Consider the following 56,796-nt stretch of genomic DNA (forward strand, 5'->3'; position numbering starts at 1 on the left):
GGGCCGTTCGCGTCGCACGACGCGCCGATTCCGCCCGCGATGCCGGACTGGTCGCCCGTGCGCGAGTACGGCGGCTATGGCGGCTGGGGCGCGACGCAGCGCAACGGCGCACCGCTGCAACGTGCGGCGGCCGCCGCGATGTGCGGCTGCGCGAATGCGTGCGACGTGCACCAGCATGCGCATGCGAGCGCGTGGGGCAGCGCATTGCCGACGTCGGACGCCAAGGGCTTCTGGGGCGCGTTCGGTTGTTCGTGCTGGGCGGTTTGACATGTCGACGACAAGCGGCCGGCGACGGGCCGAGAGTGACCGGGATCGCCCGAGCCGCTGCACCATTTGATGAAACAACAAGGACCTCCGTTATGAACTTTCTTCGTTCCGCGTTGCTGGCGCTTGCGATTGCCAGCGGCCTCGTCGCCGCGCCTGCCGCGTTCGCGAAACCTCCCGTGCCGCCCGCCGTCGCGCCCACGGTGGCCGTCGGTCCGCAGTACGATACGACGCACGTGTGCGTGGCACCGGAAGACTTCGACCGCTTCACCGACAGCTTCGTCGCGACATTCGGCGGCAGCAAGTCGAAGCAGGGCGTGTTCCAGGTCACGCCGACACCGAGCCAGACGATGTCGCAGCTCGTGTTGACGCCCGTCGGCACGATCTCGGTGTTCGGCTTCAAGACACCGATCCCGTATCCGTTCTGCGCGGAGCGCACCGGCTATCTCGTCACGGACATGGACGTCGCCGTGAAGTCGGCGCGCGAGCACGGCGCCGACGTGATCGTCGACACGTTCCCGGATCCCATCGGCCGCGATGCGGTCATTGCATGGGCGGGCGGCGTGAAGATGCAGCTCTACTGGCACACGCAGACGCCGAACTACGACGCGCTGCAGACGATCCCCGAAAACCGCGTCTACGTGTCGTCGCAAAGCGTACGCAAGTTCGTGCACGACTTCGTCAAGTTCTCGAAGGGCAAGGTGGTGTCGGACAACCTGAACGCGCCGGGCATCGAGATCGGCCGGCCGAACGACACGTATCGCCGCATCCGCATCGAGTCGGGCTTCGGCAAGATGACCGTGCTCGTGACCGACGGCCATCTGCCTTACCCGTTCGGGCGCGAGATGACCGGCTACGAAGTGCCCGATCTCGCCGCGACGCTGAAGAAGGCCGAAGCCGCGGGCGCGAACGTGCTCGTGCCGCCGTTCGCGGCGGATGGGCGCGACGCTGCACTCGTGCAGTTCCCGGGCGGTTATGTCGCCGAGATCCACGCGAGCGTGACGCGATGAAGCACGAAGACACGATCCTTGCCGCGGTGGCCGGCTTCGTCGACACGCTGAGCTTCGTCGCGCTGTTCGGGCTGTTCACCGCACACGTGACCGGCAACTTCGTGCTGATCGGCGCGGGCATCGCGGGCTTCGGCCAGGGTGTCGTGCTGAAGCTCAGCGTGTTTCCCGCGTTCGTGTGCGGCGTGATCGCGGCGAGCCTGATCGCGCGGTCGATGTCCGGGCGACCCGCCTGGCAAGGTGCGCGCGCGCTGCACGCGGTGCAGGCCGTGCTGCTGCTCGGCTTCTGCGCGGCCGGCGTGTGGGCGACGCCCGTCACGCAGCCGGACGCCTTGCCGGCGCTCGTGGCCGGCATCGTCGGCACGTTCGCGATGGGCGTCCAGAACGCGCATCCGCGGGTGATTTCGCGCGCGGGCGGCGTGCCGAATACGGTGATGACGGGCAACGTGACGCAAGCGATCCTCGACGTCGTCGACCTGCTGTCGGCCGGCACGTCCGACGCCGCGCGCGCGGCGGCACGGGCGCGCTTCGGCAAGATGCTGCCGGCGATCGTCGCGTTCGCGCTCGGCGCGGCGGGCGGTGCGCTCGGGTTCCGCCATGTCGGATTCCTGGCGCTGCTCGTGCCCGTCGGCGCGCTTGCGATGCTTGCACTGCGTGCGGCGCAAGCGGCCGGACCCGCCACGCAGGAGCGCGCATGATCGCGCGGGCGCGGCGGAGACAAGGGAGGCGCCACGGCCGCCGCTTCGAGCGGGCCGCGCGCGTGTCGATCGTCGCGGGCCTGCTGCTCGCGGGCGCCGACGCGGCGTTCGCGGAATCGGCGGCGACATCCGCGTCGACATCGACATCCGGTGATGCAACCGCCTCGACCTGCACGGCGAAGCGGCCGACGGTGCTGTTCAACCGCTGGCAGGAAGACTGGTCGGTGCTGGCGAATCCGTGCGTGCCGCGCGCGCCGCTCGACGGGCTCAAATACATTCCGCTCGGCAATGATCCGGTATCCTATCTATCGCTCGGCGTGAACCTGCGCGAGCGGCTGGAGACCAACGACGCGCCGCTGTTCGGGATCGGCTCCGCGCAATCGGACACCTACCTGATCCAGCGCGTCGAAGTGCATGCCGATGCGCATCTGGGCCGGCACTGGCAGTTCTTCGTGCAGTTGCAGGACGACCGCGCATTCGGCAAGAACACGATCTCGCCGGTCGACAGGAATCCGCTCGATCTCGAACAGGCATTCGCGACCTACACGGGCGCGCTCGGCGGCGGCACGTTCAAGTTTCGCGTCGGCCGGCAGGAAATGGCGTTCGACTTGCAGCGCTTCATCGCCACGCGCGACGGTCCGAACGTGCGGCAGGCGTTCGATGCCGTATGGGCCGACTACGAATACCAAAAGTGGCGCTTCATCGCGTATGCGACGCAGCCCGTGCAGAACCGCACGGTGTCCGCGTTCGACGACGTGTCGAACCGCGGCCTCACGTTCAGCGGCGTGCGCTTCGAGCGGCAGTCGGTCGGGCCGGGCGACCTGTCGGGCTACTGGTCGCGCTACAACCGCAGCAACGCGCGTTTCCTCGATGCGAGCGGCCCCGAGCATCGCGACGTGTGGGACCTGCGCTACACGGGCACGCAGGGCCGCTTCGACTGGGATTTCGAGACGATGCTGCAGACGGGGACGGTCGGTAACGACACGATCGGTGCGTGGGCCGTCGGCTCGATCGCCGGCTACAAGCTCGATGCGCCGTGGTCGCCGCGCATCGCGCTGCAGTTCGATGCGGCATCGGGCGACCGGCATCCGCACGACGGCCGCGTCGGCACCTTCAATCCGCTGTTTCCGAATGGCTATTACTTTACGCTGGCCGGCTATACGGGCTATTCGAACCTGATCCACGTGAAGCCGTCGGTGACGCTGAAGCCGTCGCCGAACCTGTCGCTGCTCGGTGCGCTCGGCTTCCAGTGGCGCGAGACGACCGGCGACGCCGTCTATCAGCAGCCTAACGTCGCGGTGCCCGGCACGGCAGGCAAGGGCGGCCTGTGGACAGGGATGTACGTGCAGTTGCGCGCGGACTGGACGATCGCCGCGAACCTGATCGGTTCGGTCGAGGCCGTGCACTTCCAGGTCGGCGACGCGATCCGGCAGGCGGGCGGCCACAACGCGGACTACGCCGGCGTCGAGCTGAAGTACGGTTGGTGACGCGGCCGCGCGGCAACCGCGCGCGTAACAAAAAGGGCGGCCCGCGGGGCCGCCCTTCGTTCGTCCGGGCCGGCAGCGCGGCCGGCCCCGTTCGCCGCGATGCCGTTACAGGTTCGGCGACAGCGCGAGCGCGTTCGTCAGGTCGCCCATCGGCTGCGCGCCGTTCGCCTTCAGCGCGTCGTCGCGCTGCTGCAGGCCCGCGAGGCGCGGCAGCGAGAAGCGACGCGTGATGAAGCGCAGGATCGAACCCGTGTCGTATTGCGTATGGTCCACGAAACCCTTCTTCGCGAACGGCGACACGATCAGCGCCGGAATGCGGGTGCCGGGGCCCCAGCGATCGCCGCTCGGCGGTGCGGCGTGATCCCAGAAGCCGCCGTTTTCGTCGTACGTGACGACCACGACCATGTTCTTCCACTGCGGGCTGGCCTGCAGGTGCGCGATCACGTCCGCGATGTGCTGATCGCCGGAGGTGACGTCCGTATACCCCGGGTGCTCGTTCAGGTTGCCCTGCGGCTTGTAGAACGTGACTTGCGGCAGCGTGCCCGCGTCGATCGCCTTGATGAATTCCGCGCCGTTCGCGCCGCCGTCGAGCAGGTGCTGCGCGCGGCTCGCGGTGCCCGGCGCCTGGTTCGCGTAGTAGTTGAACGGCTGATGGTGCGGCTGGAAGTTCGGCGTCGAGAGGTCGGCGCCGTAGATCACGTTCGACGTGCCGTTCTGGCTCGCCTGCAGTGCCTGGCCCCATGCGCCGCTATACCATGCCCACGACACGTTGGCATTGGTCATCAGGTCGCCGATGTTGGTCGCCGTCTGCGGCGGCATTGTCGAGGGATTGGCCGGGTCGGCGAGCAGCGGGTCGCCGCCCGTGGCGGCCTTGTTGCCGCTCGGCTGGTACGCCGGCTGCATCGTGTTGACACCGTAGAAGTCCGGCGTCAGTGCGCCGTCGTTGACGAACTTCGGCGGGCCGCTCAGCGCGGATGCCGGCGAGTTCGCGGCGACCGCCAGCGACTTGCCGTCGGCGTTCAGGACTGCGATCTTGCCGGCCGCCGGGCTCTTGTCGGCGTTCGCGTAGAACGGCGCGCACGCGCAGATCAGGTACTGGTGGTTCAGGAACGAGCCGCCGAACGCGCCCATGAAGAAGTTGTCGGCCAGCACATACTGCTGCGCGATCTTCCACAGCGGCAGCTTCGACGGATCCGGCGTGTAGTGGCCCATCGTCAGACCGCCCGCATCGGTCCAAGCGGCATACATGTCGTTCTTGCCGCCGTCGATCTGCATCTGGTCCTGGTAGAAGCGGTGCACGATGTCGCGCGTCGCGATGCTCATCGACTGGTTGAAGCCGTTGGGATCGTCGATCGCGAACGGGGCGTTCGGCAGGTTCGCCGTCATCGCTTCGGTGACCGCGGGCGTGATGCCGGTTGCGGTCAGACCACCCCAGATCTTCGGCAGCGTCGCCATCGTCGAGCCGTCGCGATCCTTCTGCACCGAGTTCGCTGCCGTTGCGTTCTGCAGACCGTTCGCGCCCGGGAAGTTGCCGTAGAGGTTGTCGAAGCTGCGGTTTTCCGCGTAGATCACGACGACGTTCTTCACGGCCGACAGGCCTTGCTGCGTGACGTCGTCGCCGCCGCAGGCGGTCAGGCTGAGCGCGGCCGCGAGGGCGATCGGCGTGTAGCGAATCCAGGCGTGCTTCTTCATGCGATGTTCTCTCTCATTCGTCGTTTGTCGCGTGTGGGAACCGGGTGGCGTCAGGCCGGAGCAGGGGCCACGGGGCACCGACCGGCTGCGCGCATTATCTGGAACCCGTTTGACAGCCGGGTGTAGGGGCGCTTTCAATTGACTGTCGGTCGAACGTCATGCACCGGTCACGGAACTGACATAAGCTCCGGCCGATTGCCCACCGCTACAAGAAGAACGACGATGCACAGCCTTCTGAAATCCCGCGCGTTCGCGCGATCGTTGATTCCTGCCGCGGCGACGCTCGCGCTGATGGGCGGGCTCGCGCCGCTCGCCGGTTGCGATGCGCGGCCCGGCGCGAACGCGCAGGCGGTCTCCGTTGTGTCGGCGGCGCAAGCCGCTCCGGCGGTCGCGCCGGCCAGCCAGCCGCAGACGCGCGCGCAGGTATTCGAGGGCGTGAAGCAGATGATGGCGCTCGGCAAGCAGTTGTTCTTCGATCCGTCGCTGTCCGGCTCAGGCAAGCTCGCGTGCGCGTCGTGTCATAGCGTCGAGCACGCGTTCGGCCCGCCGAACGCGCTGTCGGTGCAACTCGGCGGCGACGACATGCATCGCATGGGTTTTCGCGCGGTGCCGTCGCTGAAATACGTGCGCGGCATTCCGCCGTTCACCGAGCACTTCCACGATTCGCCCGACGAAGGCGACGAAAGCATCGATGCAGGCCCGACCGGCGGATTGACCTGGGACGGTCGCGTCGACACGCGCGATGCGCAGGCGCGCATTCCCCTCACGTCGCCATTCGAAATGAGCAGCTCGCCGGCGCGGGTCGCGCAGGCGGTGCGTGCCGCGCCCTATGCCGACGCGTTCCGCAAGGCGTTCGGCGATCGGGTCCTCGGCGACGATCAGGCGACTTTCGGTGCGGTGCTGCGTGCGCTCGACGCATTCCAGCAGCAGCCGGCATTGTTCGATCCGTACACGAGCAAGTACGACGCGTATCTGGCCGGCCATGCGCAGCTCACGCCTGCCGAATTGCACGGGCTGCAACTGTTCAACGACGAGAAGAAGGGCAACTGCGCGAGCTGTCACGTGAGCCAGCGCACGCTCGAAGGCGGGCCGCCGCAGTTCAGCGATTTCGGTCTGATCGCGATCGCGGTGCCGCGCAACCGCGCGCTGCCGGTCAATCGCGATCCGCGCTTCCACGATCTCGGCGCGTGCGGCCCCGAGCGCACCGACCTGAAGGGCCGCGACGAATTCTGCGGGCTGTTCCGGACACCGTCGCTGCGCAACGTCGCGTTGCGCAAGACGTTCTTCCACAACGGCGTATACCACTCGCTCGAGGACGTGATGCGCTTCTACGTCGAGCGCGACATCCATCCGGAGAAGTTCTATCCGGTCGTGCACGGCAAGGTGCAGGTGTACGACGACCTGCCGAAGCGCTACTGGCCGAACATCAACCGCGAGCCGCCGTTCGACCGCAAGCGCGGCGACGCCCCCGCGCTGAACGCGGCCGAGATCAAGGACGTGATCGCGTTCCTGAACACGCTGACCGACGGATATCAACCGGCGGCCACGTCGGCCGCGCGCTAGAACGCGGCCCGTGCGGCACGCATGCTATGCTCGCTGGCTGACGGGCGTGGCGCGTGCCGGTGTGCCGGCCGTGCGCCACGCCGTTCGATCGAACATCCAAGGAGAACAACACATGTCGATGCGTGCATCCCTTTCCGTCGTCACGCGCGTGCTGGCCGGCGCCGCGTGCGCAGCCGCAATGCTGCCCGCCCACGCGCAAAGCAACCTCGGCTTCCTGAACGATACGCCGCTGGCCTACTTCAGCAAGGCCGACCGCGCGTCGCTGGCCAAGGCCGTCGTGCAGGCGCGCGACGAAGGCAAGGACGGCGAGACCACGACGTGGCAGAGCAGCGGTCGCGGCACCCAGATCGACGCGAAGCTGACGCCGTCGACGTCCGAGAACGACGGCAAGACCTGCCGCGAAATCGCCACCGACATTTCCGCGAAGGGCCAGACGATGACGCTCAAGCCCGTCTATTGCAAGACCGCCGCGGGCAAGTGGCAGCTGCAGAAGCGCTGAGCGCGCGAGCAATGAAGCGCAGCGGTGCGCCGCGCACGGTTTCGTGCGGCGTCGTGATTCTCGACGGGGCCGGCCGCGTGTTCCTCGCGCACGCGACGGACACCACGCACTGGGATATTCCGAAGGGGCAGGGCGAGCCCGGCGAATCGCCGGCCGACGCGGCGCTGCGGGAGCTGCGCGAGGAAACCGGCATCGAACTCGCGGCGGCGCGGCTGCTCGACCTCGGCCGCTTCGCATACCGTCACGACAAGGACCTGCACCTGTTCGCGGTGCGGGTCGCGGACGACGAGATCGATCCCGCGCACTGCACGTGCACGTCGCTGTTCCCGAGCCGTCGCGACGGCTCGCCGATTCCCGAGATGGACGCGTATCGCTGGACCGCGCCCGGCGACGTCGACGCGTATGCGAGCCGCAGCCTCGCGCGGCTGTTTCGCACGACGCTGTCGCTCGCGGATTTGCATCGGCGGCTGGCGGGGGCGTGAGCGCAGCCGCTTCGATCCCGACGATCCCGCGCATGCAATAAAAAACCGGCCCGAAGGCCGGTTTTTTTATCGTCACGCGACGCCGGCTCGGTGCCGCGCGCCGCGCATGGAGCACGCCGTCAGGCCGGCTTGCCCCAGCTGTCGCGCAGCCCGACGATCCGGTTGAACACGGGCTTGCCCGGTTTCGAATCGACGCGGTCGGCGACGAAATAGCCGTGACGCTCGAACTGGAGGCGCGTTTCCGGCGCGACGTCGCCGGCGCCCGGTTCGACATAGGCCTGCGTGACCTTCTTCGAATCCGGGTTCAGCGCTTCGAGGAAGTTCGCGCCGCCCGCGTCCGGATGCGGCTCCTTGAACAGCCGGTCGTAGATCCGCACTTCGGCCGCCTGCGCATGCTTCACGCTGACCCAGTGGATGTTGCCCTTGACCTTGTAGTTGTTCGCGCCTTCGGTGCCCGACTTGCTGTCCGGGAAGTAGTTGCAGTGCACGGCCGTCACGTTGCCGTCGGCGTCCTTGTCGAAGCCCGTGCACTCGATCACGTAGCCGTAGCGCAGGCGCACCTTGTTGCCCGGGAACAGGCGGAAATAGCCCTTCGGCGGGTTCTCGACGAAGTCCTCGCGTTCGATCCACAGCTCGCGCGAGATCGGGAACGTGCGCACGCCGCGCTCCGGGTGATGCGGATGCACGGGGGCCGTGCACGCTTCCTCGAGGTCTTCCGGGTAGTTGTCGATCACGAGCTTCAGCGGATCGAGCACGGCGACCGAGCGCGGCGCCTTGTCGTCGAGGTCGTCGCGCAGCGCGCCTTCGAACACGCTCATGTCGATCCACGAATCGACCTTCGTCACGCCGATCCGCTCGCAGAACAGGTGGATGCTTTCCGGCGTGAAGCCGCGGCGGCGGATCCCGACGATCGTCGGCATGCGCGGGTCGTCCCAGCCTTCGACGTGGCCTTCCGTGACGAGCTGCAGCAGCTTGCGCTTGCTGGTGATCGCGTACGTGAGGTTCAGGCGCGAAAATTCGATCTGTTGCGGCAGCGGACGCGTGAACATGCCGGCGTCCGCGAGTTCGTTCAGCACCCAGTCGTACAGCGGGCGGTGATCCTCGAACTCGAGCGTGCACAGCGAGTGCGTGATGCCTTCGAGCGCATCCGAGATGCAGTGCGTGTAGTCGTACATCGGATACACGCACCAGGCGTCGCCGGTGCGGTAGTGGTGCGCGTAGCGGATCCGGTAGATCACCGGGTCGCGCATGTTCATGTTCGGCGAAGCCATGTCGATCTTCGCGCGCAGCACGTGCTCGCCTTCCTTGAACTCGCCGGCCTTCATCCGGCGGAACAGGTCGAGGTTTTCCTCGGGCGAACGGTCGCGGTACGGCGACGGCTTGCCGCCTTCGGTCAGCGAGCCGCGGTTCGCGCGCATTTCCTCGGCGCTCTGGCTGTCGACGTACGCCTTGCCGCGCTGGATCAGCAATTCGGCGAATTCGTACAGCTTGTCGTAGTAGTCGCTCGCGAAATACTGGTGATCGACCGCGTCCTTGCGCCAGTCGAAGCCGAGCCAGCGGACCGCGTCGACGATCGAGTCGACGTATTCGACGCTTTCCTTTTCCGGGTTCGTGTCGTCGAAGCGCAGGTGGCACACGCCGCCGTAGTCGCGCGCGACGCTGAAGTTCAGGCAGATGCTCTTGGCATGGCCGATGTGCAGATAGCCGTTCGGCTCGGGCGGAAAGCGCGTCTCGACGCGGCCGCCCCATTTGCCGGTGCGGTTGTCGTCGTCGATGATGTTGCGGATGAAGTTGGAAGCCGCGGGGGCGTCGTTGCGTTCGGTGCTCATGCGGTTGGCGTCAGGTTGTGTCGGCGCGTCGCGCCGGTTTAATCCCGTAATTCTACCTGACCGGGGTCCGTCCCGCGCGGGTTGCGCCACCGGGCGGGCCGGTTCGCGGTGCGGAACCGCAATATCTCGATTGTGTGTCGGCTGTAACACGACGTAAATCGGATTGCCCGCCGCATTCGGCGTTTCCTATGATGGCTTTACCGATTCAATGCCGCCATTCGTATTTTTTGCTGGCGGGAGGACACCAACAATCATGATGAAGAAGACCACTTTTCTCGTTCGTACCGCGGTAATCGTCGCGGCCCTGTCGCAACTCGGCGCATGCGCGATGACGCATACGCAACGTAACGCCGGTATCGGCGCGGCCGCGGGCGGCGCGCTCGGCTACCTGATCACGGGTGGCCCGGTCGGCACGGTTGCCGGCGCCGCGGCAGGCGGCTTGGTCGGCGCCGGCGTGCGCTGATCGAAGCCGGCGCGCGTGAGCGCCGGCTGGTCGTGACGGCGTTGCCGCATCACGGCCCGTTCCTGCTCCGCACATCCATTCCGCGATTCGACAGGCAGCATCAGGGAGGAGCGGGTGTGCGACACTTCGTCGACGTCACATAACGACTTCATTCGTCGACGAACCCTCCATGAGCGATTCTCTCGTTTTCGTGCTGCCGGGCTACGGCAACTCCGGTCCGCTCCACTGGCAAAGCCGCTGGGAGCGCGCCGACGCGCGTTTCGTGCGCGTCGCGATGCCCGACTGGGACCGTGCGTTCCGCAACGGCTGGTGTCTCGCGCTCGACCGCGCGGTCGAGGCCGCACCGGGCCCCGTGACGATCGCCGCGCACAGCCTCGGCACGTTGACCACCGCGTGGTGGGCGACCCGCTACGCGCGGCCGGCCGCGCTCGCGAAGGTGCGCGGTGCGTTGCTCGTCGCGTTGCCCGATCCGGCCGGGCCGGCGTTTCCGGCCGACGCGCACGGTTTCGGGCCGGTGCCGCATGAGCGGCTGCCGTTTCCGACCTGCGTGGTGGCAAGCAGCGACGATCCGTACGGCTCGATCGCGTTCGCGCGCGGCTGCGCGCACGCGTGGGGCAGCACTTTCCATGACCTCGGCCCGCGCGGCCACATCAACGCGGACAGCGGACTCGGCGACTGGCCCGACGCGCGAGGCTGGCTCGATGCGCTCGCGCGCTAGCAGCTAACAGGCGGTCCATCGATCCGTCAGCGTCCGCCGGCACCCGGAGGCGCCGCGGCGCGCTCGTCCGGGTCGGTTCAGATCGCCTGCTTCGCCTTCAGCGCCGCAATGCGCGCCTCGTCGTAGCCGAGCATGTCGCGCAGTACGTCTTCCGTCTGCGCGCCGAGCAGCGGCGGGGCGGTACGCGCGTCGGGCGGCGTCGCGCTCATCCGGATCGGATTGCGCACGAGCTTCACGTCCGCGCCGCACGGGTGCGGCAGCGACACCTGCATCCCGCGCGCGACCACCTGCTCGTTGTCGAACACCTCGTCGAGTTCGTTGATCGGCCCGCACGGCACGCCGGCCGCTTCGAGCGCGCCGATCCAGTCGGCCTTGCCGCGCGTCTTCACCATCTCCGCGAGGATCGGCACCAGCGTGTCGCGATGGCGCACGCGCGACGGGTTGGTCGCGAACCGTTCGTCGTCGGCCAGCTCGGGCCGGCCGCCGGCCTCGACGAATTTGCGGAACTGCCCGTCGTTGCCGACCGCGACGATGATCCAGCCGTCGCTCGTCTGGAACGTCTGGTACGGCACGATGTTCGGATGCGCGTTGCCCCAGCGTACCGGCGGCTTGCCGCTCGCGAGGAAGTTGGTGTTCATGTTCGCGAGCAGCGCGACCTGCACGTCGAGCAGCGCCATGTCGATGTACTGGCCTTCGCCCGTGCGGTCGCGGTGCGCGAGCGCGGCGAGCACCGCGATCGTCGAGTAGAGGCCCGTCGCGAGATCGGCGATCGCGACGCCGGCCTTCTGCGGGCCGCCGCCCGGCTCGCTGTCGCGCTCGCCGGTGATGCTCATGAAACCGCCGATTCCCTGGACGATGAAGTCGTAGCCCGCGCGATGCGCGTACGGGCCCGTCTGGCCGAAGCCCGTGACCGAGCAGTAGACGAGATCGGGCTTCACCGCGCGCAGCGATTCGTAATCGAGCCCGTACTTCTTCAACTGCCCGACCTTGTAGTTCTCGAGCACGACGTCGCTCTGCGCGGCGAGCTCGCGCACGATCTGCTGGCCTTCCGGCGTCGCGATGTCGACCGTCACCGAGCGTTTGTTGCGGTTCGCCGCGAGGTAATACGCGGCCTCCGCCGTATCGTCGCCGTTCGCGTCCTTCAGGTACGGCGGCCCCCAGTGCCGCGTGTCGTCGCCCGCGCCGGGGCGCTCGACCTTGATCACGTCCGCGCCGAAATCGGCGAGCGTCTGCGCGCACCACGGGCCCGCAAGCACGCGGGTCAGGTCAAGCACGCGGATATGGCTCAGGGCACCCATCGTCGAATCGTCTCCTTTCATGGCTCGCCCGGCCGGGGCAAGGCGGATTGGCATGCCGAGCATCTTAAGGCGAATCGGCCGCATGGGTGGCCCAGGCCGGTCGTCCGCCGCGCCGGGCCGCTGCCGTCAGGGCCGCCGATCTGTATCGTATAATCGACCGTTTACGATATTTGCCCGCCGTGCGTCCGCGAGGACGGCCGGCGTTTGAAGCCGTCTCAGCCAGACATTCCCCGCACGCCATGAAAGCTGCCGAAATCCGCGAGAAATTTCTCAAATTCTTCGAATCGAAGGGCCACACGATCGTCCGCTCGTCGAGCCTCGTGCCCGGTAACGACCCCACGCTGATGTTCACGAACTCGGGCATGGTCCAGTTCAAGGACGTGTTCCTCGGCACGGACCCGCGTCCGTACTCGCGCGCCACCACGGCGCAGCGCAGCGTGCGCGCGGGCGGCAAGCACAACGACCTCGAGAACGTCGGCTACACGGCGCGCCACCACACGTTCTTCGAGATGCTCGGCAACTTCTCGTTCGGCGACTACTTCAAGCACGACGCGATCAAGTTCGCGTGGGAGCTGCTGACCACGGTCTACCAGCTGCCGAAGGAAAAGCTGTGGGTCACCGTCTACCAGGAAGACGACGAAGCGTACGACATCTGGGCGAAGGAAGTCGGCGTGCCGACCGAGCGGATCATCCGCATCGGCGACAACAAGGGCGCGCGCTACGCGTCGGACAACTTCTGGACGATGGGCGACACCGGCCCGTGCGGCCCGTGCACGGAAATCTTCTACGACCACGGCCCGGACGTGTGGGGCGGCCCGCCGGGGTCGCCTGAAGAAGACGGCGACCGCTACATCGAGATCTGGAACCTCGTGTTCATGCAGTTCAACCGCGACGCGCAGGGCAACATGACGCGCCTGCCGAAGCAGTCGGTCGACACCGGCATGGGCCTCGAGCGTCTCGCCGCGGTGCTGCAGCACGTGCACAGCAACTACGAGATCGACCTGTTCCAGAACCTGATCAAGGCCGCCGCGCGCGTGACCGAGATCAGCGACCTCACCAACAACTCGCTGAAGGTGATCGCCGATCACATCCGCGCGTGCTCGTTCCTGATCGTCGACGGCGTGATTCCCGGCAACGAAGGCCGCGGCTACGTGCTGCGCCGCATCGTGCGCCGCGCGATCCGCCATGGCTACAAGCTCGGCCGCAAGGGCTCGTTCTTCCACAAGCTGGTGGCCGACCTCGTCGCCGAGATGGGCGCCGCGTATCCGGAACTGAAGGAAGCCGAACAGCGCGTGACGGACGTGCTGCGCCAGGAAGAAGAGCGCTTCTTCGAGACGATCGAGCACGGGATGTCGATCCTCGAGGCCGCGCTGGCGGAGGTCGAGGCGAAGGGCGGCAAGGTGCTCGACGGCGAACTCGCGTTCAAGCTGCACGACACCTACGGTTTCCCGCTCGACCTCACGGCCGACGTGTGTCGCGAGCGCGGGATGACGGTCGACGAGCCGGCATTCGACGACGCGATGGCGCGCCAGCGCGAACAGGCGCGTGCGGCCGGCAAGTTCAAGGCCACGCAGGGCCTCGAGTATTCGGGCGCGAAGACCACGTTCCACGGCTACGAGGAAATCGCGTTCGACGACGCGAAGGTCGTCGCGCTGTACGTCGACGGTTCGGCCGTCAACGAAGTGAAGCACGGCCAGGATGCGGTCGTCGTGCTCGACCACACGCCGTTCTACGCGGAATCGGGCGGCCAGGTCGGCGACCAGGGCGTGCTCGCGAACGCCGCGACGCGCTTCGCGGTGGCCGACACGCTGAAGGTGCAGGCCGACGTGATCGGCCATCACGGCACGCTCGAACAGGGCACGCTGAAGATCGGCGACGTGCTGCGCGCGGAAATCGACGCGCACCGCCGCGCGCGCACGCAGCGCAACCACTCGGCCACCCACCTGATGCACAAGGCGCTGCGCGAAGTGCTTGGCGCGCACGTGCAACAGAAGGGTTCGCTCGTCGACGCGGAGAAAACCCGCTTCGACTTCGCGCACAACGCGCCGATGACCGACGACGAAATCCGTCGCGTCGAGCAGATCGTCAACGACGAAATCCTCGCGAACGCGCCGGGCATCGTGCGCGTGATGCCGTACGACGAAGCGGTGAAGGGCGGCGCGATGGCGCTGTTCGGCGAAAAATACGGCGACGAAGTGCGCGTGCTCGACCTCGGCTTCTCGCGCGAACTGTGCGGCGGCACGCACGTGCACCGCACCGGCGACATCGGCTTCTTCAAGATCGTCGTCGAAGGCGGCGTCGCGGCCGGCATCCGCCGCGTCGAGGCGATCACCGGCGACAACGCGGTGCGCTACGTGCAGGAGCTCGACGCCCGCGTGAACGAAGCCGCGGCCGCGCTGAAGGCGCAGCCGTCGGAACTCACGCAGCGCATCGCGCAGGTGCAGGACCAGGTGAAGTCGCTCGAGAAGGAACTGGGCGCGCTGAAGTCGAAGCTCGCGTCGAGCCAGGGTGACGAACTCGCGCAGCAGGCCGTCGAAATCGGCGGCGTGTACGTGCTCGCGGCGACGCTCGACGGCGCCGACGCGAAGACGCTGCGCGAGACGGTCGACAAGCTGAAGGACAAGCTGAAGAGCGCGGCGATCGTGCTGGCGGCCGTCGAAGGCGGCAAGGTCAGCCTGATCGCGGGCGTCACGCCGGATGCGAGCAAGAAGGTCAAGGCCGGGGAGCTCGTGAACTTCGTCGCGCAGCAGGTGGGCGGCAAGGGCGGCGGCCGTCCGGACATGGCCCAGGCAGGCGGCACGGAACCGGCGAACCTGCCGGGCGCGCTGGCAGGCGTCAAGGGCTGGGTCGAAGAGCGTCTTTGATCGGTATGGTTGATGCGATGCGGTCTTGCTGACCCCATCGCAGCGCACGAAAGAACGACCCGATCGGCAGTGGCCGGTCGGGTCGTTTTGTTTTTGCCGGTGCCCGGGATGAGCGCGTGCCGGCGCGGCGGAATCAGGCCGGTAATGCCGTCGCCGGCAACGCGGGCGCATCCCCCGATTCCCGCGCGGCATCGCCGAGCGCATCGCGCAACGCGGCGAGCGCCGCCGACGCGTAACCGTGCCGCCACGCGAGCAGCGTGTCGATCCCTTCGAGTTCCGCGATCGTATGAGCGGCGACGTTGCCGGTCTCGGGCTGAAGCTCGAGCACCGAGCGCGGCGCGACCGCGATGCCCGCACCGGCCGCGACGCACGCGACGATCGCGTGATACGAACCCAGTTCGAGCACGCGCGCGGGCTTCATCCCGTGCGCCGCATACCATCGCTCGACATACTTCCGGTACGTGCAGCCGCGCTCGAACGCGATCAGCGTCGGCAGGATCACGTCGCGCGGCGTGCGCACCGGCGGATGGCCGCGCGGCGTCAGCAGCACCAGATCCTCGCGGAAGATGGGCACCGTCTCGAACGTGTCGGGCAGCGTGTCCGGCTCGGGCGGCCGCGCGAACAGCGCCGCGTCGATCTCGAAGTCGCGCACCTTGTCGATCAGCCAGCCGGTTGTGCCGGTCACGAGTTCCAGCGACACGTCGGGCCACGCATGGTGATAGCGCGCGAGCACGGTCGGCAGCCGGCTCGCGGCCGTGCTTTCCATCGTGCCGAGCCGCAGCCGCCCGCGCGGCGTGTCCTCGCGCACCGCGTCACGCGCCTCGTCGGCAAGCTCGAGCAGCCGCTCCGCGTACGGCAGCAGCGTGTGCCCGGCCGGCGTCAGCACGAGCCGACGGCCGTCGCGCACGAACAGCGCCGCGCCGAGTTCCTCCTCGAGCTGCTTGATGCGCGTCGTCACGTTCGATTGCACGCGATTGAGCTTCGCCGCCGCGCGCGTGATGCCGTTCTCGCGCACGACGGCCCGGAAAATCGCCAGCGCCGCCAGGTCCATGATTCTCTCCATGCGATGAATGGATTCTCAATTATTCATTTTTAGAGAACGTTCGGTCAAGCTACGATACACGCAATCCGATTCCCGTTCCGGCCGTCGCGCAACCCGCGCGGCCCATGCCGCCATGTCCCGTTCCGATGCCCCGAGCGCCGCCGGCGTACACCTGTCCGATGACGCCGACCGCCGCGCCCGCGCTGCCGCGCTTGCCTGCATGATCGGACTCGCGGTCGCGCTCGGCGTCGGCCGCTTCGCGTTTACGCCGCTGCTGCCGCTGATGCTCGCCGACGGCTCGATCGGCCTGAAGGCCGGCAGCTGGCTCGCGTCGGCGAACTACGCGGGCTATTTCGTCGGCGCGGTCAGCTGCGCGGCGGTGCGGGTCGAGCATGCGCGGATGGTGCGCTTCGGGCTTGGCGCCACCGTGCTGCTGACCGCCGCGATGGGCATTGGCCATTTGCTGCCCGTGTGGCTCGTGGTGCGCTTCGTCGCGGGCGTCGTCAGCGCATGGACGTTCGTGTTCGTGTCGCAATGGGGGCTGCGGCGGCTCGCCGAGCTGCACGCGCCCGAGTGGAGCGGGGTGATCTACGCGGGGCCCGGCGTCGGCATCGTGCTGACGGGCCTGATCGGCAGCGCACTGGCCGGCCATCGCGCGGCGCCCGGCTGGCTCGGTTTCGCGGCGCTGTCGGCGGTGCTGTCGATCGCGATCTGGCGCACGTTCGGCAGCGTGCCGGTGCCGGCGGCGGCAACCGTATCGTCGGCCGCGCCCGTCCGGCATGCGGCGACGGACGCGGCACCGCACGACGCACGGCGCCATCGCGCCGACGCCGCATGGCTCGTCGTCCTGTACGGGATGCCGGGCTTCGGCTACATCATCACCGCGACGTTCCTGCCGGTGATCGCGCGCGCCGCGCTGCCGGCCGGCTCGCCGTGGCCGGACCTGTTCTGGCCGATGTTCGGCGCGGCGCTGATCGTCGGCGCGATCGCGGCCGCGCGGCTGCCCGGCCACTGGGACAACCGGCTGCTGCTCGCCGCCGGTTGCGCGACGCAGGCGCTCGGAATCGCGGCGGGGATCGTGTGGCCGAATGCGGCTGGCTTCTCGATCGGCAGCGCGCTGCTCGGCCTGCCGTTCACTGCGATCACGCTGTTCGCGATGCGCGAGGCGCGGCGGCTGCACGGCGAGCGCGCGGCTGGGCTGATGGGCTATGCGACCGCGTCGTACGGGGTCGGGCAGATTCTCGGCCCGCTCGTCGCGGCGCCGCTGACCGCGCGCTTCGGGTCGTTCTCGCCAGCGTTGTGGGTCGCGGCGGGTGCCTTGCTCGTCGGTGCCGCCGGCTTCGCGGCGACGGCCGCACGCGGGCGTGCGCAACCGCGCATGCAACCCTGACATCATCGGGGCCGGATCGTCAGCGACGCGGGCAAACTCGCTAGAATGAAGCCTTTCCTGCGCCGGGCAGGCGTGCGAGGCGGCTTGCCGGCCGCCGTCGGCGCTTGCCAGATTCTCATCGATGACCATCGCCGACTACCGTTTTTGCCCGCGCTGCGCGCGTCCGCTGACCGAGCGCGCCGATCCCGAACACGAGGGCGGGCGTGTCCGCCAGGCCTGCCCGGACGACGAGTGCGGCTACGTCCATTGGAACAACCCGCTGCCGGTGGTGGCCGCCATCGTCGAGCTCGACGGCAAGATCCTGCTCGCGCGCAATGCGGCCTGGCCGGAGGGGATGTTCGCGCTGATCACGGGTTTCCTCGAGAACGGCGAGACGCCCGAGGACGGCATCGCGCGCGAGGTGTTCGAGGAAACCGCGCTGAAGGCCGAGCAGGTCACGCTGGTCGGCGTGTATGAATTCATCCGCAAGAACGAGCTGATCATCGCGTATCACGTGCGCGCATCGGGCACCGTCGCGCTGTCGCCGGAGCTGCTCGAATACCGGCTCGTCGAGCCGCCGTTGCTGCGCCCGTGGCGCGCCGGCACAGGCTACGCGCTGGCCGACTGGATGCGCGCGCGCGGCCTCGATTTCGAATTCGTCGATCGAGCGGGGCAGTGACGGGCCGCGCCGCTTCCGGCACGTCACCGGCCGCGCCGCGCACGGTCGCGACGCGGCAATCCGCCGTTCGTCGGCGCGCCGTCTCGCACGGCCACCGCGCGCCGTCCGCTTCGTCTTCTTCCTCCTGACCGCCATCGCCATGTCCGACAAGCCGCAGCCGCGTTCCCGCGACGCCTATCGCCACTTCCTGCCGATCACGACCCGCTGGATGGATAACGACGTCTACGGACACGTGAACAACGTCGTGTACTACAGCTACTTCGACACCGTCGTGAACGAATACCTGATCCGCGCGGGTGTGCTCGACGTCGAGCACGGGCAGACGATCGGGCTCGTGGTCGAGACGCAGTGCAACTACTTCGCGCCGCTCGTGTTTCCGCAGTCGGTCGATGCGGGGCTGCGCGTCGCGAAGCTCGGCACGTCGAGCGTGCGCTACGAGATCGGGCTGTTCGCGGCAGGGGCGGCCGCGCCGGCCGCGCAGGGACATTTCGTGCATGTGTACGTCGATCGCGGCACGCGCCGCCCGGTGCCGCTGCCCGACGCGCTGCGCGCGGCGCTCGAACCGCTCGCCGGCTGACGGGCGCGTGGCGGTGCACGCGTTCGCGCTCCAGGCGTTCAACGGCCTCAGCTACGGGTTGCTGCTGTTCATGCTGTCGGCCGGCCTCACTCTGATCTTCAGCGTGCAGGGCGTGCTCAACTTCGCGCATGCGAGCTTCTACATGCTCGGCGCCTACATCGGATACAGCATCGCGGCCCGCGCGGGTTTCTGGCCCGCGCTCGCGCTCGCGCCGCTCGCGGTCGGGCTGCTCGGCGCCGGCTGCGAGCGCTGGCTGCTGCGCCGCGTACAGCCGCACGGGCACACGAGCGAGCTGCTGTTGACCTTCGGGCTCGCATACCTGATCGGCGAGGGCGCGAAACTTTTTTGGGGCCTCGCGCCGCTGCCGGCCCCGGTGCCGCCGCTGTTCGACGGTGCGCCCGTGGCCGTGTTCGGCCTCGCGCTGCCGCGCTACCGGCTCTTCATGATGGCGATGTCCACGGCGATGCTGGTCGCGCTCGGCGTGCTGCTGCGCGCGTCGCGCATCGGGCTCGTCGTGCGCGCCGCGCTCACGCACCGCGCGGCCGTCGAGGCGCTCGGCTACGACGTGCCGCGCATGATGACGGGGCTGTTCGGCGCGGGCACCGCGCTCGCGGCGCTGGCCGGCGTGATCGGCGCGCCGCTCGCGGTGATCGAACCGGCGCTGGCCGAGACCGTCGGGTCGGTCGTGTTCGCGGTCGTCGTGATCGGCGGGCTCGGCTCGCTCGGCGGCGCGCTCGTCGCATCGCTCGCGGTCGGCTTCGCGCAGACCTTCGCGGCGGCCAGCGACACGTCGTTGCGCGACCTCGCGCAATGGTCGGGCGTCGCGCTGCCCGACAGCGTCGCTGCCGTGTCGATCGCGCAGCTCGCACCGCTGGTCCCGTACCTGCTGCTCGTCGCGGTGCTGGTCGCCCGTCCGCGCGGACTGTTCGGCGAGCGCGTCGATGGCTAGCCGCGCACGGGCCGGCGCACTGCGCTGGGTGCCGTTCGCCGCGTGCCTGATCCTGCCGGCGTGGCTGTGGCCGCATGGCGCGGTGCTCGGCTATCTCGCACAGACGGCCGCACTCGTCGTGCTCGCGCTGTCGTACAACTTGCAGCTCGGCACGACGGGGCTGCTGTCGTTCGGTCATGCCGCGTTCGCGGGCCTTGGCGCATTCGCTGCCGCGCATTGGTTCAATCATGTCGGTGGCCCGTTGCCGTTGTTGCCGCTCGTCGGCGGGGTGGCCGGCGCGGGCTTCGGGTTCGTCGCCGGCCTGCTCGCGACACGCCGGGCGGGCACCGTGTTCGCGATGATCACGCTCGGCCTCGGCGAGTGCGTCGCGGCCGCGGCGTGGAGCGTGCCCGCGTGGTTCGGCGGCCTCGGCGGCGTACCGATCGATCGCGCGAGCGGCACGCCGTTGACCGGTTGGCATTTCGGCGCGGAAACGCAGGCCTATGCCGTGATCGCCGCATGGTGCATCGTCTCCGCGGTGGCGATGCACGCGCTGACGCGCACGCCGCTCGCGCGGCTCGCGAACGCGGTGCGAGACAACCCCGCGCGCGTTGCCGCGCTCGGCACCGAGCCGCGTCGCGTGCGGCTCGCAATGGTGACCTGCGCGTCGTTCTTCGCGGGCATTGCCGGCACGCTGACGCTGATCGACGTCGAGATCGCGACGCCCGACAGCGTGTCGATGGCGCGTTCGGCGACCGTGCTCATCGCCGCGGTGATCGGCGGCACCGGCACGTTCTTCGGGCCGGCGGCCGGCGCGGTGGTGCTGACCGCGCTGAGCATCGTCGTCGCGGGCGTGTCGCGCGCATGGGCGCTGTATCTCGGCGTGCTGTTCGTCGCGGTCGTCGTCGCGGCGCCGCGCGGGATCGCGGGCATCGCGCGGACGCTTGCGCACGCGTCGCGCGGCGACGCGCCGCCCGCCGAGCGCTGGCGTGTGCTGTGCGGCATCGGCGCATGTGCGTTCTGGGCCGTCGCGATCGTCTGCGCGGCCGAACTGGGCTATGCATGGCGCTTCGCGCAGGACGACGGCGCGGGCATCGCGTTCGGCGCGTGGGGCATCGACGCCGATGCGCCGGCGGGCTGGGTCGTCGCATGCTCGGCGGCCGGCATCGGCACGTTGCTGTGGGGCTGGCGCGCACGGTTCCAGAACCACCGGCACGGCAAGCGGGAGGACGGGCGATGAACGGTAGCGCGATCGCGCTGCACGGGATCGTGCAGCGCTTCGGTGCGCAGACCGTGCTCGACGGCATCGAGCTGAACGTCCCGGTCGGCGAGCGTCACGCGCTGATCGGGCCGAACGGCGCGGGCAAGTCGACGCTGTTCGGCGTGATCGCCGGCGCGACGCGGCCGACGCGCGGGCGCGTCATGCTGCACGGCGTCGAGCTGCGCGGGCGCGGGCCGGTCGTGGCGAGCCGGCTCGGCATCGGCCGCAGTTTCCAGCAGACGAGCGCGTTCGCACGATTGAGCGTGTTCGACAACCTGCGCTGCGCGGCGCTGCATGCGCCGGCCGAGCGGCGGCGCTGGTGGAACCGGCTGCGCGAATCCGCGTCGGTCGATCGCGCGGCCGCGCGCGTGCTGAGCGACATCGGTCTCGATGCGCGGCGCGACACGCCGGCCGGCGAACTCGGCTACGCGGAACAGCGCGCGCTCGATCTCGGCATCGCGCTCGCGAGCGGCGCGCGCACGCTGCTGCTCGACGAACCGACGGCCGGCATGAACCGCGATCAGGCGGCGCGGATGATCGCGCTGATCCGCGCGACGACGCAGGGCCGCACGGTGCTGATGATCGAGCACGACATGGATGCGGTGTTCGGCTTCGCCGAGCGCATCACGGTGCTCGTGCGCGGCGCGGTGGTCGCGACCGGCGCACCCGACGCGATCCGCGCGGACCCGGCCGTGCGTGCGGCCTATCTTGGCGAGGGCGCATGAGCGTGCTGCTCGACATTCGCGGCCTGCGTGCGTGGTACGGAATGCAGCCCGTGCTCGACGGCGTCGATCTCGCGCTCGCGCCGGGCGAGACGCTCGCGCTGCTCGGCCGCAACGGCTCGGGCCGCTCGACGCTCGCGAAGGCCGTGATGGGGCTCGTACGCACCGCGGGCTCGGTGCGCGTCGCCGGCGCCGAATGCGCGGGCGCGCGCACGTTCGAGATCGCGCGGCGCGGGGTCGCTTACGTCGCTGAAAGCCGCGACGTGTTCCCGCTGCTGAGCGTGCGCGACAACCTGCGCCTCGGGCTGCGCGGCGTGCACGGCGCGGCCGAACGCGCGGCGCTCGACCGGTTGCTCGCGCGCTTTCCGCTGCTGGCCGCGCGGGCGGACGTGAAGGCCGGACGGCTGTCGGGCGGCGAACAGCAGGTGCTCGCGCTGGTGCGCGCGCTCGCCGGCCGCCCGCGCGTGCTGATCGTCGACGAACCGGCCGAAGGGCTCGCGCCGCTCGCGGTCGACGAAGTCGGCGCGTGTCTCGCCGCGCTGCAGGCCGACGGCGTCGCGATCCTGCTGATCGAGCAGCGGCTGCAGCTCGCGCCGCGGCTCGCGCGGCGCGTCGCGGTGATGGGGCGCGGTCGGATCGTCTACGACGGCCCGCTGGACGGGCTCGGCGCCGACGTCGTCAGTGCATGGTTGAGTGCCGGCTGACCGTCCGTCCGCCGATTGTTCGGATAACTCCGCCAGTCAATTCGCGTCGAGCCGCTTTATCGCCGCCGCGCGAGCCGCCAATATTGCCAGCAAGGCCGGTGTGCGCCGCGACTGGCGCGATCGGCACCCATCCATCGAACGTCTTCCGACTGAGGAATGAAATCATGAGCAAGCTGGCAAGCAAGGTAGCGATCGTCACGGGCGGCTCCAAGGGGATCGGCGCCGCGATCGCGAAGGCGCTGGCCGCCGAAGGCGCGGCGGTCGTGGTCAACTACGCGAGCAGCAAGGCCGGTGCCGACGCGGTCGTGAGCGCGATCGTCGAGGCGGGCGGCCGCGCGGTCGCGGTCGGCGGCGACGTGTCGAAGGCAGCGGACGCCCAGCGCATCGTCGACACCGCGATCGAGACCTATGGCCGTCTCGACGTGCTGGTCAACAATTCCGGCGTGTACGAATTCGCGCCGATCGAGGCGATCACCGAAGAGCACTACCGCCGGCAATTCGACACGAACGTGTTCGGCGTGCTGCTGACCACGCAGGCCGCCGTCAAGCATCTCGGCGAAGGCGCGAGCATCATCAACATCAGCTCGGTGGTGACGAGCATCACGCCGCCTGCGAGCGCCGTATACAGCGGCACGAAGGGCGCCGTCGACGCGATCACCGGCGTGCTCGCACTCGAGCTGGGCCCGCGCAAGATCCGCGTGAACGCGATCAACCCGGGCATGATCGTGACCGAAGGCACGCACAGCGCGGGCATCATCGGTTCGGATCTCGAGAAGCAGGTGCTCAGCGAAACGCCGCTCGGCCGCCTCGGCGAGCCGGACGACATCGCGTCGGTCGCCGTGTTCCTCGCATCGGACGACTCCCGCTGGCTGACCGGCGAGCGCCTCGTCGCGAGCGGCGGGCTGCACTGACCGCGCGAGTCGGCGCGCGCGGCTACGCGCTCATCGCGAGCGCGTTCGCGCCGACATGCCAGCGCAGGCTTTCGACGACGAGTGCGTGATCGCATGCGTCGTCGAGCCCCACGATCGTCATCGCGCCGACGATGCCGCCGCCGGCAAGCCGCAACGGCACGCCGCCGCCGTCGAGCGCATAGTCGACCTCCGACAATCCCTGCGACTGCAACGACCAGCCGGCGCGGCGAAAGCGCGCGCCGACCTCGAGCGAACTGACGCCGAAACGGAACACCGTGTTCTGTCGTCGGCGGATCGCGTCGCTGTCGTTCGCGCGGCTGCCGTCGAGCGCGCAGTAGAACAGCGGCGCGGCTTCGCCGACGATGCCGACCGCGATCGGCAGCCCGCGGCGCGCCGCGAGATTGACGGCGATGTCGCCGAGCCGGCGCGCGACGTCGGCATCGAAGTGCGACAGCGTCGGAGTCGACGCGGTGTCGCCGAAGGGCGCGGGTGCGAAGCGGGGGAAGGGGGGCGCCATGGCAGCTCCGTGTCGTCGCAAATCCGGCTCAGGCACGCGTTCTCGTCCTGCGTGTCGCGCGCGAGCCGTCGATCGTTCAGCGCATCAACGCGTCAGCGCCTGGGTGCCGCGTCGAGCATCCATTCGTGCGCGGGGTCGTTCTTGAATGCCCACGCGCGGCTCGGCCCGGCCATCACGTTCAGGTAATACAGGTTGTAGCCATGCGGCGCGACCACCGGGTGATAGCCGCGCGGCACCATCACCACGTCGTGGTTCTCGACCGCGCACGTCTCGTCGAGGCTGCGATCGTCCGTGTATACGCGCTGAAACGCGAAACCCTGCGGCGGATCGATCCGGTGGTAATACGTTTCCTCGAGCGACGTTTCGTCCGGCGCCGCGTCGCGATCGTGCTTGTGCGGCGGATAGCTGCTCGAGTGGCTCGCGGGCGTGATCACTTCGACGACGAGCAGGCGATCGGCCGCCGGGTTGTCGCCCATCAGGATGTCGCACACGTAGCGCGTGTTGGTGCCTTGCCCGCGCACCGCGCGCCGCATCCGTTCGCCGTCGAGGCGCTGCACGCGCTTGTCGCCGCTCGCGTAAGGCGCGGTGCACAGCGCGACTTCCGCATCGCGCGTCGCGACCAGCGTGACGGTCTTGCCGCCCGGCACGTACAGCGCGTCCGGCGACACTTCCTCGAACACGCTGTCGCGCTTGCCGAGCGCATCGTGGGTCTCGCCGTCGACTTGCGCGCGCAGCGTGCCCGTGAGCACGACGACGCACAGTTCGCGCGCGCCGGTATCGAGCGTTTCGGTATCGCCGGCCTTCAGGCGCAGCGCGCGAAAGCCGACGTGTTTCCAGCCGGCCGACTCGGGCGTCACGTTGCAGATTTCGCGGTCGGCGGATGCCTTGACCAGCAGGGGAGAAATCGTCATGGAACGGGGCTCCACAATGGGGTGACGGCGGGGTGACGGGGCTTAAGCGCTCAACCGGTCGACGATCGCGCGCAGCGATTCGTAGCCTTTCTTCGCATACTGATAGCTCGGTGCGACGGCCGGGTCCTGCTCGGCTTCGACCACGAGCCAGCCTTCGTAGCCGGCGTCCTTCAGCGTGCGCAGCGTCGCTTCGTAATCGAGCGCGCCGTCGCCCGGCACCGTGAAGGTGCCGTTGATCACGCCGTTCAGGAAGCTCCAGCCGCCGTTGCGCGCCTGCGTGACGACCTGCGGCCGCACGTCCTTGCAGTGCACGTGCACGACGCGCGACACGTGTTTCTTCAGCAGTGCGACCGGATCGGCCGCGCCGCCGAAATACGCGTGGCCCGTGTCGAACAGCAGGAACACCTTCGCCGGATCGGTCAGCGCCATCAGCCGGTCGACGTCGGCGGGCGATTCGACGTATGCGCCCATGTGGTGATGGTAGGCGAGCTTGATCCCGTAGGTCTCGAGCAGGTGCGCGCCGAATGCGTCGAGGCGTGCCGCGTAGCGTCGCCAGGCTTCGTCGTCGACGAAACGCGGACGCTTCGCGACCGGCGTGTCGATGTTGCCCTGGATCGTGCCCGCGCATTCGCCGTACACCACGACCTTCACGTCGTTGAACTGCAGCTTCGTCATGTGCGCGCGGCAGCGCTCGATTTCGGCGGCGAGCGCATCGGCATCGCTCATGCCCGGTTCGAGTTCCGCAAGGAAGCCCGAATACCAGCCCGACACGCATACGAGCCCGAATTCGGCGAGCTTCGCCTTCAGCTCGGGGCCCGTTTTCGGAAACTTGTTGCCGAGCTCGAAGCCCGCATAGCCGATTTCGGCGCCTTCCTTCAGCGCCGTCTCGAGCGGCGTCTCGCCGCCGAGCGACGGCAGGTCGTCGTTCATCCACGACAGGGGATTGATACCGATGCGAACGTTCCAGCTCATGACTTGCTTCCTTGGTTCGATTGTTGTCGTCGCGGGGCGGAGGATTGAAACGGAAAGCGTGTCAGCGCCGCTGCCGGGTCTTCGCGTCGAGATACGCGCGATGCGCTTCGCCGACGCCGGCGCGCGCGGACACCTGCGGCACCGCGACTTCCCACCATGCGCCGCCGTCCGCGGTCGTGCGCTCGTGCGTCGTGTCGATCACGATGACCTGGCTCGTCTTCGCCGCGCGCGCACGCTTCATTTCGCTGCGCAGTTCGCCGACGTCGCGCACGTGCACGGCTTCGGCGCCCATCGCGCGCGCATGCATCGCGAAGTCGATCGTCGAGCGTTCGCCGCCCTCGGGCACGCAGTCGTCGAGCATGTTGTTGAAGCTCGCACCGCCGCAGTTCAGCTGCAGCCGCTCGATGCAGCCGTAGCCGCGGTTGTCGAGGATCACGACGATGATCTTGCGGCCGAGCATCACGGACGTCGCGAGCTCCGCGTTGAGCATCATGTACGAGCCGTCGCCGACGATCACGATCACTTCGCGCTCGGGCCGCGCGAGCTTCGCGCCGAGGCCGCCCGCGACCTCGTAGCCCATGCACGAGTACGCGTAGTCCATGTGATAGTTGCCCGGCACACCGCTGCGCCACAGCTTGTGCAGCTCGGCCGGCAGCGTGCCGGCCGCGCACACGACGAGATCGTCGCGCGCGCTGTCGCGTCCCGCGTCGGCCGCGGAGTCGCGCACCGCGCCGATCACTTCCGCGTCGTACGGCAGCGTGTCCTTCGGCACGCGCGTGGTCAGCTCGGTCACGCGCGCGTTCCACGCGGCGGCCTGGTCGCGGTTCGCGGCGGTCCACGCCGCATCTGCCTGCCAGCCAGCGAGCGCGGCCGACAGCTGGCCGAGGCCGGTGCGCGCGTCGGCGATCAATTGCCGGCCGCGTTTCTTGCCCGCATCGAACGGTTGCACGTTCAGGCTCAGCAGCGTCGCGTTGCCGAACAGCGCGTGCGAGCCGGTCGTGAAATCCTGCAGGCGCGTGCCGACCGCGAACACCACGTCGGCCTGCGCGGCCGCGCGGTTCGCGGCGGGCGAGCCCGTCACGCCGATCGAGCCGAGGTTCAGCGGGTGGTCCCACGCGAGGCTGCCCTTGCCGGCCTGCGATTCGGCGACCGGCACGCCGTGCGTGTCGGCGAACGTGCGCAACGCATCCCATGCCTGGCTGTACAGCACGCCGCCGCCGGCGACGATCAGCGGCTTCTTCGCAGCCTTCAGCACGTCCAGCGCGTCCGCGAGTTCGAGCGCGTCGGCGGGCGGCCGGCGCATCCGGATCACCGGCGGCGCGAAGAAATCCTCCGGCCAGTCGTACGCGAAGGTCTGCACGTCCTGCGGCAGCGCGAGGCACACGGGCCCGCACTGCGCGGGGTCGGTCATCACCTGGATCGCGCGCGGCAGCGCGACGAGCAGCTGTTCCGGCGACGTGATCCGGTCGAAGTAGCGCGTCACCGGCCGGAAGCAGTCGTTCGCGCTGACGTCGCCCTGTTCGAAATCCTCGACCTGCTGCAGCACCGGGTCGGGCAACCGCGACACGAACACGTCGCCGGGCAGCAGCAACAACGGCAGCCGGCCGACGTGCGCGAGCGCGGCGGAGGTCAGCATGTTGGTCGCGCCGGGGCCGATGCTCGACGTCGCGGCCATCATCCGCTGGCGGAAATTCGTTTTCGCGAACGCGACGGCCGCATTCGCCATGCCTTGCTCGTTGTGCGCGCGGAACGTCGGCAGCCGGTCCTTTTCGGCGTGCAGCGCCTCGCCGAGCCCGGCCACGTTGCCGTGCCCGAAAATCGCGAACACGCCGCCGCAGTACGGCAGGATTTCGGTGCGGCCGTCCGGCTGGACGACTTCGGCGCGCAGGGCGGCCAGGTAGCGCACGAGCGCCTGGCTGACGGTCAGTCTCACGGTGGTGGTCATCGTCTGTCGATCAGGGGGAGTCGGGTGGTCATCACGGACATCTGCATCAGGCTGCCGCCGCGGCGCGCGCGGCGGCACGGCGGCCGAGCCAGGCGTCGACCAGCTGCGCGAAATTGCCGGCCACTTCGTCGATCAGCGCCTGGTCGTCGATCCGGCCGGCGAGCCAGTGCAGCGACGCGTCGGCCCACAGCGTACGGCCGACCATGAAGCCCTTGACGATCGGGTTGGTCGCCGAGCGGAAACTGTCGACGAGGTACTGCAACGGCTGGTTCAGCCCGAGGATCACCGCGCCGCGGCAGTACGGATCGCGCTCGGCGACGAGCGTTTCGAGCCGCGCCCAGCCGTCGGCGCTCATCGGCGCGAGCTTCCACCACTCGGGCATCACGCCGAGGTTGTAGAAGCGCGCGACCGTGCGCAGCACTGCGTCGTCCTCGGTGCCGGCCGGTGTGACGGCGCGCGGCGGAATGATTTCCAGCAGCAGCTCGTTGCCGCTCGCGCGCGTGGCTTCCCACAGCTCCAGCACGCGCTGCTCCTGCGCGACGCGCAGGTCGACGTCGTCGTCGGGGTGGTAGTGGACGAGGCACTTCACGACCTGCTCGGTCGGCCAGTGCGTGAGCGACGAGCCGACCGAGCGCGTGTCGTCGAAACACAGCGGCCGCGAGCCGGGCAGTTCGACCGGCCGGCCGACCCACCAGCCGCGGCCGGTGGCCGACGCGAGCGCGTCGCTGCCGTACGCGCCGCCGTCGATCAGCACGCCGACGTGGCCTTCGATATGGCGATCGCGCTCGACCTGTTCGGCCGCGCGCACGAGCAGGCGCTTGAGCGTCTTGATCCGCGTCTCGTCCGCGCCGGCCTGCACCGCGAGTTCGTAGAACTGGCTGCGATGGTCGAACGCCATCACGCACAGGTCGTCCCATTCGCGGCGCGGCACCGTCACACGATGCAGGTGCGCGAGCGTGCGATCGGCGTCCACCCGCGGATTGCGGCTGCCGCCGAACCAGTGCGCGAGTTCGGCCGGCGTCGGCATCGCGGCGGAACACGCGTGGCGCGACACGACGATCGCGCCGCACGCGTTCGCGATGCGTGTCGATTCGGCCCAGTCGCGCCCGCGCAGCAGCCCGGACAGCAGGCCGGACAGGAACGCGTCGCCCGCGCCGAGCACGTTCAGCACGTCGACGCGTTCGCCGTGGAAGGTCGGCGCATCCTCGATGCGCGCGGGGATGTCGCCCTCGATCACGCAGCAGCCGAGCGCACCGCGCTTGACCACCAGCGCCGCGCCGCTCGCGCGACGCACGGCCTGCAGCGATGCGATCAGGTCGTGCGGCACGCCGCCCGCGATCAGGAATTCCTCCTCGGTGCCGACCAGCAGGTCGAACTCGCCGAGCACCTGCTGCAACTGGCGCGTGACCTGCGCGTCCGGCACGTAGCGGTTCTCGCCCGCGCCGCGCGCGGTCAGCCCCCACAGCACCGGCCGGTAGTCGATGTCGAGAATGCGCACGACACCGTGGCGGCGCGCGTAGCCGAGCGCGGTCAGCGATGCTTCGCGGGTGCCCGGCGTCGACAGATGGGTGCCGGTGATCGCGAGCGCGCGGCAACCGGCGATGAAGTCCTCGCGGATTGCGTCGGCGCGCACAGCCATGTCCGCGCAGTTCTCGCGCACGAACAGCAGCGGGAACGTGTCGCGATCCTTCAGACCGAGCAGCACCAGCGCGGTCAGCCGTTCCGGATCCGTCTGCAGCTGGCTCGTGTCGCAGCCTTCGCGCTCGAGCGTCTCGCGCACGAAGCGGCCCATCTGCTCGTCGCCGACGCGCGAGATCATCGCGGTCTTCAGCCCGAGCCGGGCGACGCCGAACGCGACGTTGCCCGACGAGCCGCCGAGATACATCTGGAAGCTGCGCGCGTCTTCCAGGCGGCTGCCGTACTGTTGCGCGTAAAGGTCCACGGCGACGCGGCCGAGGCAGGCGAGATCGATGGGGCGGTCAGTCGGAAAGTTCAACGGGCTCATATCACGTATCACGCTCGCGGCCGGCGTTCGACCTTGCCGGCGGATTGGGGACCGATCCAGCGACGGATCTTCGTCGCATGTCGCGACGCGACGCGAATGCGCGTGCCGCAACGACTCGGGCTACGGAACGGAGTCTAGACTTTTTGGAAATCCAGTTCCCTAGGTGAAATCACGTAGAAATAAATTTCCAAATTTTCGACGAAGTGATCTACAGTTTCATCCGGATGCTTCAGTCCGTTATCGGACTCGGCCCGGCGGCGCGCAACGCGCCGTTTTCCGCCCCCCGGAGATGAGGAGACAGAGTGATCATGAAGACCAAGCTGATGGCCGCCGCGGCCGCCGCGATCCTGGCCATGCCGCTCGCGCATGCCGAGAAGATCGGCGTGACGATGGCATCGTTCGACGACACGTTCCTGACGATCCTGCGCAACAGCATCGGCGACGCGGCGAAGAAGGACGGCGCGACCGTACAGATCGAGGACGGCGGCAACGACGTCGGCAAGCAGTTGAGCCAGGTCCAGAACATGATCGCGCAGAAGGTCGACGCGATCATCGTGAATGCGGTCGACACCGACGCGACGCCGAAGATCACGAAGATGGTGACCGCCGCGAAGATTCCGCTCGTCTACGTGAACCGCAAGCCGGTCGATTTCGACAAGCTGCCGGCCGGCGTCGCGGTGGTCGCGTCCGACGAGAAGCAGTCGGGCACGCTGCAGGCGCGCCAGGTGTGCAAGCTGCTCGGCGGCAAGGGCGACATCCTCGTGCTGATGGGCGAGCTGTCCAACGAGTCGGCGCGCGCGCGCACCAAGGACATCGAGGAGGTGATCGCGACCAAGGACTGTTCCGGCATGAAGATCGTCGACAAGCGCGAAGGCAAGTGGAGCCGCACGCAGGGCCAGGACATCACGATGAACTGGCTGAGCTCGGGGACGAAGTTCGATGCGATCGTGTCGAACAACGACGAAATGGCGATCGGCGCGATCAACGCGCTGAAGGCCGCGCGCAAGCTGACGCCGAAGACGGTCGTCGCGGGCATCGACGCGACGCCGGACGGGCTCGCGGCGATGAAGAGCGGCGACCTGAAGGTGTCCGTGTACCAGAACGCGGCCGGGCAGGGGGCGCAGGCCGTCGCGACCGCGCTGAAGCTCGCGAAGAAGCAGCCGGTCGACCGCTACGTGAACGTGCCGTTCGAGCTGGTCACGCCGGAGAACATGAACCAGTATGCGAAGCACTGACCGGTTTTTCCGCTGAACTGCGCGAGCCCGGCGCGTCCGGGTTCGCGTGTGACTTTCGAGGAACGTCCATGTTTACAGCCAGGATGGCGCGCTCGATGGCCAGCGAAAGCGCGCCGGCCGCCTCGTCCGCCGCGTCGGGTTCGTCCGGTGCGTCCGTCGACGATTGCCTGCTCGAGGTGCGCGGCGTCGGCAAGTCGTTTCCCGGCGTCGTCGCGCTCGACGGCGTGCAGTTCCGCGTGCGCCGCGGCACCGTGCACGCGCTGATGGGCGAGAACGGCGCAGGCAAGTCGACGCTGATGAAGATCATCGCCGGCGTCTACACGCCCGACCAGGGCGAGATCCTGATCAACGGCGAGCCGGTCGTGCTGAGCGGTCCGCTCGACGCGCTCGATCGCGGGATCGCGATGATCCACCAGGAACTCAACCTGATGCCGTACATGACGGTCGCGGAGAACATCTGGATCCGCCGCGAACCGAAGAACCGCTTCGGCCTGATCGATCACGCCGAGCTGCGCCGCCGCACCGCCGCGCTGTTCGAGCGGCTGTCGATCGACATCGACCCCGAAGCCGACGTGCGCACGCTGACGGTCGCGAGCCGCCAGATGGTCGAGATCGCGAAGGCGGTGTCGTTCGACTCGGACGTGCTGATCATGGACGAGCCGACCTCCGCGCTGACCGACAAGGAGGTCACGCACCTGTTCCGGATCATTCGCCAGCTGCGCGAGCAGGGCAAGGGCATCGTCTACATCACGCACAAGATGAACGAGCTGTTCGAGATCGCCGACGAGTTCTCGGTGTTCCGCGACGGCAAGTACATCGGCACGCATGCGTCGACCGACGTCACGCGCGACGACATCATCCGGATGATGGTCGGCCGCGAGATCACGCAGATGTTCCCGAAGGAGGAGGTGCCGATCGGCGACGTCGTGCTGGCCGTGAAGAACCTCGGCGTCGACGGCGTGTTCCGCGACGTCAGCTTCGAGCTGCGCGCGGGCGAGATCCTCGGCGTCGCGGGCCTCGTCGGCTCGGGGCGCTCGAACGTCGCGGAGGCGCTGTTCGGCGTCGTGCCGGCGACCTCGGGCGAGATCCGGATCGACGGCAAGCCGGTGCGAATTTCCACGCCCGCGCAGGCGATGAAGCACGGGATGGCGTTCCTCACCGAGGACCGCAAGGACACCGGCTGCTTCCTGAATCTCGACCTGCTCGCGAACATGGAAGCGGCGGTGCTCAGCAACCGCTACGTGAAGTTCAATTTCGTTCGGCAGGCGCAGTTGAAGCGCGATTGCGAGGAAATGAGCCGGATGCTGCGCGTGAAGACGCCGGGGCTGCACGAGGAAATCCAGAACCTGTCGGGCGGCAATCAGCAGAAGGTGCTGATCGGCAGATGGTTGCTGACGCAACCGCGCATCCTGATTCTCGACGAGCCGACGCGCGGGATCGACGTCGGCGCGAAGGCTGAGATCCACCGGCTCGTCAGCGCGCTCGCCGCCAAGGGCGTCGCGGTTCTGATGATCTCGTCGGAAATGCCGGAAGTGCTCGGCATGAGCGACCGCGTGATGGTGATGCACGAAGGCCGGATGACCGGCATCGTCGAGCGCAAGGACGCCGACCAGGTCCGCATCATGGACCTGGCCTCGCGCTGAGCCGCAACAAGCATGGAGACAACTGAAATGGGCAACCTGAACCCGGTCGCGGACGCGCAGTCCATGACGATCAAGACGCGGCACGCGAAGTGGCCGCCCGAACTGAGCATCTTCCTCGTGCTGGTGGGCATCAGCCTGTTCTTCGAGGTGATCGGCTGGCTCGTCGTCGGCCAGAGCTTCCTGTTCAACGCGGAGCGGCTCGAGATCATCGTGTTGCAGATGGCCGTGATCGGCATCATCGCGGTCGGCGTGAACCTCGTGATCATCACCAGCGGGATCGACCTGTCGTCGGGGTCGGTCGTCGCGGCGGCGGCCGTCGTGTCGGCCAGCCTCGCACAGGTATCCGATTTTCCGCGCGCGGTGTTCCCGCACCTGACCGACCTGCCGGTCATCTGGCCGGTGCTGGCCGGCGTGTGCGTCGGCCTGCTGGTCGGCCTCCTGAACGGCTCGCTGATCGCGCTGACGGGGATCCCGCCGTTCATCGCGACGCTCGGCACGATGGTTGCCGCGCGCGGCTTCGCGAAGTGGTTCACCAACGGGATGCCGGTGTCGATGCTGACCGATCAGTTCGCGGCGATCGGCGCGGGCGCGAACCCGGTGATCATCTTCGTCGTGGTGGCGGCGATCTTCCACGTCGTGCTGCGCTACACGCGCTTCGGCAAGTACACGTACGCGATCGGCGCGAACCGCCACGCGGCCGTCGTGTCGGGCATCAACGTGACGCGCCACCTGGTGTTCGTCTATGCGATCGCGGGCTTGCTGAGCGGAATCGCGGGCACCGTGACGGCCGCGCGTGCGATCTCCGGCCAGTCGGGCATGGGCGTGATGTACGAGCTCGACGCGATCGCGGCCGTCGTGATCGGCGGCACGTCGCTGTCGGGCGGTCTCGGGCGCGTGACGGGCACCGTGATCGGCGTGCTGATCCTCGGCGTGATGACGTCGGGCTTCACGTTCATCCGGATCGACGCGTATTACCAGGAAATGGTCAAGGGCGCGATCATCGTCGCGGCCGTGATCGCCGACCAGTATCGCAACAAGAAGTCGCGGCGCTGATTCGCCACGGCCGAATGTTCAACCTTCCGGGAAGAAGATGAAGATCGCTCTGGATCCCTACATGATTCGCCACCTGCCGCTCGACCGGCTGCCGCATGCCGTCGCCGAGCTCGGCTACGACCAGATCGAGCTGTCGCCGCGCAGCGACTTTCTCGACTGGTGGGTGATGCCGCGCGCGACGCGCGAGCGCATGGCCGCGTTCCGGCATGCATTGCGCGCAAGCGGCGTGGGCCTCGCGTCGCTGCAGCCGATGTATCGCTGGGCCAGCCCGTTCGACGACGAGCGGCAGTGGGCCGTGCGCTGCTGGAAGAAGGCGATCGAGGTCGCGCTCGAGATGGAATGCCCGCTGATGGTGTCCGAATTCGGGCGCGGCGCGTCGCCGGAGCGCTCGGTCGGCGAACGGCCGGGCGCGAACCCGAAGGAGCTGTGCGAAGCCGCGTGGTTCCGTTCGATGGACGAGCTGCTGCCGATCCTCGAGCGCGAACGCATCGTGCTGTCGGTCGAGCCGCATCCGGAGGACTGGATCGAGCAGCTGCAGCCGGCGATCGACATCGTCACGAACATCGGCTCGCCGTCGCTGAAACTGTCGTACATCGCGCCGCACACGTTCTACTACGGCGACGACATGGCGGCGATGATCGCGGCCGCCGCGCCGATCCTCGCGCACGTGCGCGTGGCCGACACCTTCGATCACCGCAAGAGCAGCCAGCTACGCTACATCGTGAACCCGCCGGGCTCGAACCAGATCCGCGTGCACCAGCATCTCGACATCGGGCAGGGCGAGATCGACTGGGACGTGTTTTTCCGCGCACTCGGCAGCGTCGGCTTCGACGGCGTGATGTCGTCGTGCGTGTTCGCGTGGGAGGACCGCGCCGAAGCGTCGTCGCGCTACATGCGCGACACGATCCAGCGCTACGTCGAGCGCCATTTCGATCGGGCGACCGCGCGCTGACCCGCCTGGAACCATTGCTGACCGGCGCGGCGCGGGCCGTGCCGTTGATGAACGACAGACTGGAGATATCCGGATGACCTTGCAAATCGGCGTGATCGGCTGCGGCGCGATCGGCCAGGACCATATCCGCAGGCTCACACGCACGCTGTCCGGCGCGCGCGTGGTGGCCGTCAACGACATCGATCCGCAGCAGGCGCGCGACGCGGTGACGAAGTACGGGCTCGACGCGGAAATCTACGGCGACGGCCACGAGGTGGTCGCGGCCGCCGACGTGCAGGCCGTGCTCGTCACGTCGTGGGGGCCGACGCACGAAGCGTTCGTGCTCGACGCGATCGCGCACGGCAAGCCGGTGTTCTGCGAGAAGCCGCTCGCGGTGACGGCCGACGGCTGCATGCGCATCGTCGAGGCCGAGGTCGCGCACGGCAAGCGGCTCGTGCAGGTCGGCTTCATGCGGCCGTACGACGAAGGCTATCGCGCGCTGAAGCGCGTGATCGACGGCGGCGAGATCGGCGCGCCGCTGATGCTGCATTGCGCGCACCGCAACCAGTCGGTCGGCGAGCGCTATACGACCGACATGGCGATCACCGACACGCTGATCCACGAACTCGACGTGCTGCGCTGGCTGCTCGGCGAGGACTACACGAGCGCGCAGGTCGTCTACCCGAAGAAGACGCGTCATGCGAGCGCGCATCTCGCCGATCCGCAAATCGTGCTGCTCGAAACCGCGAGCGGCGTGCGCATCGACGTCGAGATCTTCGTCAACTGCCAGTACGGCTATGACATCCAGTGCGAGGTGGTCGGCGAGAACGGCATCGCGAAGCTGCCCGATCCGCCCGCGGTCGGGCTCAAGCATGCGGCGCGGCAGTCGGTCGAGATCATGACCGACTGGAAAGAGCGCTTCATCGCGTCGTACGACGTCGAGCTTCAGGCGTTCATCGACGGCGTGCGGCAGGGGGCGCTGACCGGCCCGTCCGCATGGGACGGCTATGCGGCGGCGGTCGCGGCCGATGCGTGCGTGCGCGCGCAGCAGAGCGGGGCGGTCGAGCCGATCGCGATGGCCGAACGCCCTGCGTTTTATCGCGGCTGAACCGGCTGAACAAGCTGATACCGGGCCGCGTGTTCATGCGGCCACGCTCGCGGCCGCGCGCCGCTTTCCTGATGAACCGACCGACATGACGATGAAGATTGGCTGCGCGCCCTGCTGCTGGGGTGTCGACGATGTGAAGAACCCGCACCTGCCGCCGTGGCGGCGCGTGCTCGCCGAAGCTGCGGAGGCCGGCTATTCGGGCATCGAGCTCGGCCCGTACGGCTACATCCCGTTCGAGCTCGACGTGGTGAGCGCCGAGCTCGAACGGCAGCGCTTGAGCATCACCGCCGGCACGATCTTCGACGACCTGGTGTCGCCGGAGAACCTGCCGAACCTGCTGCGCCAGACGCGCGAGATTTGCGCGCTCATCTCGCGCTTGCCGAAGCTGCCGACGCAGCCGGGTCAGCGCCATGCGGCGCCGTATCTGGTCGTGATGGACTGGGGGCACGACGAACGCGACTACGCGGCCGGCCATGCCGATCGTGCGCCGCGCCTGTCCGACGAACGCTGGGCACGCATGGTCGACCACATTCGCGAGATCGCGACGATCGCGCGCGACGAATTCGGCGTGCGCGCGGTGATCCATCCGCATGCGGGCGGCTACATCGAGTTCGCGGACGAGATCGACCGGATCGTCGCCGACATCGCCGCCGATACGGCGGGCCTCTGTCTCGACACCGGGCACCTGTACTACTCGGGGATGGATCCCGAGACGTGGCTGCGCCGTCACGCGGGGCGGCTCGACTATGTGCATTTCAAGGATATCGACGCGGCCGTGTACCACGCGGTGATGGGCGAACACATCGCATTCTTCGCGGCGTGCGCGCGCGGCGTGATGTGCCCGATCGGCAACGGCGTGCTCGACTACCGCGCGATCCGTCGCGCGCTCGACGACATCGGCTATGCGGGCTACATCACGATCGAACAGGAGCGCGATCCGCGCAATGCCGGCACGAGCCTGCGCGACGTCGCGGCGAGCCGCGCGTTTCTCGCGTCGGCCGGTTTCGCGTAATCGGCCGTCGGCCCAGACATTCTGAACACTGAACACGGACAGGAACACGACAATCATGATCGACGGACAGATTCTGCTCGGACATTCGATTCCCTGGGGCATGGTCGGCGGCGGGCTCGGCAGCCAGATCGGCTATAGCCACCGGTCGGCCGCATTGCGCGACGGCAGTTTCAGGCTGGTCGCAGGCGCATTCGACATCGAGGCCGAGCGCGGCCGGCAGTTCGGCGTGAAGCTCGGCGTCGACGCCGAGCGCTGCTATTCCGACTACCGGACGATGTTCGAGGCCGAGGCGAAGCGCGCCGACGGCATTCGCGCGGTGTCCATCGCGACGCCGAACAATACGCACTTCGAAATTTGCCGCGCGGCGCTGAACGCGGGGCTTCATGTGGTTTGCGAGAAGCCGCTCTGCTTCACGACCGAGGAGGCCGAGACGCTGCAGCGGCTGTCGGTCGAGAAGAATCGCATCGTCGGCGTCGCGTACGGTTATTCAGGTCACCAGATGATCGAGCAGGCGCGCGAGATGATCGCGCGCGGCGATCTCGGCGAGATCCGCATCGTGCAGATGCAGTTCGCGCACGGCTTCCACAGCGAGGGCGTCGAGGCCGCGAGCGCGGCCGCCCGCTGGCGCGTCGACCCGAAATTCGCGGGCCCGAGCTACGTGCTCGGCGACATCGGCACGCATCCGCTGTACATCTCGGAAGTGATGGCGCCCGAGCTGAAGATCCGCCGTCTGATGTGCTCGCGGCAAAGCTTCGTGAAGAGCCGCGCGCCGCTCGAGGACAACGCGTTCACGATCATGGAATACGACACGGGCGCGATCGGCTACGTCTGGTCGAGCGCGGTGAACGCGGGCTCGATGCACGGGCAGAAGGTGCGCGTGATCGGCTCGAAGGCGAGCGTCGAATGGTGGGACGAACATCCGAACCAGTTGCGCTACGAAATCCAGGGGCAACCCGCGCAGGTGCTCGATCGCGGAATGGGCTATCTGCATCCGCACGCCTTGCGCGAGGACCGCATCGGCGCCGGGCATCCGGAAGGGCTGTTCGAAGCGTGGTCGAACCTGTATGCGCGCTTCGCGCTCGCGATGGACGCGGCCGACCGCGGCGACGCGCAGGCATTGAAGCAGATCCGCTTTCCGGACGTCCACGCGGGCGTCGAAGGCGTGCGCTGGGTCGAGAACTGCGTGCGGTCCGCCGATGCGGGCGGCGTGTGGGTCGACTATCGTTGAGCCATGGACGGCCGATGCGCGACATCGGCCAGCGGCGGCCGGTGTCGGCGTCCGCGTCGGTAGACGCCCTAATCTTTACGGCACGGCGAGCGCGTTGGAAAATCGTTTCCATTACCGCCGTGGAGCGTGTGCAGGTGATGATCGAGCGCGTGGGAGCGAGCGTGCGGCGCGGTCCGTGCCGCAAACGTGATTAAATTCGCCCTTCATGCATGTGTACAGGTGAGTCCCGGGCGGCGTGCGTCGGTATCGCGCGCGCATCGGGGCCGTCAACTTCGCGCTATCCGATGAGTTCATCCGAGAAACCTCCCGCCACCGTCGAGCAGTTCCTGCAGCATCTGACGCAGGAGTACGACGGCCTCAGCAATCGCCTGAAGGTGATCGCGCGTCACGTGGAAACGCATCGGGACCAGCTTGGCCTGGAAGGCATCCAGTCGCTCGCGGAGGCGTGCGGGGTCCAGCCGTCGGCCGTCGTGCGGTTCGCGAAGCATTTCGGCTTTTCCGGCTTCTCCGAGATGCAGCGATTGTTCCGCGAGGGCCTGGCCCAGCAGATCGCGCCGGGCCGCGCGTACAACCTGCGATTGCGCGACGTGATCGAATCGGGCTCGTCGAGCCTGCAACCCGAGCAGATTGCCGACGAATTCATCAAGGGCAGCATTGCCGGGATGCAGCAGTTGCGGCAGACGCTCGACCCGCAGGCGCTCGCGCAGGCCGTCGACCTGCTCGCCGACACGCAGGCGATCTGGATCGCCGGCTCGCGCCGCGCGTTTCCGATCGCCGTCTATCTCGACTACGCGCTGCAGCACACCGACAAGCGCATCGGCCTGTTCAGCGCGCTCGGCAGCATGCATCTCGGGCAGATCCGGTCGGTGCGCGAAGGCGACGTGATGATCGTGATCTCGTTCATGCCGTATGCGGACGAGACGGTGCAGGTCGCGCAGCAGGCCGTGCAGCGCGGCGCGCGCCTGATCGCGATCACCGACAGCCGGATGAGCCCGCTGGCGCGGGAGGCCGAGGTGACGCTGATGGTGCAGGACAGCGCGACGTTCGGGTTCCGTGCGCTGACCGCGACGATGGGCCTCGCGCAGAGCCTGTTCGTGGCGCTCGCCTATCGGCTCGAGCTGTCGTACCTGCCGACCGCCGACGGCGGCCACGACACGAAGGCCGGCTGACGCCGGCCTTGCGCATGCGTGCCGCCCGCGGGCACATCCGGCGGGCGGCATGTGCATCGCGCTTACTTCGCGGTCGGCATCGCGAATTCCGCGCCCTTGCCGATGCTCGACGCCCAGCGCTGCATCACCGACTTCTGGCGCGTGTAGAAGCGCACGCCTTCCTCGCCGTATGCATGCATGTCGCCGAACAGGCTCTTCTTCCAGCCGCCGAAGCCGTGCCATGCCATCGGCACCGGGATCGGCACGTTGATGCCGACCATGCCGACCTGGATGCGCCGCGCGAATTCGCGCGCGATGCCGCCGTCGCTCGTGAAGCACGACACGCCGTTGCCGAACTCGTGCGCGTTGATCAGGTCGACCGCTTCGCCGAAGTCCTTCACGCGCACGCAGCCGAGCACGGGCCCGAAGATTTCTTCCTTGTAGATGCGCATGTCGGGCGTCACATGGTCGAACAGCGTGCCGCCGGTGAAGAAGCCCGCCTCGCGGCCCGGCACGCGCAGCCCGCGCCCGTCGACCACGAGTTGCGCGCCTTCGCTGACGCCTTGCTCGATATAGCCTTCGATACGCTTGAGCGCTTCGCCGGTGACGATCGGGCCCATCTCGACTTCCGGCGACATCCCGTCGCCGATCACCAGCTTGCGCGCGCGCTCGGCGACCGCCGGCACGATCTTGTCGGCCACGTCGCCGACCAGCACCGCGACGCTGATCGCCATGCAGCGTTCGCCCGCCGAGCCGTACGCGGCGCCGATCAGCGCGTCGACCGCCTGCTCGATGTTCGCGTCGGGCATCACGACGAGGTGGTTCTTCGCGCCGCCGAGCGCCTGCACGCGCTTGCCCGACTGCACCGCGCGCTGCTGCACGTAAGCCGCGATCGGCGTCGAGCCGACGAAGCTGACGGCCTGCACGTCCGGATGGTCGAGCAGCGCGTCGACCGCGCCCTTGTCACCCTGCACGACGTTGAACACGCCGGCGGGCAGGCCGGCCTGCGTGAGCAGGTCGGCCATGAACAGCGCCGCCGACGGGTCGCGTTCGCTCGGCTTCAGCACGAACGTGTTGCCCGTCGCGAGCGCAACCGGGAACATCCAGCACGGCACCATGCACGGGAAGTTGAACGGCGTGATCCCGGCGACGACGCCGAGCGGCTGGCGCATCGTCCAGTTGTCGATGCCGGTGCTGACCTGATCGGTGAAGTCGCCCTTCAGCAGTTGCGGCACGCCGCATGCGAATTCGATGATGTCGATGCCGCGCGCGACCTCGCCCTGCGCGTCGGAGAACACCTTGCCGTGCTCGGCCGTGATGATCGCCGCGAGCGCGTCGCGGTGTTCGTTCATCAGCTGCAGGAAGCGGTGCAGCACGCGTGCGCGGCGGATCGGCGGCGTGGCGGCCCAGACCGGGAATGCGGCGTGGGCGGATGCGACGGCCTGCTGCACCTCGTCGTCGCCGGCGAGCGCGACGCGGCGCACCGCGCGGCCGAGCGCCGGATTGAGGACGTCCTGGAAGCGGCCGCTGCGGCCGGCAACGGGCGCGCCGTCGACGTAGTGGCCGACGTCGGCGTCGGACGTGTAGGCGGGAACCGGGTTCATCGTGTCTCCTGAGATGGGGGTGGACGGAACCTAGTCTAGGCAAAGCGGCGGGGCGGGAGAAGGCCGCGCAGCTTGATTCACTGTTCAGAATTCTGAATAATCGGCGAATGAATCAGCAAAATGTCCAGGCGCTCTGGCCGCACATCCATTCGCTGACGGTGCTGGCGGCGGCAGGCAGTTTCACCGCCGCCGCGCAGCGGCTCGGCATCAGCAAGGCCGCGATGAGCCAGCGCATCGCCGATCTCGAGAAGGCGGCCGGCGTGCCGCTGGTGCGACGCACGACGCGCAGCGTGCGGCTCACCGACGCGGGGCAGACGCTGGTCGACAGCACCCGCGACGCGTTCGAATCGATCGGCCAGCACTTCGCGCGCGTGAAGGACCTGGCCGGCGAGCCGCGCGGGCTGCTGCGCTTGACGGCGCCCGTCGCGCTGGGGCGCCAGCAGGTCGTGCCGCACTTGCCCGATTTTCTGCGGCAGCATCCGGGCGTGCATATCGAACTCGACCTGTCCGACCGGCTGCATTCGCTGACGCAGGAGGGTTTCGACCTCGCGATCCGCCATACGACGACGGCGCCGCAAACCCACGTCGCGTGGAAGCTGTGCGACACGCGTTCGTTGCTGGTCGCGAGCCGGGACTACCTCGACGCGCGCGGCACGCCGCGCCACCCGAGCGAGCTCGTCGACCACAGCTGCCTGTGCTACCTGCGCGACAACGAACCGGCGGCGTGGAGCTTCGAGCCGGACGGCCGCCGGCGCCAGCGCGTGAGCGTGCCCGTGCGCGGCAGCTTCGCGGCGAACAACAGCGAGGCGATGCGCGAGGCCGCGCTCGGCGGGCTCGGCATCGCGCTGCTGCCGGATTTCAGCGCGCGGCGCGATCTCGACGCCGGCCGGCTCGTCGCGCTGCTCGACGGCTGGCGACCGTCGGGCGCGTTCGGCGAGCACATCTTCGCGATCCGGCCGTACAGCCCGGTCGTGCCGAGCGCGGTGCGCGCGCTCGTGAGGCACCTGCGCGAGCGGCTCGCGGGCGGTTTCACGGGCGCCTGACGGGCGAGGGCGGGCGCGCCGCGTCGCATGGCCGGGCTCCGGCCGCGCGGGCAGGGGTGGCCGCGCTGCGGTAAAATCGCCGCTTCCTCCCGCGCCCGTGTGGCGCGTCATTCGAAGGTCGACAGCCGATGCAGATTCACAAGGAAGTGGATGCGCGCGGGCTCAATTGCCCGTTGCCGATCCTGCGCGCCAAGAAAGCGCTCGCCGATATGGAGAGCGGGCAGATCCTCAAGGTGCTCGCGACCGATCCGGGCTCGCAGCGCGATTTCGCCGCGTTCGCGAAGCAGACGGGCAACGAGATCGTCGAAGTGACGACTCAGGACAAGACGTTCGTGTTCCTGATGCGCCGCCGCTGACGGCCCGCATCACGCGCCGCTTGCGGCAACCGCACGGGCAGCGCCCGTTGCGGTCCGGCCGCGCCTCTGACACCTCTGACAATTCTTAAACCTCGTCGCACGGCCGGCTGCGTATACTGACCCGGCCGGTCGTCCGTCTCGGATGGATGCGCCGGCCACGGTACGTCATACGAGGTTGGCACGGGGGCCATGCCTGACGCTACCGTCGTACAAACGGGGAGAGGACATGTCCTTCAGACCAGGGACCATTCGAAGTCCGTCCGCAGCGGAATGCATCGCGCCCGCACGCGCGGCGGGGTTGAGCCGGATCGAGCTCGACCCGCAACGGGATCGCCACGCGCGTGCCGCGCTGGAGGCATATGCCGATTCGGCGGCGGCCGAGATGCCGTGGCTGGCCGAATCGCTCGACGAACGGCTGCGCGGCGCCGCGCAGGACGACGGCGCGGGCCTCACGTATTGCGGCGCAACGATCGAGCGCGTGTTCGATCTCGCGCAGACGTGGGCGGCGAGCCAGCCCGACTATGCGGCGCCGGCGTGGGAGCGCGTGCGCGGCCAGCTGGAGCGGATGCTGGGGCGGCCGGAGGCGTTCCCGGTCGCGCGGCTGCGGCGACTGTCGACCGACGATCTGGCCGAGCCGAAGGCCGGCAAGGCGGGCTCCGACTAGGCGCGCAATCGCGCGACGGGAAGGATTATTCGAATAAAGGACCGTAGTCCGCGCAATTTCTTGGCGAATTTCATACTACTATGATGAAATCGCCGGTTCGTCCGTGCCCCGTTTTTGAGATATTTTCCCGGGGCGGCCGTGCCGCGCAGGTCGCGCGCTCGGCAAACGACGGCTCGCCGGCCGGTGTCGAAGGCCGCGCGCATGCTGCGCGGGGTGAGCGCGGGGAGCTGAACTGGACGAATCGTTTTCGATTTGCGGGGTGCTATGAGAATTGCTGTACTGGATGACGATCCGGCCCAGACGGATTTCGTCAGTCAAACGCTGACGGCCGCTGGCCACACATGCTATGCGTTCAAGGAAGGCAAGGCCCTGAAGAAGCGTCTGCAGCGCGAGACGTTCGATCTGCTCGTGCTCGACTGGAACGTGCCGGACATGTCCGGCGAGGAAGTGCTCAAGTGGGTGCGCGCGAACCAGACCGAGCACAGCCTGCCGATCATCTTCATGACGAGCCGCGACGACGAGGCGGGGATTACGCAGATCCTCAATGCCGGCGCCGACGATTACGTGGTCAAGCCCGTGTCGGGCCCGATCCTGCGCGCGCGCATCGGCTCGCTGCTGCGCCGCGCGTATCCGGTCAACGCTGAGGCGACCGTTCGCGAGTTCGACCAGTTCCGCTTCGACGTGAACCTGAAGCAGGCGTACGTCGGCGACAAGGCCGTGAGCCTCACGCAGAAGGAATTCGAACTCGCGCTGCTGCTGTTCCAGCACCTCGATCGACCGCTGTCGCGCGCGCATATTCTCGATCTCGTGTGGAAGCAGGCGACCGACATTCCGTCGCGCACGATGGACACGCACATATCGATGCTGCGCACGAAGCTCGGCCTGCGGCCGGAAAACGGCTATCGCCTCGCGCCGATCTACGGCTACGGCTACCGGCTCGAGCGGGTCGGCCAGGGAGAACCGGAGTGACCCAGCGAATCACGCAGCGCACGGCGCGCTTGCGCACGGCGGCACTGCATGCGGCGTGCGCGGTCGCGTTCGCGTTCGCGGCACAGCAGGCCGTCGCGCAGCCGCCTGCTGCCGTGGGCAAGACGGTCGTCTACCGCACGCAGGCCGGCGACACGCTGTACGACGTCGCCGCGCGCTACCTGCAGGGCTCGGACGACTGGCAACTGCTGCAGCAGATCAACGGCGTGCCCGCGCCGAAGCGCCTGCAGCCGGGCATCGCGCTGAAGTTGCCCGTCGCGCGTCTGCGCAAGGAAAAGCTGACCGCGCGCGTCGTCGCGGTGCAGGGCACGGCCGAGCGCGCGTCCGGCAACGCGTACGCGCCGCTCGCGAGCGATGCGACGCTCACCGAGGGCGACCGCGTGCGCACCGGCGCGAACGGCTTCCTGACGCTCGAACTGGCCGACGGCACGCACATGAGCCTGCCGCCCGACAGTCAGCTCGACCTGAAGACCTTGCGCCGCACCGTGCTGACCGGCGCGCTCGATCGCGTATTCGAACTCACGCGCGGCTCGGTCGACAGCGAGGTCACGCACCTGAAGAAACGCGACGACCGCTTCCAGATCCGCTCGCCGTCGGTCGTGGCCGGTGTGCGCGGCACGCGCTTCCGCGTGAACTACGACGCCGCCGGCAACGCGGCGACGCGCGTCGAGGTGCTCGACGGCACCGTCGGCGTCGCGGGCAAGCAGCAATCGGCCGATCCGACGCTCGTGCATGCGAACTTCGGCAGCGTCTCGACGTCGTCCGGCGCGGTCGGCGCACCGGTGCAACTGCTGCCGGCGCCCGCGCTCACGCATCCCGACAAGGTGCAGGACGAGCCCGACCTCACGTTCGACATCGCGCCGCTCGAGCATGCGCACGCCTATCACCTGCAACTCGCGCGCGACGCGGGCATGCTGGAGCTGTTCAGCGAAACGCGCACCGTCTCGTCGCGCGCGGTGTTCCGCGAGGTGCCGAACGGTACGTACTTCGTCCGGATTGCCGCGATCGACGACAACGGCCTCGAGGGCATGCCGCACATTTACGCGTTCGAGCGGCGCCTGATGGGGCTCGACGCGACCGCGTCGCCCGGCCCGAACGGCTATGAGTTCCGCTGGTCGCCGAATGGCGCGAGCAAGGATGCGCGTTATCGCTTCGTGTTGTCGCGCTCGAAGGACCTGAGCGCGCCGGTGGTCGACCAGATGGGCCTGCAGGCGCACCGGATCACGGTCGCGCACCTGCCGCCCGGCGACTACTACTGGGCGGTGACGGTCGAGGAGTTCGAAGGCGGCAAGTTCTATCAGAAGACGAGTCCGGTCAGCGCGTTCACGTTGTCGCGCTGACCCGCGGCGCATGAAAACCGACTCCGTTTCCCCGCGGCGGCGCCTCGGCCGCCGCTTCCTCATCGAGTGGATCGCGATCGGCTGCCTCGGGATCGCGGTGATCCTCGCATGCGCGTTCGGCCGGTTCTCGTCGAGCGTCGACGGGCTCATCTACGACCGGCTGCTGATGCTGCGCAGCCTGCCGTTGTCGCCCGATGTCGTCGTCGTCGACATCGACAACCAGAGCGTGTCCGCACTCGGCCGCTGGCCGTGGCCGCGCAGCGTGCACGCGCGGCTGCTCGACACGCTGGCGCGTGCGCAGCCGGCCGCGGTCGTCTACGACGTGCTGTTTACCGAGCCGTCGCCGGAGGATCGCGCGTTCGCGGACGCAATGACCCGTGTGCCGACCTTCCTGCCCGTCTTGCTGAGCCCCGAGCAGGCGGACGGCACGCGCACCGTCGATCCGCCGGTGGCGGAGCTCTCGGCACGCACGATGGGGCTCGGCCACATCAATCTCGAAGTCGATCCCGACGGCATCGTGCGCAGCGTCGCGCTGTTCGAAAGCGACGGACGCGTGCGCTGGCCGCAACTGATGGTGCCCGTCTATCGTGCGATCCAGGCCGGCCGGCTGCATCCGGTCGGCGGTGTGCCCGGGGCGAATGCGCACGACCTGTCGCGCGACGCGAACGGCGAGGGCCGCTACCTGATCCCGTTCAGCCGCAATACGCCCGCCTATCCGACGGTGTCGTTCGACGACGTGCTCGAAGGGCGCGTGAAACCCGACGCGCTGCGCGGCAAGATCGTCGTCGTCGGCGTGACCGCATCGGGCCTCTTCGACCGCTTCGCGACCCCGGTGTCGGGGGACTTCGGCCCGCTCGCCGGCGTGTACATTCATGCGAACGTCCTCGACATGCTGGCCACCGGCAGCGCGATCCTGCCCGCGCCTCGTGACTGGCTCTTCGCCGCATCGCTGCTGCCGCTCGCCGTGCTGCTGGGCGGTTTCCTGATGCTGTCACCGTGGCGCGCGCTGCTGCTGACGCTGAGCCTGGCCGCGCTGTCCGTCGTCGCGAGCCTGGCGCTGCTGTTCGAGGCGCGCGTGTGGCTGTCGCCCGCGCCGGCGATCTTCGGGCTGATCGCCGTGTACCCGATCTGGAACTGGCGGCGCCTGGAAATGACGATGTCGCACCTGCGCCGTGAGCTGCAGCGGCTGGCCGACGAGCCGCACCTGCTGCCCGAGGCACCGCGCACGCGCAGCGTCGGCGGCGACGTGCTCGAACGGCAGATAGCGCTGATGGCGCAGGCCGCGCAACGCGTGCAGGACATGAAGCGCTTCGTGTGGGACAGCCTCGACAGCATGCCGGAGCCGATCTTCGTCACCGACCTGGCCGGGACCGTGCTGATCGCGAACCATGCGGCGAAGCGCTACGGGGCGCGCCTCGCGCTGCCGCTGCCGGAAGGGCGGCCGCTGCGCGCCGCGCTCGGCGAGTTGACCTTCATGAAGACCGTCGACGGCAACGCCGAACACGACGTGACGATCCGCGAACACTGGCCGGCCGCGCTTGACCCGACGCTCGGGGCCGAAGACGAAGCGATGGCGCGCGGCATCGAGGTGCGCGATCGCGACGGGCTCGACCATCTGTTACGCTACGCCCCGTGTACGAATGCGCAGGGCCATGTGACGGGCTGGATCGCCGGCCTCGTCGACGTAACCGAGCTGCACGCGGCCGAGCGGCAGCGCGAGGAGGCGCTGCACCTGCTGTCGCACGACATGCGCTCGCCGCAGTCGTCGATCCTTGCGCTTGTCGAGATCGAGCGCGATCGCGTCGAAACCGACGCGATGCGCGGGCTGCTCGCGCGGATCGAGCGGTATGCGCACCGTGCGCTGTCGCTCGCCGACGAGTTCGTGCAGCTGGCGCGCGCGGAGTCGCAGGCGTACCAGCTCGAACCGACCAGCCTCGTCGACGTGCTGATCGACGCGAGCGACGAAGTGTGGCCGCAGGCGCAGGCGAAGCGCATCCGCATCGAGACCGACGTCGGCACCGACATGTGCTGGGCGCGTGCCGACCGCTCGCTGATCACGCGTGCGTTCGTCAACCTGCTGAACAATGCGGTCAAATACAGTCCGTCCGACACGGTGATCACGTGTACGCTGACGGTCGAGCATGCATCGAAGCGGATGTTCTGTACGATTCGCGATCAGGGGTACGGCATCTCGCCGGAAGATCAGCGGCATCTGTTCGAGCGTTTCAAGCGATTCCATGCGGGCGAGCGGCCCGAAATCTCGGGCTCGGGGCTCGGCATGGCATTCGTGAAGACGGTCGTCACGCGCCACGGCGGCAGCGTGACGGTCGACAGCGAAGTGGGTGTCGGCACCGCGGTGACGGTGTCGCTGCCCGCGATCGACGAGCCGTCCGCCTGACAGGGCCGGGCACGACGGCAGGCATTTGGGGGAAGTCATGAGAAAGGAATGGGCAGCGACCGCGCTCGCGGTGACGCTGTTGACGGGTTGCGCCGGCGTCACGACCGGCGTGAGCGCGCTCGGGCAGCCGAACGCGTTCGAGTCCGGTTCGCACGACTACGAGCTCGTTCGCACGGCCGCTCAGGCCGACGATGCCGAATACCGGCAGATCGAGACGCTCGTGCGCGACGAGCTCGCGCACCGCGGCTTCGATGCGCAGCCTGGCCAGGCCGCGCGCTACCGGCTGTCGATCGCGTACGCGACGCAGCCGGCGTCGGTCGCGGCGACGGCCGACCAGTGCGGCGCGGCGAGCAGCGCGTGCGTGACCGTCGACGGGCCGGCGCCGTTCGCGCTCCCGTTCGCGGGCAGCGTGTATCGCCACGTGCTGACGCTGCGTTTCGTCGACGCGAAGTCGGGTGCCGACGTCTATCGCGTGTCGGCGTCGATGCGCGACCGCGATGCGGGCACGCAGCAGGCCGCGCCGACGCTCGTGAAGAGCGCGCTCGCGAAGCTGCCGTTCGAGCAGGGCGACGGCTGGCTCGTGAAGACGAAAAAAGACGACGCGGGCGCGATGCCGGGCGTCGTCTCGGTGAAGTCGGCCGCCGCGCGCTGACGCGCCGGCCGTGAGGTGAGGGCGGGCCCGCAGCGCAGGCGAGGCCGGCCCGTGCCGCGCTCAGGCAGCCGGTTGCCCGTTGCCGCGCGTGCGCAGATACGCGTCGAACTCGGCGCCGACTTCCGGGTGGCGCAGCGCGAACTCGACCGTCGCCTTCAGGTAGCCGAGCTTGCTGCCGCAGTCGTAGCGCGTGCCCTGGTACTTGTAGGCCAGCACCTGTTCGTCGGCGAGCAGCGCCTGGATCGCGTCGGTGAGCTGCAGCTCGCCACCCGCGCCCGGCTTCAGCGCGCGCAGATGTTCGAAGATCCGCGGCTTCAGGATGTAGCGGCCGACCACGCCGAGGTTCGACGGCGCGACTTCCGGCGCCGGCTTCTCGACGATCGCCGACATCTTGACGATCGATTCTTCCCACTCCTTGCCGTCGACGATGCCGTACGACTTCGTCTCCGACGGCGGGATCTCCTCCACGCCGATCACCGAGCTGTGATAGTGGTCGAACACGTCGACCATCTGCTTCATCACGGGCGGGTTGCCGTCGAGCAGGTCGTCGGCGAGGATCACCGCGAACGGGTTGTCGGCGACGAGCTTCTCCGCGCACAGCACCGCATGGCCAAGGCCGAGCGCTTCCGGCTGGCGCACGTAGAAGCAGTCGACATGGCTCGGCTTGATGCTGCGCACGAGCTCGAGCAGTTTCTCCTTGCCGCGCGCCTCGAGTTCGGCCTCGACTTCGTACGACTTGTCGAAGTGGTCCTCGATCGCGCGCTTGCTGCGCCCGGTCACGAAGATCATTTCCGTGATGCCCGCGGCGATCGCTTCCTCGACGGCGTACTGGATCAGCGGCTTGTCGACGACGGGCAGCATTTCCTTCGGGCTCGCCTTCGTGGCCGGGAGGAACCGCGTGCCGAGACCGGCAACGGGGAATACCGCCTTGGTGACTTTCAACATGATCGAACCTTTATTCCTGTAATCGACTTGTCAGACAGTCTTATGTTCACGTTCCGATTATAGTGAACGCAAACGACCTTACCGTTTGTTACGCAGGCAACCGATCGAGCTGAGCGCGCAGTTTTTCCAGCGTGCTCTGGAATTCGGCGACACGCTTCTGCTCCTGTTCGACCACGGCCGGCGGCGCTTTCGCGACGAACGCCTCGTTGCCGAGCTTCGCGTTGCACTTCGCGATTTCGCCCGTCAGGCGCGCGATTTCCTTCGACAGGCGCTCGCGTTCGGCCGCGACGTCGATTTCCACTTTCAGTACCAGCTTGTTCGGGCCCACGATCGCGATCGGCGCGCCGTGCGCGGCCTGGTCGAGCGTCGCTTCGTCGGCCAGGATCTGCACTTCCGACAGGCGGGCGAGGGCCTGGACGTACGGCGCGAACGAGCGCAGGCGCTCGGCGTCGCCGGCCGCGAGCAGCGGCACCTTGGTCGCCGGCGACAGGTTCATCTCGCCGCGCAGGTTGCGGCACGCGTCGACGATCGCCTTCAGGTCTGCCGCCCATTGCTCCGACGCCTCGTCGATCTTCTGCAGGTTCGCGACCGGATACGCCTGCGTCATCAGCGACGCTTCGCCTTCGGCCTTGCCTTGCGGATAACGGCCGGCGAGCGGCGCGACCTTCTGCCAGAGCGCTTCGGTGATGAACGGGATGATCGGGTGCGCGAGGCGCAGCACCGTTTCCAGCACGCGCAGCAGCGTGCGGCGCGTCGCGCGCTGCTGTTCCGGCGTGCCGTTCTGGATCTGCACCTTCGCGAGTTCGAGGTACCAGTCGCAGTACTCGTCCCACACGAACTTGTAGATGCTGGTGGCGATGTTGTCGAAGCGGTAATCGGCGAAGCCCTTCGCGATGTCGGCCTCGGTGCGCTGCAGGAGCGACACGATCCAGCGGTCGGCCGCCGAGAAGTCGAGGTAGCCGCCGGGGCCGCAGTCGCCCGCGCCGCACACTTCCGGCTTGTCGGCGCCGCAGTCGTGGCCTTCGCAGTTCATCAGCACGAAGCGCGTCGCGTTCCACAGCTTGTTGCAGAAGTTGCGATAGCCTTCGCAGCGCGCGAGGTCGAAGTTCACGTTGCGGCCGAGCGTCGCCATCGACGCCATCGTGAAGCGCAGCGCGTCGGTGCCGAACGCGGCGATGCCGTCCGGGAATTCCTTGCGCGTCTTCTTCTCGATGGTGGCGGCCTGCTTCGGGTTCATCAGGCCCGTCGTGCGCTTCGCGACCAGCGTTTCGAGGTCGATGCCGTCGACGATGTCGATCGGGTCGAGCGTGTTGCCCTTGCTCTTCGACATCTTCTGGCCTTCCGCGTCGCGCACGAGGCCGTGCACGTAGACGGTGTGGAACGGCACCTTGCCGGTGAAGTGCGTCGTCATCATCACCATCCGGGCGACCCAGAAGAAGATGATGTCGAAGCCGGTGACGAGCACCGACGACGGCAGGAAGTGCTGCAGTTCAGGCGTGTCGTTCGGCCAGCCGAGCGACGAGAACGGCACGAGCGCCGACGAGAACCACGTGTCGAGCACGTCCTCGTCGCGCTTCAGCGCGCCGGCATAGCCCTTCGCGGCGGCCTGCGCGCGCGCTTCTTCCTCGTTGCGCGCGACGAACACCTCGCCGTTTTCGCCATACCATGCGGGAATCTGGTGCCCCCACCACAGCTGGCGCGAGATGCACCAGTCCTGGATGTTCTCGAGCCATTGATAGTAGGTGGTCGTCCAGTTTTCCGGCACGAACTTGATCTGGCCGTTGCGCACGACGTCAAGCGACGTTTCGGTGATCGACTTGCCCGGGTTGAACGTGCCTTCCGGTGCCGGCTTCGTCATCGCGACGAACCACTGGTCGGTCAGCATCGGCTCGATCACGACGCCGGTGCGGTCGCCGCGCGGCACCATCAGCTTGTGCGGCTTGACGGAGTCGAGGAAACCCTCCGCATCGAGGTCGGCAACGATCGCCTTGCGGGCGTCGAAGCGGTCGAGGCCGCGATACTGCTCGGGGCCGTTGTCGTTGATCTTTGCGTCGAGCGTCAGGATCTCGATCGGCGCGAGGTTGTGGCGCAGGCCGACCTGGTAGTCGTTGAAGTCGTGCGCGGGCGTGACCTTCACGACGCCCGTGCCGAACTCGCGGTCGACGTAGTCGTCGGCGATCACCGGAATCTCGCGGCCCGTCAGCGGCAGCGTGACGAGCTTGCCGATCAGGTGGGCGTAGCGCTCGTCTTCCGGGTGGACCATCAGCGCGACGTCGCCGAGCATCGTTTCCGGGCGCGTGGTCGCGACGGTCAGCGACCCCGAACCGTCGACGAGCGGATAGCGGATGTGCCACAGGTGGCCGTTTTCCTCTTCGCTCGCGACCTCGAGATCCGACACCGCGGTGAGCAGCACCGGATCCCAGTTCACGAGGCGCTTGCCGCGGTAGATCAGGCCCTGTTCGTAGAGCGTGACGAACACGTCGCGCACGGCGGCCGACATCTTGTCGTCCATCGTGAAATATTCGCGCGACCAGTCGGTCGACGCGCCGAGACGGCGCACCTGGCCGGTGATCGTCGAACCGGACTGCTGCTTCCACTCCCACACGCGCTCGACGAACTTCTCGCGGCCGAGGTCATGGCGCGATACGCCCTGTGCGTCGAGCTGGCGCTCGACGACGATCTGGGTCGCGATCCCCGCGTGGTCGGTGCCGGGCACCCACAGCGTGTTCTCGCCGAGCATCCGGTGGTAACGGGCGAGGCCGTCCATGATCGTCTGGTTGAACGCGTGGCCCATGTGCAACGTGCCGGTGACGTTCGGCGGCGGCAGCTGGATCGCGAAATCGGGGCGTGCCGGATCGAATGCCGGTGCGGCATAGCCGCGTTTTTCCCACTCCGGCCCCCATTGGGACTCGATGGTGTGGGGCTCGAAACTCTTCGCAAGCGTGCTGTCGCTCATGGTTGGAAATCTGCCGAAAAATGCGTGAATTGGATGCCGAATCTGACAATTATAAATGGATGCACATCGGCCAGCCATCGCTTGCCCGGGCGGGCAGGTCGCGGGGGCGCCGCAACGCGGGCGACGGCAGGCGTCGGAACGGATCGGAAACGGCATCGCGCGGCCGACTTATAATGGCGGGTCCGCATTTTTCTCGCACGTCCGCTGCCGCTCCATGCCCGATCTGCTCGCCAATCTGAACCCTGAACAATACGCCGCCGTCACGCTGCCGAACGAACCGGCGCTGATCCTCGCGGGGGCGGGCAGCGGCAAGACCCGCGTGCTGATCACGCGCATCGCGTGGCTGATCCAGCAGGGCTACGCGTCGCCGGCCACCGTGCTTGCCGTCACCTTCACGAACAAGGCGGCGCGCGAAATGATGGCGCGGCTGTCGGCGATGATGCCGATCGACACGCGCGGCATGTGGATCGGCACGTTCCACGGGCTGTGCAACCGGATGCTGCGCACGCACTGGCGCGACGCCGGCCTGCCGCAGACCTTCCAGATCCTCGACACGGCCGACCAGTTGTCGGCGATCAAGCGGCTGATGAAGGCGGCGAATGTCGACGACGAAAAATATCCGCCGAAGAACGTCCAGTACTTCATCAACAACGCGAAGGAGCAGGGGCTGCGTCCCGACAAGGTCGACGCGTCCGACAACTTCAACCGCAAGTTCGTCGAGCTCTACCAGGCGTACGACCAGCAGTGCCAGCGCGAGGGTGTCGTCGACTTCCCCGAGCTGCTGCTGCGCTGCTACGAGCTGCTCGCGTACAACGCGCCGCTGCGCGCGCACTACCAGGCGCGCTTCAAGCACATTCTCGTCGACGAGTTCCAGGACACCAACAAGCTGCAGTACGCGTGGCTCAAGATGCTCGCGGGCGGCGAGAACGCGATCTTCGCGGTGGGCGACGACGACCAGTCGATCTATGCGTTCCGCGGTGCGAACGTCGGCAACATGCGCGACTTCGAAGACGAATTCCGCGTGCGCAACCTGATCAAGCTCGAGCAGAACTACCGGTCGCACGGCAACATCCTCGACGCGGCGAACCAGCTGATCTCGAACAACTCGCATCGCCTCGGCAAGAACCTGCGAACCGACGCCGGCCACGGCGAGCCCGTGCGCGTGTACGAGGCGAGCACCGATGCGCAGGAAGCCGGCTGGATCGTCGAGGAGATCCGCTCGCTGATCAACACCGGGATGTCGCGCAGCGAGGTTGCCGTGCTGTATCGCAGCAACGCGCAGTCGCGTGCGATCGAGCACACGCTGATGACGTCGGGCATCCCGTATCGCGTGTATGGCGGTCTGCGCTTCTTCGAGCGCCAGGAAGTGAAGCACGCGCTCGCGTACCTGCGCCTGATCGACAACCCGAACGACGACACCGCGTTCGTGCGCGTCGTGAATTTCCCGACGCGCGGGATCGGCGCGCGCTCGATCGAGCAGCTCGCGGACGCCGCGCGCCTGTACGACTGCTCGATGGCCGCGGCGATTCCGTACGTCACCGGCAAGGCCGGCACGAGCCTCGGCGCGTTCGCGAACCTCGTCGCGAAGATGCGCGCGGAGACGCAGCAGATGAGCCTGCCGGAGACGGTCGAATACGTCGTGCGCGCGAGTGGCCTCGCCGATTTCTACCAGGGCGAGCGCGAAGGCCAGGACCGCCTCGAGAACTTGCAGGAACTCGTGAATGCGGCCACCGCGTTCGTCAGCGAGGAAGGTTACGGGCTCGATGCGCCGGCCCGCTCGATTCCGCTGCGCGCGGGCGCGATTGCGGCGCCGGAGCTCGGCGTGGACGCGGACGATCCGACGGTCGACGTGCTCGATCCGGCGCCGCTCGGCGACCCCGCGCAGAATCCCGACACGATGACGCCGCTCGCGGGCTTCCTGTCGCACGCGTCGCTGGAAGCCGGCGACAACCAGGCGCAGGCCGGCCAGGACGCGGTGCAACTGATGACGGTGCACGCGGCGAAGGGTCTCGAATTCTCGGCCGTGTTCATCACCGGCCTCGAGGAAGGGCTGTTCCCGCACGAGAACAGCGTGCTCGAATCGGACGGCCTCGAGGAAGAGCGGCGGCTGATGTACGTCGCGATCACGCGCGCGAAGGAGCGGCTCTACCTGTCGTTCGCGCAAAGCCGGATGCTGCACGGCCAGACGCGCTACAACGTGCGCTCGCGCTTTTTCGACGAATTGCCGGAGCACGTGCTGAAGTGGCTCACGCCGAAGGTCGAGGCGGGCTCGCGCTGGGGCGGCCGCTCGGACAACGCTGGCTGGGGGCGCGACTGGTTCGCGCGGCCGGGCGGCGGCAGTCGCGAACAGGTCGTCGACGCGGCGGTCTCCGCGCCGCTGCCGGCGTTCGCGGACAAGCAGCGCGCGGCCGACACCGGCTTCCGCATCGGCCAGCAGGTATTCCATACCAAGTTCGGCGAGGGGACGGTCACCGCGCTCGAAGGCAACGGCGCCGATGCGAAGGCGCAAGTGAAGTTCAAACGGCACGGCGAGAAGTGGCTCGCGCTGGCGGTCGCGAAACTGCAGGCGGTGGAATGATGGGCATCGACATGGCTGAAACGGTTTCGACGCGCCCGCTCGGCATTCTGGCCGCGCTGCCCGAGGAACTCGGCGACCTGATCGCCGCGATGCGTGCCGAAGGCGCGATGAAGACCATCACGCTCGGCCGCCGCGATTATCACGTCGGCACCGTGCACGGGGCGGCCTGCGTCGTCACGCTCGCGCGGGTCGGCAAGGTGGCGGCCGCCGCGACGGTCAGCGCGCTGATTCACGTGTTCGGCGTGTCCGGCATCGTCTTCACCGGCGTCGCCGGCGGCGTGTCGCGCACGGTGCGCGTCGGCGACGTCGTCGTCGCCGATCTGCTGCTGCAGCACGATCTCGATGCGTCGCCGCTGTTTCCGCGCTACGAGGTGCCGCTGCTCGGCATCACGCGGTTCGCGACCGATGCGGCGCTGACGGCTCGTCTGAAGGCCGCATGCACGCTGTTCGTCGCCGAGGAGGGCGCGCGGTTCGCCGAGCGTTTCGGGCTGGCGGGTGCGACGTTGCACGGCGGGCTGATCATCAGCGGCGACCGCTTCGTGTCGAGCGAGCGGGAAGTCGTCGCGCTGCGCGACGCGCTGCCGGACGCGCTCGCGGTCGAGATGGAAGGCGCGGCGATCGCGCAGGTCTGCGCCGAGCACGACGTGCCGTTCGCCATCGTGCGCACGATCTCCGATACGGCCGACGATCATGCGACGCAGTCGTTCTCGCACTTCCTGTCGGCGATCGCGAGCAACTATTCGTCCGGCATCCTCAAGCGTTTCCTGACGCTGCATGCGACGACGGCGGCCTGAAGCCGCCGTCGTACTTTCCCTTCGAACCGGTCGACCGGCCGCGGCACACATGCCGCCGCCGGTTCGTCACGCCTTCTTGCGCCGGCTGCTTTCGAGGTTCGGCAGGAACACCGTCAGCACGCCGATCAGCGGCAGGAACGAGCACACCTTGTAGACGAACGTGATGCTCGTCGCATCCGCGAGCTGGCCGAGCACGGCGGCACCCACGCCGCCCAGCCCGAACGCGAAGCCGAAGAACAGGCCCGCGACCATTCCGACCTTGCCGGGCATCAGCTCCGTCGCGTAGACGAGTATCGCGGCGAACGCCGACGCCAGCACGACGCCGATGATCACGCTCAGCACGCTCGTCCAGAACAGGTTCGCGTACGGCAGCAGCAGCGTGAACGGCGCGACACCGAGGATCGACACCCAGATCACGTACTTGCGGCCGATCCGGTCGCCGACCGGCCCGCCGATCAGCGTGCCGGCCGCGACTGCCGCGAGAAACACGAACAGGTGAATCTGCGCGGCCTGCACCGACAGGTGGAACTTGTCGATCAGGTAGAACGTGAAATAGCTGTTGATGCTCGCGAGGTAGAAGTATTTCGAGAAGACCAGCAGCACCAGCACGCCGATCGCGGCGAGCACGCGGCCCTGCGACAACGTCGGATGGCCGGCCGCCGCGGCCTTTTTCTTCATCGACGGATGCTTCTTGTACCAATGGCCGATCTGCGTGAGGACGACCATCGCGACGAGCGCGGCCGCCGAGAACCACGCGATGCTGTGCTGGCCGTGCGGAATGATCACCAGCGCGGCGAGCAGCGGCCCGAGTGCCGAGCCGGCGTTGCCGCCGACCTGGAACAGCGACTGCGCGAGCCCGTGCTGGCCGCCCGATGCCATCCGCGCGACGCGCGACGATTCCGGATGGAACACCGACGAGCCGCAGCCGACCAGCGCCGCGGCCGCCAGCAGCGTCGGGAAGTTCTGCGCGGCCGACATCAGCAGCAGCCCCGCGAGGGTGAAGCCCATCCCGACCGGCAGCGAATACGGCTTCGGCCGCTTGTCCGTGTACAGGCCGACGAGCGGCTGCAGCAGCGACGCGGTGATCTGGTAGGTCAGCGTGATCAGGCCGATCTGCGCGAACGACAGCGCGAACTGGCTCTTGAGCATTGGATAGATCGCGAGGATCAACGACTGGATCATGTCGTTGAGCATGTGCGAGAAGCTGATCGCGCCGAGCACGGGGTAGACGGTACGCGGAGCGGGTGGGGCAGACGGCTGGGCTGCGGCTGTCGCGCCGGCGCCCGTATCGAGGCTGGTTTCCATGTGAGCTGAGCGAGTTGAGGTGGCGGGACGCGCTCTGATGGGGATCGGCGCGTTCGAATCGTTGTTGCGTCAAAGAAGTCTAATGTGGCGTATCGAGAATGTCAGGCCAACTTTTGTCGCGATTCGGACATTGTTGTGACGATTCGCCCATGACGCCGCTTTTTGGCCAGGTATAACGCAGCGGCGCGTCTGCCTTTCGTGGCGGTCGCGCGGGACGGATCGGTGTTTGCCCGGACTCAAGGCGCGCCGATGGCGGCCGTAGAAGGACCAATGACATCACAGTGCGGCACCGGCCACGAGCCGGGCGAGCGCAGGGCGCGCGGCATGGCGGGCCAGCGCGGGAATGCCGGCCGCCGGAACCGACCTTTCCGGCGGCATGATCAATACGGGGATATATCGATGAAAGCAG

48 protein-coding genes and 1 pseudogene (1 of these 49 only partly in view) are annotated in these 56,796 nt (G+C 68.3%); 36 read left to right on the forward strand and 13 right to left on the reverse strand.

Annotated features, from left to right (window positions below):
- From WS49_RS02155 to WS49_RS02170, 4 genes and pseudogenes are all read left to right on the forward strand, one after another.
- Window positions 1-267: pseudogene (locus WS49_RS02155) on the forward strand (amidohydrolase); the annotation flags it as partial.
- A gap of 92 nt (window positions 268-359) precedes the next feature.
- A complete protein-coding gene (locus WS49_RS02160; protein WP_059524055.1) occupies window positions 360-1,274 on the forward strand; it encodes a hypothetical protein in 915 nt (304 codons plus the stop codon).
- The gene (locus WS49_RS02165; protein ID WP_059524057.1) at window positions 1,271-1,969 is read left to right on the forward strand and encodes a YoaK family protein; all 699 of its coding nucleotides are present in this window, start codon (window positions 1,271-1,273) and stop codon (window positions 1,967-1,969) included. Before WS49_RS02160 ends, WS49_RS02165 begins: the two co-directional genes overlap by 4 nt.
- Window positions 1,966-3,456 (forward strand): alginate export family protein, encoded by a 1,491-nt coding sequence (locus tag WS49_RS02170; RefSeq protein WP_059524059.1) that lies wholly within the window; start codon window positions 1,966-1,968, stop codon window positions 3,454-3,456. The genes WS49_RS02165 and WS49_RS02170 overlap by 4 nt, the downstream gene beginning before the upstream one ends.
- A 105-nt stretch (window positions 3,457-3,561) precedes the next feature.
- Here WS49_RS02170 and WS49_RS02175 read toward each other — a convergent pair whose 3' ends face one another.
- Window positions 3,562-5,148 (reverse strand): acid phosphatase, encoded by a 1,587-nt coding sequence (locus WS49_RS02175; protein WP_059524061.1) that lies wholly within the window; start codon window positions 5,146-5,148, stop codon window positions 3,562-3,564.
- Between the two features lie 222 nt (window positions 5,149-5,370).
- On the opposite strand from WS49_RS02175, the gene WS49_RS02180 reads away from it, so the two are divergent.
- The 3 genes from WS49_RS02180 (at window position 5,371) to WS49_RS02190 (ending at window position 7,692) form a co-directional block, all read left to right on the forward strand.
- The gene (locus WS49_RS02180) at window positions 5,371-6,711 is read left to right on the forward strand and encodes a cytochrome-c peroxidase (protein ID WP_059524063.1); all 1,341 of its coding nucleotides are present in this window, start codon (window positions 5,371-5,373) and stop codon (window positions 6,709-6,711) included.
- A 112-nt stretch (window positions 6,712-6,823) separates the two neighbouring features.
- Window positions 6,824-7,210, forward strand: a complete 387-nt coding sequence (locus WS49_RS02185) for a hypothetical protein (RefSeq protein ID WP_059524065.1) — start codon at window positions 6,824-6,826, stop codon at window positions 7,208-7,210.
- 11 nt (window positions 7,211-7,221) lie between these two features.
- The gene (locus tag WS49_RS02190; protein ID WP_059524067.1) at window positions 7,222-7,692 is read left to right on the forward strand and encodes an NUDIX hydrolase; all 471 of its coding nucleotides are present in this window, start codon (window positions 7,222-7,224) and stop codon (window positions 7,690-7,692) included.
- Window positions 7,693-7,811: 119 nt separating this feature from the next.
- On the opposite strand, the gene WS49_RS02195 is transcribed toward WS49_RS02190, so the two are convergent.
- Window positions 7,812-9,521, reverse strand: coding sequence for a glutamine--tRNA ligase/YqeY domain fusion protein (locus WS49_RS02195; RefSeq protein WP_059524069.1), 1,710 nt, complete (start codon window positions 9,519-9,521; stop codon window positions 7,812-7,814).
- Window positions 9,522-9,774: 253 nt separating this feature from the next.
- Between WS49_RS02195 and WS49_RS02200 the strand changes: the two genes are divergently transcribed.
- Both WS49_RS02200 and WS49_RS02205 read left to right on the forward strand, forming a co-directional pair.
- Window positions 9,775-9,984, forward strand: a complete 210-nt coding sequence (locus WS49_RS02200) for an ornithine acetyltransferase (RefSeq protein WP_006497729.1) — start codon at window positions 9,775-9,777, stop codon at window positions 9,982-9,984.
- 169 nt (window positions 9,985-10,153) lie between these two features.
- On the forward strand, window positions 10,154-10,702 hold the full coding sequence (locus tag WS49_RS02205; RefSeq protein ID WP_059524070.1) for an RBBP9/YdeN family alpha/beta hydrolase: 549 nt from the start codon (window positions 10,154-10,156) through the stop codon (window positions 10,700-10,702).
- A 77-nt stretch (window positions 10,703-10,779) separates the two neighbouring features.
- Here the strand turns inward: WS49_RS02205 and WS49_RS02210 are convergent, their stop codons facing one another.
- The gene (locus tag WS49_RS02210; protein WP_059524072.1) at window positions 10,780-12,000 is read right to left on the reverse strand and encodes a CaiB/BaiF CoA transferase family protein; all 1,221 of its coding nucleotides are present in this window, start codon (window positions 11,998-12,000) and stop codon (window positions 10,780-10,782) included.
- 239 nt (window positions 12,001-12,239) lie between these two features.
- On the opposite strand from WS49_RS02210, the gene alaS reads away from it, so the two are divergent.
- Window positions 12,240-14,864 (forward strand): alanine--tRNA ligase, encoded by a 2,625-nt coding sequence (alaS, locus tag WS49_RS02215; RefSeq protein WP_059524074.1) that lies wholly within the window; start codon window positions 12,240-12,242, stop codon window positions 14,862-14,864.
- A 133-nt stretch (window positions 14,865-14,997) separates the two neighbouring features.
- On the opposite strand, the gene WS49_RS02220 is transcribed toward alaS, so the two are convergent.
- Window positions 14,998-15,915, reverse strand: a complete 918-nt coding sequence (locus WS49_RS02220; protein WP_059524076.1) for a LysR family transcriptional regulator — start codon at window positions 15,913-15,915, stop codon at window positions 14,998-15,000.
- 124 nt (window positions 15,916-16,039) lie between these two features.
- Between WS49_RS02220 and WS49_RS02225 the strand changes: the two genes are divergently transcribed.
- From WS49_RS02225 to WS49_RS02260, 8 genes are all read left to right on the forward strand, one after another.
- Window positions 16,040-17,296: a YbfB/YjiJ family MFS transporter gene (locus WS49_RS02225; RefSeq protein WP_059524077.1), complete on the forward strand. Its 1,257-nt coding sequence runs from the start codon at window positions 16,040-16,042 to the stop codon at window positions 17,294-17,296.
- 121 nt (window positions 17,297-17,417) lie between these two features.
- Window positions 17,418-17,954 (forward strand): NUDIX domain-containing protein, encoded by a 537-nt coding sequence (locus WS49_RS02230; RefSeq protein WP_059524079.1) that lies wholly within the window; start codon window positions 17,418-17,420, stop codon window positions 17,952-17,954.
- A 139-nt stretch (window positions 17,955-18,093) separates the two neighbouring features.
- Window positions 18,094-18,531 (forward strand): acyl-CoA thioesterase, encoded by a 438-nt coding sequence (locus tag WS49_RS02235; protein ID WP_059524081.1) that lies wholly within the window; start codon window positions 18,094-18,096, stop codon window positions 18,529-18,531.
- A 13-nt stretch (window positions 18,532-18,544) separates the two neighbouring features.
- Window positions 18,545-19,480, forward strand: coding sequence for a branched-chain amino acid ABC transporter permease (locus tag WS49_RS02240; protein ID WP_059524175.1), 936 nt, complete (start codon window positions 18,545-18,547; stop codon window positions 19,478-19,480).
- Window positions 19,473-20,699 carry a branched-chain amino acid ABC transporter permease gene (locus tag WS49_RS02245; protein ID WP_059524083.1) on the forward strand — a complete coding sequence of 409 codons (1,227 nt, stop codon included), beginning with the start codon at window positions 19,473-19,475 and terminating at the stop codon, window positions 20,697-20,699. The genes WS49_RS02240 and WS49_RS02245 overlap by 8 nt, the downstream gene beginning before the upstream one ends.
- The gene (locus tag WS49_RS02250; protein WP_059524084.1) at window positions 20,696-21,445 is read left to right on the forward strand and encodes an ABC transporter ATP-binding protein; all 750 of its coding nucleotides are present in this window, start codon (window positions 20,696-20,698) and stop codon (window positions 21,443-21,445) included. The genes WS49_RS02245 and WS49_RS02250 overlap by 4 nt, the downstream gene beginning before the upstream one ends.
- The gene (locus WS49_RS02255; RefSeq protein ID WP_059524086.1) at window positions 21,442-22,146 is read left to right on the forward strand and encodes an ABC transporter ATP-binding protein; all 705 of its coding nucleotides are present in this window, start codon (window positions 21,442-21,444) and stop codon (window positions 22,144-22,146) included. The genes WS49_RS02250 and WS49_RS02255 overlap by 4 nt, the downstream gene beginning before the upstream one ends.
- A 164-nt stretch (window positions 22,147-22,310) precedes the next feature.
- On the forward strand, window positions 22,311-23,057 hold the full coding sequence (locus WS49_RS02260) for a glucose 1-dehydrogenase (RefSeq protein ID WP_059524088.1): 747 nt from the start codon (window positions 22,311-22,313) through the stop codon (window positions 23,055-23,057).
- Between the two features lie 22 nt (window positions 23,058-23,079).
- Here WS49_RS02260 and WS49_RS02265 read toward each other — a convergent pair whose 3' ends face one another.
- From WS49_RS02265 to WS49_RS02285, 5 genes are all read right to left on the reverse strand, one after another.
- The gene (locus WS49_RS02265; protein WP_059524090.1) at window positions 23,080-23,574 is read right to left on the reverse strand and encodes a heme-degrading domain-containing protein; all 495 of its coding nucleotides are present in this window, start codon (window positions 23,572-23,574) and stop codon (window positions 23,080-23,082) included.
- A gap of 92 nt (window positions 23,575-23,666) precedes the next feature.
- Window positions 23,667-24,485, reverse strand: a complete 819-nt coding sequence (gene iolB / locus WS49_RS02270) for a 5-deoxy-glucuronate isomerase (protein WP_059524092.1) — start codon at window positions 24,483-24,485, stop codon at window positions 23,667-23,669.
- A 42-nt stretch (window positions 24,486-24,527) separates the two neighbouring features.
- Entirely contained in the window at window positions 24,528-25,457 is a 930-nt protein-coding gene (gene iolE / locus WS49_RS02275; RefSeq protein WP_059524094.1) for a myo-inosose-2 dehydratase, read from the reverse strand.
- 61 nt (window positions 25,458-25,518) lie between these two features.
- Window positions 25,519-27,402: a 3D-(3,5/4)-trihydroxycyclohexane-1,2-dione acylhydrolase (decyclizing) gene (gene iolD / locus WS49_RS02280; protein ID WP_059524096.1), complete on the reverse strand. Its 1,884-nt coding sequence runs from the start codon at window positions 27,400-27,402 to the stop codon at window positions 25,519-25,521.
- A 46-nt stretch (window positions 27,403-27,448) separates the two neighbouring features.
- Window positions 27,449-29,407 carry a bifunctional 5-dehydro-2-deoxygluconokinase/5-dehydro-2-deoxyphosphogluconate aldolase gene (locus tag WS49_RS02285; protein ID WP_059524098.1) on the reverse strand — a complete coding sequence of 653 codons (1,959 nt, stop codon included), beginning with the start codon at window positions 29,405-29,407 and terminating at the stop codon, window positions 27,449-27,451.
- Window positions 29,408-29,715: 308 nt separating this feature from the next.
- On the opposite strand from WS49_RS02285, the gene WS49_RS02290 reads away from it, so the two are divergent.
- The 8 genes from WS49_RS02290 (at window position 29,716) to WS49_RS02330 (ending at window position 38,786) form a co-directional block, all read left to right on the forward strand.
- On the forward strand, window positions 29,716-30,642 hold the full coding sequence (locus tag WS49_RS02290) for a sugar ABC transporter substrate-binding protein (RefSeq protein ID WP_059524100.1): 927 nt from the start codon (window positions 29,716-29,718) through the stop codon (window positions 30,640-30,642).
- 68 nt (window positions 30,643-30,710) lie between these two features.
- A complete protein-coding gene (locus WS49_RS02295; protein ID WP_059524102.1) occupies window positions 30,711-32,285 on the forward strand; it encodes a sugar ABC transporter ATP-binding protein in 1,575 nt (524 codons plus the stop codon).
- A gap of 27 nt (window positions 32,286-32,312) precedes the next feature.
- Window positions 32,313-33,338, forward strand: coding sequence for an ABC transporter permease (locus tag WS49_RS02300; protein WP_040143986.1), 1,026 nt, complete (start codon window positions 32,313-32,315; stop codon window positions 33,336-33,338).
- A gap of 37 nt (window positions 33,339-33,375) precedes the next feature.
- Window positions 33,376-34,290, forward strand: a complete 915-nt coding sequence (locus WS49_RS02305) for a sugar phosphate isomerase/epimerase family protein (RefSeq protein WP_059524104.1) — start codon at window positions 33,376-33,378, stop codon at window positions 34,288-34,290.
- A 73-nt stretch (window positions 34,291-34,363) separates the two neighbouring features.
- Entirely contained in the window at window positions 34,364-35,377 is a 1,014-nt protein-coding gene (locus WS49_RS02310; protein ID WP_059524106.1) for a Gfo/Idh/MocA family protein, read from the forward strand.
- Between the two features lie 85 nt (window positions 35,378-35,462).
- Entirely contained in the window at window positions 35,463-36,389 is a 927-nt protein-coding gene (locus tag WS49_RS02315; protein ID WP_059524108.1) for a TIM barrel protein, read from the forward strand.
- A 55-nt stretch (window positions 36,390-36,444) separates the two neighbouring features.
- A complete protein-coding gene (locus WS49_RS02320; protein WP_059524110.1) occupies window positions 36,445-37,617 on the forward strand; it encodes a Gfo/Idh/MocA family protein in 1,173 nt (390 codons plus the stop codon).
- A 284-nt stretch (window positions 37,618-37,901) separates the two neighbouring features.
- Window positions 37,902-38,786, forward strand: a complete 885-nt coding sequence (locus WS49_RS02330) for a MurR/RpiR family transcriptional regulator (protein WP_059524114.1) — start codon at window positions 37,902-37,904, stop codon at window positions 38,784-38,786.
- A gap of 62 nt (window positions 38,787-38,848) precedes the next feature.
- Here WS49_RS02330 and WS49_RS02335 read toward each other — a convergent pair whose 3' ends face one another.
- On the reverse strand, window positions 38,849-40,369 hold the full coding sequence (locus tag WS49_RS02335; RefSeq protein WP_059524116.1) for a CoA-acylating methylmalonate-semialdehyde dehydrogenase: 1,521 nt from the start codon (window positions 40,367-40,369) through the stop codon (window positions 38,849-38,851).
- 107 nt (window positions 40,370-40,476) lie between these two features.
- Between WS49_RS02335 and WS49_RS02340 the strand changes: the two genes are divergently transcribed.
- The 7 genes from WS49_RS02340 (at window position 40,477) to WS49_RS02370 (ending at window position 47,809) form a co-directional block, all read left to right on the forward strand.
- On the forward strand, window positions 40,477-41,412 hold the full coding sequence (locus WS49_RS02340; protein WP_059524118.1) for a LysR family transcriptional regulator: 936 nt from the start codon (window positions 40,477-40,479) through the stop codon (window positions 41,410-41,412).
- Window positions 41,413-41,540: 128 nt separating this feature from the next.
- Window positions 41,541-41,768 (forward strand): sulfurtransferase TusA family protein, encoded by a 228-nt coding sequence (locus WS49_RS02345; protein WP_006753156.1) that lies wholly within the window; start codon window positions 41,541-41,543, stop codon window positions 41,766-41,768.
- A gap of 226 nt (window positions 41,769-41,994) precedes the next feature.
- Window positions 41,995-42,432: a hypothetical protein gene (locus WS49_RS02350; protein ID WP_059524120.1), complete on the forward strand. Its 438-nt coding sequence runs from the start codon at window positions 41,995-41,997 to the stop codon at window positions 42,430-42,432.
- Window positions 42,433-42,696: 264 nt separating this feature from the next.
- Complete coding sequence (locus WS49_RS02355) at window positions 42,697-43,401, forward strand: response regulator transcription factor (protein ID WP_006402120.1); 705 nt, start codon at window positions 42,697-42,699, stop codon at window positions 43,399-43,401.
- A complete protein-coding gene (locus WS49_RS02360) occupies window positions 43,398-44,759 on the forward strand; it encodes a FecR family protein (RefSeq protein WP_059524122.1) in 1,362 nt (453 codons plus the stop codon). Before WS49_RS02355 ends, WS49_RS02360 begins: the two co-directional genes overlap by 4 nt.
- 10 nt (window positions 44,760-44,769) lie before the next feature.
- Window positions 44,770-47,157, forward strand: coding sequence for a CHASE2 domain-containing protein (locus tag WS49_RS02365; protein ID WP_059524123.1), 2,388 nt, complete (start codon window positions 44,770-44,772; stop codon window positions 47,155-47,157).
- A gap of 37 nt (window positions 47,158-47,194) precedes the next feature.
- Window positions 47,195-47,809, forward strand: a complete 615-nt coding sequence (locus WS49_RS02370; protein ID WP_059524125.1) for a DUF4136 domain-containing protein — start codon at window positions 47,195-47,197, stop codon at window positions 47,807-47,809.
- A 60-nt stretch (window positions 47,810-47,869) separates the two neighbouring features.
- Here the strand turns inward: WS49_RS02370 and galU are convergent, their stop codons facing one another.
- On the reverse strand, window positions 47,870-48,754 hold the full coding sequence (gene galU / locus WS49_RS02375; RefSeq protein ID WP_059524128.1) for a UTP--glucose-1-phosphate uridylyltransferase GalU: 885 nt from the start codon (window positions 48,752-48,754) through the stop codon (window positions 47,870-47,872).
- 88 nt (window positions 48,755-48,842) lie between these two features.
- Window positions 48,843-51,710, reverse strand: coding sequence for a valine--tRNA ligase (locus tag WS49_RS02380; RefSeq protein ID WP_059524130.1), 2,868 nt, complete (start codon window positions 51,708-51,710; stop codon window positions 48,843-48,845).
- Window positions 51,711-51,924: 214 nt separating this feature from the next.
- Between WS49_RS02380 and WS49_RS02385 the strand changes: the two genes are divergently transcribed.
- A complete protein-coding gene (locus tag WS49_RS02385; protein ID WP_059524132.1) occupies window positions 51,925-54,288 on the forward strand; it encodes a UvrD-helicase domain-containing protein in 2,364 nt (787 codons plus the stop codon).
- The gene (locus WS49_RS02390) at window positions 54,285-55,082 is read left to right on the forward strand and encodes a 5'-methylthioadenosine/adenosylhomocysteine nucleosidase (protein WP_059524134.1); all 798 of its coding nucleotides are present in this window, start codon (window positions 54,285-54,287) and stop codon (window positions 55,080-55,082) included. The genes WS49_RS02385 and WS49_RS02390 overlap by 4 nt, the downstream gene beginning before the upstream one ends.
- A 66-nt stretch (window positions 55,083-55,148) precedes the next feature.
- On the opposite strand, the gene WS49_RS02395 is transcribed toward WS49_RS02390, so the two are convergent.
- Window positions 55,149-56,387: an MFS transporter gene (locus WS49_RS02395; protein WP_059524136.1), complete on the reverse strand. Its 1,239-nt coding sequence runs from the start codon at window positions 56,385-56,387 to the stop codon at window positions 55,149-55,151.
- Between the two features lie 399 nt (window positions 56,388-56,786).
- Here WS49_RS02395 and WS49_RS02400 point away from each other — a divergent pair, with 399 nt between their 5' ends.
- Window positions 56,787-56,796, forward strand: the beginning of a protein-coding gene (locus tag WS49_RS02400; protein ID WP_059524138.1) for a methyl-accepting chemotaxis protein. It continues 1,664 nt past the right edge of the window; the window shows 10 of its 1,674 coding nt (coding positions 1-10); its start codon is at window positions 56,787-56,789; its stop codon lies beyond the right edge, outside the window.

Origin of the sequence: Burkholderia sp. RF7-non_BP4, from assembly GCF_001521935.1 — a bacterium.
In the GTDB taxonomy this organism is placed as follows: Bacteria; Pseudomonadota; Gammaproteobacteria; order Burkholderiales; family Burkholderiaceae; genus Burkholderia; species Burkholderia diffusa.

What these genes read in the sequence shown, in the direction of transcription:
- WS49_RS02160 (WP_059524055.1), top strand. Translation starts at nt 360, where the DNA reads ATGAACTTTCTTCGTTCCGCGTTGCTGGCGCTTGCGATTGCCAGCGGC.
- WS49_RS02165 (WP_059524057.1), top strand. Translation starts at nt 1,271, where the DNA reads ATGAAGCACGAAGACACGATCCTTGCCGCGGTGGCCGGCTTCGTCGAC.
- WS49_RS02170 (WP_059524059.1), top strand. Translation starts at nt 1,966, where the DNA reads ATGATCGCGCGGGCGCGGCGGAGACAAGGGAGGCGCCACGGCCGCCGC.
- WS49_RS02175 (WP_059524061.1), bottom strand. Translation starts at nt 5,148, where the DNA reads ATGAAGAAGCACGCCTGGATTCGCTACACGCCGATCGCCCTCGCGGCC.
- WS49_RS02180 (WP_059524063.1), top strand. Translation starts at nt 5,371, where the DNA reads ATGCACAGCCTTCTGAAATCCCGCGCGTTCGCGCGATCGTTGATTCCT.
- WS49_RS02185 (WP_059524065.1), top strand. Translation starts at nt 6,824, where the DNA reads ATGTCGATGCGTGCATCCCTTTCCGTCGTCACGCGCGTGCTGGCCGGC.
- WS49_RS02190 (WP_059524067.1), top strand. Translation starts at nt 7,222, where the DNA reads ATGAAGCGCAGCGGTGCGCCGCGCACGGTTTCGTGCGGCGTCGTGATT.
- WS49_RS02195 (WP_059524069.1), bottom strand. Translation starts at nt 9,521, where the DNA reads ATGAGCACCGAACGCAACGACGCCCCCGCGGCTTCCAACTTCATCCGC.
- WS49_RS02200 (WP_006497729.1), top strand. Translation starts at nt 9,775, where the DNA reads ATGATGAAGAAGACCACTTTTCTCGTTCGTACCGCGGTAATCGTCGCG.
- WS49_RS02205 (WP_059524070.1), top strand. Translation starts at nt 10,154, where the DNA reads ATGAGCGATTCTCTCGTTTTCGTGCTGCCGGGCTACGGCAACTCCGGT.
- WS49_RS02210 (WP_059524072.1), bottom strand. Translation starts at nt 12,000, where the DNA reads ATGGGTGCCCTGAGCCATATCCGCGTGCTTGACCTGACCCGCGTGCTT.
- alaS (WP_059524074.1), top strand. Translation starts at nt 12,240, where the DNA reads ATGAAAGCTGCCGAAATCCGCGAGAAATTTCTCAAATTCTTCGAATCG.
- WS49_RS02220 (WP_059524076.1), bottom strand. Translation starts at nt 15,915, where the DNA reads ATGGACCTGGCGGCGCTGGCGATTTTCCGGGCCGTCGTGCGCGAGAAC.
- WS49_RS02225 (WP_059524077.1), top strand. Translation starts at nt 16,040, where the DNA reads ATGTCCCGTTCCGATGCCCCGAGCGCCGCCGGCGTACACCTGTCCGAT.
- WS49_RS02230 (WP_059524079.1), top strand. Translation starts at nt 17,418, where the DNA reads ATGACCATCGCCGACTACCGTTTTTGCCCGCGCTGCGCGCGTCCGCTG.
- WS49_RS02235 (WP_059524081.1), top strand. Translation starts at nt 18,094, where the DNA reads ATGTCCGACAAGCCGCAGCCGCGTTCCCGCGACGCCTATCGCCACTTC.
- WS49_RS02245 (WP_059524083.1), top strand. Translation starts at nt 19,473, where the DNA reads ATGGCTAGCCGCGCACGGGCCGGCGCACTGCGCTGGGTGCCGTTCGCC.
- WS49_RS02250 (WP_059524084.1), top strand. Translation starts at nt 20,696, where the DNA reads ATGAACGGTAGCGCGATCGCGCTGCACGGGATCGTGCAGCGCTTCGGT.
- WS49_RS02255 (WP_059524086.1), top strand. Translation starts at nt 21,442, where the DNA reads ATGAGCGTGCTGCTCGACATTCGCGGCCTGCGTGCGTGGTACGGAATG.
- WS49_RS02260 (WP_059524088.1), top strand. Translation starts at nt 22,311, where the DNA reads ATGAGCAAGCTGGCAAGCAAGGTAGCGATCGTCACGGGCGGCTCCAAG.
- WS49_RS02265 (WP_059524090.1), bottom strand. Translation starts at nt 23,574, where the DNA reads ATGGCGCCCCCCTTCCCCCGCTTCGCACCCGCGCCCTTCGGCGACACC.
- iolB (WP_059524092.1), bottom strand. Translation starts at nt 24,485, where the DNA reads ATGACGATTTCTCCCCTGCTGGTCAAGGCATCCGCCGACCGCGAAATC.
- iolE (WP_059524094.1), bottom strand. Translation starts at nt 25,457, where the DNA reads ATGAGCTGGAACGTTCGCATCGGTATCAATCCCCTGTCGTGGATGAAC.
- iolD (WP_059524096.1), bottom strand. Translation starts at nt 27,402, where the DNA reads ATGACCACCACCGTGAGACTGACCGTCAGCCAGGCGCTCGTGCGCTAC.
- WS49_RS02285 (WP_059524098.1), bottom strand. Translation starts at nt 29,407, where the DNA reads ATGAGCCCGTTGAACTTTCCGACTGACCGCCCCATCGATCTCGCCTGC.
- WS49_RS02290 (WP_059524100.1), top strand. Translation starts at nt 29,716, where the DNA reads ATGAAGACCAAGCTGATGGCCGCCGCGGCCGCCGCGATCCTGGCCATG.
- WS49_RS02295 (WP_059524102.1), top strand. Translation starts at nt 30,711, where the DNA reads ATGTTTACAGCCAGGATGGCGCGCTCGATGGCCAGCGAAAGCGCGCCG.
- WS49_RS02300 (WP_040143986.1), top strand. Translation starts at nt 32,313, where the DNA reads ATGGGCAACCTGAACCCGGTCGCGGACGCGCAGTCCATGACGATCAAG.
- WS49_RS02305 (WP_059524104.1), top strand. Translation starts at nt 33,376, where the DNA reads ATGAAGATCGCTCTGGATCCCTACATGATTCGCCACCTGCCGCTCGAC.
- WS49_RS02310 (WP_059524106.1), top strand. Translation starts at nt 34,364, where the DNA reads ATGACCTTGCAAATCGGCGTGATCGGCTGCGGCGCGATCGGCCAGGAC.
- WS49_RS02315 (WP_059524108.1), top strand. Translation starts at nt 35,463, where the DNA reads ATGACGATGAAGATTGGCTGCGCGCCCTGCTGCTGGGGTGTCGACGAT.
- WS49_RS02320 (WP_059524110.1), top strand. Translation starts at nt 36,445, where the DNA reads ATGATCGACGGACAGATTCTGCTCGGACATTCGATTCCCTGGGGCATG.
- WS49_RS02330 (WP_059524114.1), top strand. Translation starts at nt 37,902, where the DNA reads ATGAGTTCATCCGAGAAACCTCCCGCCACCGTCGAGCAGTTCCTGCAG.
- WS49_RS02335 (WP_059524116.1), bottom strand. Translation starts at nt 40,369, where the DNA reads ATGAACCCGGTTCCCGCCTACACGTCCGACGCCGACGTCGGCCACTAC.
- WS49_RS02340 (WP_059524118.1), top strand. Translation starts at nt 40,477, where the DNA reads ATGAATCAGCAAAATGTCCAGGCGCTCTGGCCGCACATCCATTCGCTG.
- WS49_RS02345 (WP_006753156.1), top strand. Translation starts at nt 41,541, where the DNA reads ATGCAGATTCACAAGGAAGTGGATGCGCGCGGGCTCAATTGCCCGTTG.
- WS49_RS02350 (WP_059524120.1), top strand. Translation starts at nt 41,995, where the DNA reads ATGTCCTTCAGACCAGGGACCATTCGAAGTCCGTCCGCAGCGGAATGC.
- WS49_RS02355 (WP_006402120.1), top strand. Translation starts at nt 42,697, where the DNA reads ATGAGAATTGCTGTACTGGATGACGATCCGGCCCAGACGGATTTCGTC.
- WS49_RS02365 (WP_059524123.1), top strand. Translation starts at nt 44,770, where the DNA reads ATGAAAACCGACTCCGTTTCCCCGCGGCGGCGCCTCGGCCGCCGCTTC.
- WS49_RS02370 (WP_059524125.1), top strand. Translation starts at nt 47,195, where the DNA reads ATGAGAAAGGAATGGGCAGCGACCGCGCTCGCGGTGACGCTGTTGACG.
- galU (WP_059524128.1), bottom strand. Translation starts at nt 48,754, where the DNA reads ATGTTGAAAGTCACCAAGGCGGTATTCCCCGTTGCCGGTCTCGGCACG.
- WS49_RS02380 (WP_059524130.1), bottom strand. Translation starts at nt 51,710, where the DNA reads ATGAGCGACAGCACGCTTGCGAAGAGTTTCGAGCCCCACACCATCGAG.
- WS49_RS02385 (WP_059524132.1), top strand. Translation starts at nt 51,925, where the DNA reads ATGCCCGATCTGCTCGCCAATCTGAACCCTGAACAATACGCCGCCGTC.
- WS49_RS02390 (WP_059524134.1), top strand. Translation starts at nt 54,285, where the DNA reads ATGATGGGCATCGACATGGCTGAAACGGTTTCGACGCGCCCGCTCGGC.
- WS49_RS02395 (WP_059524136.1), bottom strand. Translation starts at nt 56,387, where the DNA reads ATGGAAACCAGCCTCGATACGGGCGCCGGCGCGACAGCCGCAGCCCAG.